58 protein-coding genes (2 of these 58 only partly in view) are annotated in these 56,481 nt (G+C 56.5%); 21 read left to right on the plus strand and 37 right to left on the minus strand.

Going from position 1 to position 56,481, the window contains the following annotated elements:
• From sdhA to V6N04_RS00840, 4 genes are all read left to right on the plus strand, one after another.
• Positions 1-613, plus strand: partial view of a succinate dehydrogenase flavoprotein subunit gene (sdhA, locus tag V6N04_RS00825; protein ID WP_371168214.1) — the 3' end only. 1,193 nt of this gene lie to the left of the window's left edge; only the last 613 of its 1,806 coding nucleotides appear in the window; its start codon lies off the left edge, out of view; its stop codon occupies positions 611-613.
• Positions 613-936, plus strand: a complete 324-nt coding sequence (locus V6N04_RS00830) for a putative periplasmic lipoprotein (RefSeq protein WP_371168215.1) — start codon at positions 613-615, stop codon at positions 934-936. Before sdhA ends, V6N04_RS00830 begins: the two co-directional genes overlap by 1 nt.
• A 13-nt stretch (positions 937-949) precedes the next feature.
• A complete protein-coding gene (locus tag V6N04_RS00835; RefSeq protein ID WP_371168216.1) occupies positions 950-1,729 on the plus strand; it encodes a succinate dehydrogenase iron-sulfur subunit in 780 nt (259 codons plus the stop codon).
• Between the two features lie 163 nt (positions 1,730-1,892).
• Positions 1,893-2,258, plus strand: a complete 366-nt coding sequence (locus tag V6N04_RS00840) for a DUF3052 family protein (protein WP_371168217.1) — start codon at positions 1,893-1,895, stop codon at positions 2,256-2,258.
• A gap of 62 nt (positions 2,259-2,320) precedes the next feature.
• Here V6N04_RS00840 and V6N04_RS00845 read toward each other — a convergent pair whose 3' ends face one another.
• Complete coding sequence (locus V6N04_RS00845; protein WP_371168218.1) at positions 2,321-4,843, minus strand: ABC transporter permease; 2,523 nt, start codon at positions 4,841-4,843, stop codon at positions 2,321-2,323.
• A complete protein-coding gene (locus V6N04_RS00850; RefSeq protein ID WP_371168219.1) occupies positions 4,843-5,511 on the minus strand; it encodes an ABC transporter ATP-binding protein in 669 nt (222 codons plus the stop codon). Before V6N04_RS00850 ends, V6N04_RS00845 begins: the two co-directional genes overlap by 1 nt.
• A gap of 24 nt (positions 5,512-5,535) precedes the next feature.
• Here V6N04_RS00850 and V6N04_RS00855 point away from each other — a divergent pair, with 24 nt between their 5' ends.
• The gene (locus V6N04_RS00855; RefSeq protein WP_371168220.1) at positions 5,536-6,192 is read left to right on the plus strand and encodes an arylesterase; all 657 of its coding nucleotides are present in this window, start codon (positions 5,536-5,538) and stop codon (positions 6,190-6,192) included.
• Between the two features lie 186 nt (positions 6,193-6,378).
• On the plus strand, positions 6,379-6,981 hold the full coding sequence (locus tag V6N04_RS00860) for a LuxR C-terminal-related transcriptional regulator (RefSeq protein ID WP_371168221.1): 603 nt from the start codon (positions 6,379-6,381) through the stop codon (positions 6,979-6,981).
• 2 nt (positions 6,982-6,983) lie between these two features.
• Here V6N04_RS00860 and ccoS read toward each other — a convergent pair whose 3' ends face one another.
• The 9 genes from ccoS to ccoN form a co-directional block, all read right to left on the minus strand.
• Entirely contained in the window at positions 6,984-7,145 is a 162-nt protein-coding gene (gene ccoS / locus V6N04_RS00865) for a cbb3-type cytochrome oxidase assembly protein CcoS (RefSeq protein ID WP_371168222.1), read from the minus strand.
• A gap of 3 nt (positions 7,146-7,148) precedes the next feature.
• Positions 7,149-9,344, minus strand: coding sequence for a heavy metal translocating P-type ATPase (locus V6N04_RS00870; protein WP_371168223.1), 2,196 nt, complete (start codon positions 9,342-9,344; stop codon positions 7,149-7,151).
• 37 nt (positions 9,345-9,381) lie between these two features.
• Positions 9,382-9,861: a FixH family protein gene (locus V6N04_RS00875; RefSeq protein ID WP_371168224.1), complete on the minus strand. Its 480-nt coding sequence runs from the start codon at positions 9,859-9,861 to the stop codon at positions 9,382-9,384.
• Between the two features lie 3 nt (positions 9,862-9,864).
• Positions 9,865-11,277, minus strand: a complete 1,413-nt coding sequence (ccoG, locus tag V6N04_RS00880; protein WP_371168225.1) for a cytochrome c oxidase accessory protein CcoG — start codon at positions 11,275-11,277, stop codon at positions 9,865-9,867.
• A 201-nt stretch (positions 11,278-11,478) separates the two neighbouring features.
• A complete protein-coding gene (locus V6N04_RS00885) occupies positions 11,479-12,597 on the minus strand; it encodes a tetratricopeptide repeat protein (RefSeq protein WP_371168226.1) in 1,119 nt (372 codons plus the stop codon).
• A 216-nt stretch (positions 12,598-12,813) separates the two neighbouring features.
• On the minus strand, positions 12,814-13,683 hold the full coding sequence (ccoP, locus tag V6N04_RS00890; RefSeq protein WP_371168227.1) for a cytochrome-c oxidase, cbb3-type subunit III: 870 nt from the start codon (positions 13,681-13,683) through the stop codon (positions 12,814-12,816).
• Positions 13,680-13,892: a cbb3-type cytochrome c oxidase subunit 3 gene (locus tag V6N04_RS00895; RefSeq protein ID WP_371168228.1), complete on the minus strand. Its 213-nt coding sequence runs from the start codon at positions 13,890-13,892 to the stop codon at positions 13,680-13,682. The genes ccoP and V6N04_RS00895 overlap by 4 nt, the downstream gene beginning before the upstream one ends.
• A gap of 12 nt (positions 13,893-13,904) precedes the next feature.
• A complete protein-coding gene (ccoO, locus tag V6N04_RS00900; protein ID WP_371168229.1) occupies positions 13,905-14,639 on the minus strand; it encodes a cytochrome-c oxidase, cbb3-type subunit II in 735 nt (244 codons plus the stop codon).
• A 14-nt stretch (positions 14,640-14,653) separates the two neighbouring features.
• Positions 14,654-16,255, minus strand: coding sequence for a cytochrome-c oxidase, cbb3-type subunit I (ccoN, locus tag V6N04_RS00905; protein WP_371168230.1), 1,602 nt, complete (start codon positions 16,253-16,255; stop codon positions 14,654-14,656).
• Positions 16,256-16,501: 246 nt separating this feature from the next.
• On the opposite strand from ccoN, the gene V6N04_RS00910 reads away from it, so the two are divergent.
• Positions 16,502-17,341 (plus strand): universal stress protein, encoded by an 840-nt coding sequence (locus tag V6N04_RS00910; protein WP_371168231.1) that lies wholly within the window; start codon positions 16,502-16,504, stop codon positions 17,339-17,341.
• A gap of 42 nt (positions 17,342-17,383) precedes the next feature.
• Here V6N04_RS00910 and fnrL read toward each other — a convergent pair whose 3' ends face one another.
• Positions 17,384-18,124, minus strand: a complete 741-nt coding sequence (gene fnrL, locus V6N04_RS00915) for a transcriptional regulator FnrL (protein ID WP_371168232.1) — start codon at positions 18,122-18,124, stop codon at positions 17,384-17,386.
• A gap of 77 nt (positions 18,125-18,201) precedes the next feature.
• On the opposite strand from fnrL, the gene hemN reads away from it, so the two are divergent.
• Entirely contained in the window at positions 18,202-19,557 is a 1,356-nt protein-coding gene (gene hemN, locus V6N04_RS00920) for an oxygen-independent coproporphyrinogen III oxidase (RefSeq protein WP_371168233.1), read from the plus strand.
• A gap of 11 nt (positions 19,558-19,568) precedes the next feature.
• Here hemN and V6N04_RS00925 read toward each other — a convergent pair whose 3' ends face one another.
• Both V6N04_RS00925 and V6N04_RS00930 read right to left on the minus strand, forming a co-directional pair.
• Complete coding sequence (locus tag V6N04_RS00925) at positions 19,569-20,336, minus strand: lipase family alpha/beta hydrolase (protein WP_371168234.1); 768 nt, start codon at positions 20,334-20,336, stop codon at positions 19,569-19,571.
• Between the two features lie 159 nt (positions 20,337-20,495).
• A complete protein-coding gene (locus tag V6N04_RS00930) occupies positions 20,496-21,632 on the minus strand; it encodes a DUF8173 domain-containing protein (protein ID WP_371168235.1) in 1,137 nt (378 codons plus the stop codon).
• A gap of 145 nt (positions 21,633-21,777) precedes the next feature.
• Here V6N04_RS00930 and V6N04_RS00935 point away from each other — a divergent pair, with 145 nt between their 5' ends.
• Positions 21,778-22,113, plus strand: coding sequence for a cupin domain-containing protein (locus tag V6N04_RS00935; protein WP_371168236.1), 336 nt, complete (start codon positions 21,778-21,780; stop codon positions 22,111-22,113).
• 153 nt (positions 22,114-22,266) lie between these two features.
• On the opposite strand, the gene groL is transcribed toward V6N04_RS00935, so the two are convergent.
• The 4 genes from groL to V6N04_RS00955 form a co-directional block, all read right to left on the minus strand.
• On the minus strand, positions 22,267-23,913 hold the full coding sequence (gene groL, locus V6N04_RS00940) for a chaperonin GroEL (RefSeq protein WP_371168237.1): 1,647 nt from the start codon (positions 23,911-23,913) through the stop codon (positions 22,267-22,269).
• 41 nt (positions 23,914-23,954) lie between these two features.
• On the minus strand, positions 23,955-24,242 hold the full coding sequence (locus tag V6N04_RS00945) for a co-chaperone GroES (protein WP_371168238.1): 288 nt from the start codon (positions 24,240-24,242) through the stop codon (positions 23,955-23,957).
• A 139-nt stretch (positions 24,243-24,381) separates the two neighbouring features.
• Positions 24,382-25,506, minus strand: coding sequence for a cytochrome-c peroxidase (locus tag V6N04_RS00950; protein WP_371168239.1), 1,125 nt, complete (start codon positions 25,504-25,506; stop codon positions 24,382-24,384).
• An 81-nt stretch (positions 25,507-25,587) separates the two neighbouring features.
• Positions 25,588-26,241, minus strand: coding sequence for a DUF2161 domain-containing phosphodiesterase (locus tag V6N04_RS00955; RefSeq protein WP_371168240.1), 654 nt, complete (start codon positions 26,239-26,241; stop codon positions 25,588-25,590).
• 168 nt (positions 26,242-26,409) lie between these two features.
• Here V6N04_RS00955 and V6N04_RS00960 point away from each other — a divergent pair, with 168 nt between their 5' ends.
• The 8 genes from V6N04_RS00960 to V6N04_RS00995 all read left to right on the plus strand — a co-directional run bounded on the left by V6N04_RS00960 (position 26,410) and on the right by V6N04_RS00995 (position 32,990).
• Entirely contained in the window at positions 26,410-26,940 is a 531-nt protein-coding gene (locus tag V6N04_RS00960; protein WP_371168241.1) for a dihydrofolate reductase family protein, read from the plus strand.
• Between the two features lie 113 nt (positions 26,941-27,053).
• Positions 27,054-27,974, plus strand: coding sequence for a manganese-dependent inorganic pyrophosphatase (locus V6N04_RS00965; protein ID WP_371168242.1), 921 nt, complete (start codon positions 27,054-27,056; stop codon positions 27,972-27,974).
• A gap of 671 nt (positions 27,975-28,645) precedes the next feature.
• A complete protein-coding gene (locus V6N04_RS00970) occupies positions 28,646-29,521 on the plus strand; it encodes a TIGR01459 family HAD-type hydrolase (RefSeq protein WP_371168243.1) in 876 nt (291 codons plus the stop codon).
• A gap of 210 nt (positions 29,522-29,731) precedes the next feature.
• Positions 29,732-30,175, plus strand: a complete 444-nt coding sequence (locus tag V6N04_RS00975; protein WP_298568020.1) for a MaoC family dehydratase — start codon at positions 29,732-29,734, stop codon at positions 30,173-30,175.
• 77 nt (positions 30,176-30,252) lie between these two features.
• Positions 30,253-31,191 carry a bifunctional riboflavin kinase/FAD synthetase gene (locus tag V6N04_RS00980; protein WP_371168244.1) on the plus strand — a complete coding sequence of 313 codons (939 nt, stop codon included), beginning with the start codon at positions 30,253-30,255 and terminating at the stop codon, positions 31,189-31,191.
• 10 nt (positions 31,192-31,201) lie between these two features.
• Positions 31,202-31,492 carry a Dabb family protein gene (locus V6N04_RS00985; protein ID WP_371168245.1) on the plus strand — a complete coding sequence of 97 codons (291 nt, stop codon included), beginning with the start codon at positions 31,202-31,204 and terminating at the stop codon, positions 31,490-31,492.
• Positions 31,492-31,941 carry a YcgN family cysteine cluster protein gene (locus tag V6N04_RS00990; RefSeq protein WP_371168246.1) on the plus strand — a complete coding sequence of 150 codons (450 nt, stop codon included), beginning with the start codon at positions 31,492-31,494 and terminating at the stop codon, positions 31,939-31,941. The genes V6N04_RS00985 and V6N04_RS00990 overlap by 1 nt, the downstream gene beginning before the upstream one ends.
• Positions 31,941-32,990 (plus strand): threonine aldolase family protein, encoded by a 1,050-nt coding sequence (locus V6N04_RS00995; protein ID WP_371168247.1) that lies wholly within the window; start codon positions 31,941-31,943, stop codon positions 32,988-32,990. Before V6N04_RS00990 ends, V6N04_RS00995 begins: the two co-directional genes overlap by 1 nt.
• A gap of 7 nt (positions 32,991-32,997) precedes the next feature.
• Here the strand turns inward: V6N04_RS00995 and V6N04_RS01000 are convergent, their stop codons facing one another.
• Both V6N04_RS01000 and V6N04_RS01005 read right to left on the minus strand, forming a co-directional pair.
• Positions 32,998-33,822 carry an alpha/beta fold hydrolase gene (locus tag V6N04_RS01000; protein WP_371168248.1) on the minus strand — a complete coding sequence of 275 codons (825 nt, stop codon included), beginning with the start codon at positions 33,820-33,822 and terminating at the stop codon, positions 32,998-33,000.
• Positions 33,822-34,421 (minus strand): 2-hydroxychromene-2-carboxylate isomerase, encoded by a 600-nt coding sequence (locus V6N04_RS01005; protein ID WP_371168249.1) that lies wholly within the window; start codon positions 34,419-34,421, stop codon positions 33,822-33,824. Before V6N04_RS01005 ends, V6N04_RS01000 begins: the two co-directional genes overlap by 1 nt.
• A 104-nt stretch (positions 34,422-34,525) precedes the next feature.
• Between V6N04_RS01005 and V6N04_RS01010 the strand changes: the two genes are divergently transcribed.
• Positions 34,526-35,539 (plus strand): ribose-phosphate pyrophosphokinase, encoded by a 1,014-nt coding sequence (locus V6N04_RS01010; RefSeq protein ID WP_371168250.1) that lies wholly within the window; start codon positions 34,526-34,528, stop codon positions 35,537-35,539.
• A gap of 58 nt (positions 35,540-35,597) precedes the next feature.
• Here V6N04_RS01010 and V6N04_RS01015 read toward each other — a convergent pair whose 3' ends face one another.
• The 9 genes from V6N04_RS01015 to V6N04_RS01055 form a co-directional block, all read right to left on the minus strand.
• On the minus strand, positions 35,598-35,945 hold the full coding sequence (locus tag V6N04_RS01015; RefSeq protein ID WP_371168251.1) for an H-type lectin domain-containing protein: 348 nt from the start codon (positions 35,943-35,945) through the stop codon (positions 35,598-35,600).
• A gap of 67 nt (positions 35,946-36,012) precedes the next feature.
• On the minus strand, positions 36,013-37,227 hold the full coding sequence (locus V6N04_RS01020) for a TCR/Tet family MFS transporter (protein ID WP_371168252.1): 1,215 nt from the start codon (positions 37,225-37,227) through the stop codon (positions 36,013-36,015).
• A gap of 90 nt (positions 37,228-37,317) precedes the next feature.
• Positions 37,318-37,728, minus strand: a complete 411-nt coding sequence (locus tag V6N04_RS01025; RefSeq protein WP_371168253.1) for a F0F1 ATP synthase subunit epsilon — start codon at positions 37,726-37,728, stop codon at positions 37,318-37,320.
• Positions 37,729-37,786: 58 nt separating this feature from the next.
• Complete coding sequence (gene atpD / locus V6N04_RS01030) at positions 37,787-39,211, minus strand: F0F1 ATP synthase subunit beta (RefSeq protein WP_371168254.1); 1,425 nt, start codon at positions 39,209-39,211, stop codon at positions 37,787-37,789.
• Positions 39,212-39,230: 19 nt separating this feature from the next.
• Positions 39,231-40,109: a F0F1 ATP synthase subunit gamma gene (locus V6N04_RS01035; RefSeq protein ID WP_371168255.1), complete on the minus strand. Its 879-nt coding sequence runs from the start codon at positions 40,107-40,109 to the stop codon at positions 39,231-39,233.
• A gap of 14 nt (positions 40,110-40,123) precedes the next feature.
• Complete coding sequence (gene atpA, locus V6N04_RS01040) at positions 40,124-41,662, minus strand: F0F1 ATP synthase subunit alpha (protein WP_371168256.1); 1,539 nt, start codon at positions 41,660-41,662, stop codon at positions 40,124-40,126.
• Positions 41,662-42,222: a F0F1 ATP synthase subunit delta gene (locus tag V6N04_RS01045; protein WP_371168257.1), complete on the minus strand. Its 561-nt coding sequence runs from the start codon at positions 42,220-42,222 to the stop codon at positions 41,662-41,664. Before V6N04_RS01045 ends, atpA begins: the two co-directional genes overlap by 1 nt.
• Positions 42,223-42,606: 384 nt before the next feature.
• A complete protein-coding gene (locus tag V6N04_RS01050) occupies positions 42,607-43,371 on the minus strand; it encodes a class I SAM-dependent methyltransferase (RefSeq protein WP_371168258.1) in 765 nt (254 codons plus the stop codon).
• Between the two features lie 83 nt (positions 43,372-43,454).
• Positions 43,455-44,099, minus strand: coding sequence for a DUF938 domain-containing protein (locus V6N04_RS01055; protein WP_371168259.1), 645 nt, complete (start codon positions 44,097-44,099; stop codon positions 43,455-43,457).
• A gap of 78 nt (positions 44,100-44,177) precedes the next feature.
• On the opposite strand from V6N04_RS01055, the gene gloB reads away from it, so the two are divergent.
• Together gloB and clpA are read left to right on the plus strand one after the other, a co-directional pair.
• Positions 44,178-44,942 (plus strand): hydroxyacylglutathione hydrolase, encoded by a 765-nt coding sequence (gene gloB / locus V6N04_RS01060; RefSeq protein ID WP_371168260.1) that lies wholly within the window; start codon positions 44,178-44,180, stop codon positions 44,940-44,942.
• Positions 44,943-45,100: 158 nt separating this feature from the next.
• Positions 45,101-47,425, plus strand: coding sequence for an ATP-dependent Clp protease ATP-binding subunit ClpA (clpA, locus tag V6N04_RS01065; RefSeq protein WP_371168261.1), 2,325 nt, complete (start codon positions 45,101-45,103; stop codon positions 47,423-47,425).
• A gap of 71 nt (positions 47,426-47,496) precedes the next feature.
• Here clpA and V6N04_RS01070 read toward each other — a convergent pair whose 3' ends face one another.
• The 3 genes from V6N04_RS01070 to V6N04_RS01080 all read right to left on the minus strand — a co-directional run bounded on the left by V6N04_RS01070 (position 47,497) and on the right by V6N04_RS01080 (position 51,061).
• Positions 47,497-49,233, minus strand: a complete 1,737-nt coding sequence (locus tag V6N04_RS01070; protein ID WP_371168262.1) for a peptidoglycan -binding protein — start codon at positions 49,231-49,233, stop codon at positions 47,497-47,499.
• 2 nt (positions 49,234-49,235) lie between these two features.
• Positions 49,236-50,435 carry a biopolymer transporter ExbB gene (locus V6N04_RS01075; RefSeq protein ID WP_371168263.1) on the minus strand — a complete coding sequence of 400 codons (1,200 nt, stop codon included), beginning with the start codon at positions 50,433-50,435 and terminating at the stop codon, positions 49,236-49,238.
• 86 nt (positions 50,436-50,521) lie between these two features.
• The gene (locus tag V6N04_RS01080) at positions 50,522-51,061 is read right to left on the minus strand and encodes a gamma-glutamylcyclotransferase (protein WP_371168264.1); all 540 of its coding nucleotides are present in this window, start codon (positions 51,059-51,061) and stop codon (positions 50,522-50,524) included.
• 71 nt (positions 51,062-51,132) lie between these two features.
• Here V6N04_RS01080 and V6N04_RS01085 point away from each other — a divergent pair, with 71 nt between their 5' ends.
• Complete coding sequence (locus V6N04_RS01085) at positions 51,133-52,134, plus strand: DUF2125 domain-containing protein (protein WP_371168265.1); 1,002 nt, start codon at positions 51,133-51,135, stop codon at positions 52,132-52,134.
• A gap of 48 nt (positions 52,135-52,182) precedes the next feature.
• Here the strand turns inward: V6N04_RS01085 and V6N04_RS01090 are convergent, their stop codons facing one another.
• From V6N04_RS01090 to V6N04_RS01110, 5 genes are all read right to left on the minus strand, one after another.
• Positions 52,183-53,064, minus strand: coding sequence for an extensin-like domain-containing protein (locus V6N04_RS01090; RefSeq protein ID WP_371168266.1), 882 nt, complete (start codon positions 53,062-53,064; stop codon positions 52,183-52,185).
• 47 nt (positions 53,065-53,111) lie between these two features.
• Positions 53,112-54,029, minus strand: a complete 918-nt coding sequence (locus tag V6N04_RS01095) for a prephenate/arogenate dehydrogenase family protein (protein ID WP_371168267.1) — start codon at positions 54,027-54,029, stop codon at positions 53,112-53,114.
• The gene (gene hisC / locus V6N04_RS01100) at positions 54,029-55,165 is read right to left on the minus strand and encodes a histidinol-phosphate transaminase (protein ID WP_371168268.1); all 1,137 of its coding nucleotides are present in this window, start codon (positions 55,163-55,165) and stop codon (positions 54,029-54,031) included. The genes V6N04_RS01095 and hisC overlap by 1 nt, the downstream gene beginning before the upstream one ends.
• 181 nt (positions 55,166-55,346) lie before the next feature.
• Entirely contained in the window at positions 55,347-55,967 is a 621-nt protein-coding gene (gene rpsD / locus V6N04_RS01105; RefSeq protein ID WP_371168269.1) for a 30S ribosomal protein S4, read from the minus strand.
• Positions 55,968-56,132: 165 nt separating this feature from the next.
• On the minus strand, positions 56,133-56,481 hold the final stretch of the coding sequence (locus V6N04_RS01110) for a Hint domain-containing protein (protein ID WP_371168270.1). The gene runs 713 nt beyond the window's last position; the window shows 349 of its 1,062 coding nt (coding positions 714-1,062); its start codon lies off the right edge, out of view; its stop codon occupies positions 56,133-56,135.

Genomic DNA, 56,481 nt, shown 5'->3' on the forward strand with positions numbered 1-56,481 from the left:
TGGGGCGAACCGCCTTGGATCAAACTCGCTGATCGACCTCGTCGTCTTTGGCCGTGCTGCCGCCATCCGTGCGGGTAAGGTCGTGGATGCAGATGCCGCGAACCCGGTTCTGAACCAAGCTTCGGTTGATCATGCCTTCGATCGCTTTGATGGCCTTCGCAATGCCAGCGGTGCTGTGCCGACCGCAGAGCTTCGTCTTGAGATGCAGAAAACCATGCAAGCTGACGCTGCTGTCTTCCGCACCGCCAAAACGATGAAGGACGGTGCGGAAAAAATGGACGCCGTGGCCGCGAAACTCGACGACTTGTCCGTCAGCGACCGATCACTGGTCTGGAACTCCGATCTGATGGAAACATTGGAGTTGACCAACCTTATGCCTAACGCGTTGGCCACGATCCATGGCGCCGAAGCCCGCCATGAAAGCCGCGGCGCGCATGCGCACGAGGACTACCCCGATCGCGACGACAAGAAATGGCGCGTCCACACAGTAAGTCGCGTACATGGGACCAAGGTTGACCTCAGCTACCGTCCGGTGATCACTGACCCGCTGACGACTGAAGAAGAAGGCGGCATCAGTCTTAAGAAAATCGCACCAAAAGCGCGGACGTTCTGATGCGGGTGGCGTATTTTGCATTCACCACAGTGTTGGTTCTTTCTGGTTGCGAAGCCGCAGGGGTCGCAACCGACCAAATCGTGCGCCAGCAGGCAAAGGTCGCAATCAACGCTGCGGTCGCTCAGCGATTTCCCGGTGTGAATGCGGAACCGATCACGAATTGTGTGGTCGATAATGCGACGACACAAGAGATTGTCACAATAGCAGGCGCGGCTGCCGCCGGTACGCCGGAAACCTCCAGCAGAACGATCATCGAGATCGTCCAGCGGCCCGCGACACTTCAATGTATCACCAACACCGGCCTCGGTAATTTGGCGGTCTGACGGAGAAAATAACATGGTTCAATTCAAGCTTCCCAAGAACTCGACGATCCGCACCGGTAAAACGTGGCCAAAGCCCGATGGGGCAACGAATGTCCGCAAATTCCAGATTTACCGCTGGAATCCGGATGACGGTCAAAATCCAAGTGTCGATACTTACTTTGTCGACATGGATGCGTGTGGCCCAATGGTTCTGGACGCGCTGATCAAGATAAAAAACGAGATCGATCCCACCCTCACCTTCCGTCGGTCCTGCCGCGAGGGCATCTGCGGGTCCTGCGCAATGAATATCGACGGGATCAACACGCTGGCCTGTATCTACGGGATGGACGAGATCAAGGACGACGTGAAGATCTACCCGCTGCCGCATATGCCTGTGGTGAAAGACCTGATCCCCGATCTGACCCATTTCTACGCGCAGCACGCGTCAATCATGCCATGGCTGGAAACCAAAACCAATCGGCCGGCGAAAGAGTGGAGGCAGTCGATTGAAGACCGCAAAAAACTTGATGGTCTTTATGAATGCGTCATGTGCGCCAGTTGCTCGACCTCGTGCCCATCCTACTGGTGGAACGGCGACCGCTACCTTGGACCAGCCGCGCTGCTCCACGCCTATCGCTGGATCATCGACAGCCGGGACGAGGCAACAGGCGAACGTCTGGACGAGTTGGAAGACCCGTTCAAACTCTACCGCTGCCACACCATTATGAACTGTGCCAAGACCTGCCCGAAGGGTCTAAACCCGGCCAAGGCCATCGCGTCGATCAAGAAAATGATGGTGGAACGTCACCTCTGACACACCAACGCACAGACCTATCGAAGGCCGCCCCCCAATCGGGACCAGGGCGGTCTTTGGCGTTCTTGCTTGTCGAACCGACAGATGCGCCTATTCTTCTCTCATGACCGGCTATTCTGGAACCTCGCTCGAAAAAAAACTGGGCCTAAAAGACGGGCAGCGCGTGGCTTGGATTAACCGCCCCGCTGCCCATGATCCACTCACCAGCAGCCGCGCATTCATTGCTGTCGAAGACGCCAATCCAGATACGCTCGCGGGACCCTATGACGTGATCCACATGTTCACAGATGATCGCGGCACATTCGAAACAGCGCTCCCAAAGCTCCTCGCTGCCTTGGACAAAGACGGTATGATCTGGATAAGCTGGCCTAAGAAAGCTTCAAAAGTTCCAACCGACGTAACCGAAGACACAATCCGCAACGCCGCCCTGCGAACCACGCTGGTGGACGTCAAGGTGTGCGCCGTGGATGATATCTGGTCAGGCCTCAAACTTGTCATCCGGAAAGAATACCGCGACGCCCACGGCTAACTCATTTTCTTTCCTCAAATATCCTGGGGTGAATGCGCGAACGCGCAGAGGGGCAACGCCCCTTACTCCCTCGCCCGCAATACCCGAGCGGGCCGCGTTGATAGCGGTCGCCACGCATAAAGCAGAGCCGCCAACACCGTCGCAACAACGCCCCCAGCGACAATCGCAATGGCGTTCCATAAATCGAACACAAACCGCTCTTCCATGATGTAATGCGTGACCGCCCAACCGGCCAAGCCACCCGCCAGCACAGCAACAACACCTGCGGCCGCGCCCAGAACCGCCGACCGGATCGCAAAATTGCTCAAGATCGCTGCACGTGTGGCGCCAAGTGTCTTCAGGATGGCCGCCTCATAGGTACGCGCCCGCTCGCCTGCTGCAGCCGCCCCCATCAACACCACGAACCCAGTCAACAACGTCGCTAACGCGCCATACGTGATCGCCGCCGCAACCTGCCCCATCAACCCTGTGACCTGTGTGATCGCATCTCGCACCGAGATCAGAGTGATATTAGGATAGCGCGAGCCAATATCCCGCAAAATCGCGGCCTCACCCGCCGCATCTGCATAGATCGTGGCAATAAAGCTATGCGGTGCACCCGCAAGGGCCGACGGGTTCAATGTCATGATAAAACCCATGCCTGCTTGGCTAAAATCAACTTCCCGAAGACTGGTGATCTCACCAGTTATGTCACGACCCAGAATATTGACTGTCAGCTTGTCTCCGATCCCAATCCCCATTTCTGCGGCTTCTTGGGCTGCGAAACTGATCTGCGGCGGGCCGTCATATTCCTCGCTCCACCATTCTCCGGCGACCACATTCGTACGTGTTGGCGTGGCAGAATATGTCAGCCCCCGGTCCCCGCGCAAAACCCAGTGACCGCCCGCGACCTCTTGGGCGGGCCGATCATTGATCCCGGTTATAACCCCGCGCAACATGGGTGCTGTGTCGATGCGGCTTACCAGCGGATCACTTTCCAAACGCTCTTTCACAGCGTCGATCTGGTCGGTCTGGATATCGACCACAAAAAAGCTTGGGGCCACATCGGGCAAATCACGGGCTATTGCGCCGCGCAGGTTATTGTCGATCTGACCGACCGCGGCAAGAACCGCCAGTCCAAGCCCAAGAGACAGCACAACCGCACCGGCTTCACCCCCTGGGCCGCCAACGACCCCAAGAGCCATCCGTAGCGTGGGCCATCCTCGCAAAGCTTGCCTGTGCCCCAACCAACGGGCCGCATACCGCACGGCAAGACCTGTTAGTGCCAAGGCAGCGAAAGCTCCGGCCAAACCAATGAAGCTCCACATCGCAAGCCACGGCATTCCCGACAATTGCGCCGCCGACCAGATCAGAAGGGCGAGGATCGCGACGCATAAGCCAACGAACCGCAGTCGGGGCATCCGAAATGAACCGAGGGCCGCATCGCGAAACAATGCGGCTGCGCGTACATCTTCGGACCGCGCCAGGGGCCAAAGGGTAAAAAGAAGAGCTGCCAGCACGCCATAAAGCCCGGCTTCCAGCAAGGGTCGCGTATATACGGTTATCTCGGCCGGTATTGGCAGTGACTGAGCCAGCAGCGGAGCGAGCGCTACGGGGATCACTGCGCCTAATGCCAGCCCCAAGAGCAGGCCAATAAGAGTCAACACTCCGATTTGCAGGAAATAGGTAAGAAAGATCACGCCACGGCTCGCGCCCAGTGCGCGTAGGATCGCAATCGTCTCGGTCTTGCCATCCAGATAGGCGCGCACGGCAGCCGAAATACCCACTCCACCGACCGCCAGTCCAGCCAATCCGACCAATACCAAGAACGCACCCAGACGATCGATCAGCCGCCGCATGCCTGGCGCTCCATTCCGGGCGTCTTGCCAGCGGGCACCATTGGCTTCCAGCTTCGGTGCGATCGCCGTCTGAGTAGCAGGGATGTCCTGACCGTCAGGCAAACGCATCTTGTAATGACTGTTAAACAACGTCCCCTCGGCAAGCAGGCCCGACCCTTCTAGTGCCGAAAGCCGGACAATCGTGCGCGGACCAAGCGAAAAGCCTCCGCTGGCGTTATCCGGCTCCTTGACCAACTCGGCCATCAAAACAAACTCGGACCCACCAAGTCGGAACGTATCGCCCATCGACAGGCCAAGCCTCGCGATCAGAAGATCATCCATGACGGCGCCAGGAAAATCGCCCTGCCCGTCCAGCGCGGCACCCAGCGGCATATCTGGCGAGAGCACGACATTGCCAACCAGCGGATAGACATCGTCCACCGCCTTGACTTGAGTTAGCCCCCGTTCATCGCCCACCACAGCCATCGAGCGGAAATCGGCCATCACCGACAACTCATCACTCTGGCTTTTGAGCATCTCGAGTTCTTCGGCATCCGCAAACCGATAGGTAAACGAGACCGAGGCATCCCCACCCAAAAGCACCGCCCCCTGCGAGGCGAGCCCCGCGCGCAACCCTTCCCTTACGCTGCCAATCGCGGCAATCGCGGCCACGCCCAGGATCAGGCAGGCCAGAAAGATGCGAAAGCCGCGCAAACCACCGCGCATCTCGCGGCGGGCAAGACGGATCGCCATGGTAAGCGCACGCATCAGTTCAGCACTCCGTCCTGAATGTTGACGATCCTGTCGCAGCGTTCTGCCAGCTCGGGCGCATGCGTGACAAGGATAAGGGTGGCACCGTGCCGATCACGAAGACCGAACAAAATGTCCATGATCGCGGCGCCGGTTGTACCATCAAGATTTCCCGTAGGCTCGTCCGCCAGCAGTATTTCGGGACGGGGGGCTGCGGCGCGGGCAAGGGCCACTCGTTGCTGTTCGCCCCCTGACATCTGACTGGGGTAATGATCCACCCGATGCGACAGGCCGACCGCTTCAAGCTCGTCCTGTGCCCGTTCGAACGCGTCGGCTTGTCCGGCAAGTTCCAATGGCGTCGCGACATTCTCTAGTGCGGTCATTGTCGGGATAAGGTGGAAAGATTGGAACACGACCCCCATATGATCCCTGCGGAAACGGGCCAGATCATCCTCGCCCATCGCACCAAGGTCTTGTCCCAGGGCCTGCACTGACCCGCTGGTCGCCTGTTCCAGGCCACCCAACAACATCAGGAGCGACGATTTGCCCGACCCAGATGGCCCCGTAAGCCCCAAAGTTTCCCCAGCGGTGACCGACAGATCGATCCCCTTGAGGATTTCGGTGCGTCCGGCATTATGGCCAAGTGTCAGACGGGCATCGGTCAGCTCAATGATCGGTGTTGGCATAGGCAGTCCTGTTAGGAAGAAAACATGATGATATCGACTGGATATGGGGTTTTGCACCAAGTTCTCAAGTCCTTGGCAGCAATCATATTTCTAACCGGCAACGCCCATGCCCAACCGGTGACCATCCTTGCACTGGGCGACAGCCTGACAGCGGGTTACGGGTTGCCTCAAGATGCTGGATTCGTGCCTCAGCTGGAACGTTGGTTAAACGAAAATGGGGTCGATGCAGAAGTCGTTAACGGAGGTGTCTCAGGCGATACATCCGCAGGCGGCGCCGCGCGTCTAGGATGGGCACTGAGTGACGACATCGACGCCGTTCTGGTCGCATTGGGCGGCAACGACATGTTGCGTGGTATTGATCCTCAGGCCACATATGACAACCTTGACAAAATCCTAACCGAATTGAGTGTTCGAAATCTGCCAACGCTTCTGATCGGCATCCCCGGTCCCGCAAACTTTGGACCGGAATACAAGACTGCCTTTGATCAAGGGTTCGTACGTCTGTCCCAAGTGCACGACGTATCACTGCACGAGAGCTTTCTAAGCGGTCTGACCGACGCGGCGGGTAGCGCGAGTGACAGCCTGCAATATCTCCAGAACGACAGGCTACACCCAAATGCCGAGGGCGTTGGTTTGATTGTCGAAGCGATTGGTCCCGCTGTACGTGGCATCTTGCCGTAGGACCGGGCATAGCCCCTTGCCCACAAATTACATCATTTCCGGTCCAAAACTCACTTTTAGACAGGTTTTTGGCACCAAAACCTATCCCTAGTGACACCTATTCCAAGTGTCACCATTGTGCGAATGTTGCGCCTCCTCAAACCACTTGGGGTCTTTCTGACGAAACTTGAGACGCGGAGCGCCTTGGTGACAATCCTGTTGGTGACAGTTGACAATGCCATCCAACACACGCTCCATTCTGGTTTGCAGTTTGGAAACGACGCGTCGTTGCAGACCTGCGCTACTTTGCAAGAGGCAGGCGAAATTCTGCGGCGCGACCGCGACGTGCGAACCTTGGCCATTGATTTTAACACGCCGGAACTAGGTGGGTTGAAGGCTGTAGAGAAGCTGATCCAGCAACGACCGGATATTCAGGTGATGCTGATGGATCAAGCTCCAACAATGGCTATTGGCAGTCAGGCGCTGCGAGCTGGGGTTACCGCTTATGTCCCGTCCCAGATCGCTCCGGAAACCCTAGCGGATGCGCTCAAGGTAACGTCGTGCAACTGTGATGTCATGCTTTTGCCACGCAATGTCGCGGTCACGAAAAACAAATCTGGTACTCTGTCCCGCCGGGAATTGCAGATCCTGTCGCTGCTGTGTGATGGGCAACAGAACAAAGAGAGCGCCCACGCCTTCGGTATCCAAGAGGTCACTGTAAAAATGCATATGCGGTCGGTTATTCGCAAACTGGGCGCGCGCAATCGCACCCATGCCGCAATGATCGCGCGCGATCAGGGCCTCGTATAGCTCTATTCCTCGGGCGGTGCATCATCCCAACGGTCGCTTAGAATGCGATGGCTGTCGCCGTCTGGGTCGTCATATTGCTCGCTCTTCAACGTCCAAAAAAACGCGGCCAAACCAAGGCCACCAAGCAAAAGCGACGCGGGTATCAGATAGACAAGCACGTTCATGGGTCAGCCCTTCCTCAAGCGCAGAGCATTGAGCGATACAGATACCGACGAGGTCGACATTGCAAGCGCCGCCGCCAGCGGTGTGGCCAGTCCAATCAACGCAATTGGGATAGCAATGGCGTTGTAGCCCGCCGCAATGGCAAAGTTTTCCTTGATCCGGCGCGTGGCCGCTTTCGACATATCGATTGCGCTGGAAAGCGGCTCCATCGACTTTCCCAAAAGCACAATGTCGGACACCACACGCGCAGCCTCAAGCGCCGATGCTGGCGAGATCGAGACATGCGCTGCTGCCAGCGCGGCGGTATCGTTCAACCCATCACCGACCATCAGGACCTTATGTCCTGCCTTTCCAAGACGTGCGACAAACTCGGCCTTACCTTCGGGCAGCGTATCGGCGTGCCAATCCATGACACCAACCCGACCCGCAATATCCGCAACAGCTGCCGGGACGTCGCCCGAAATCAGAGTCACGCCCATCCCTTTGGCCTTCAATGCGGCGATCGCTTCGGTCACGCCGGGACGCAACGCATCTGTGAACGTGAAAACGACGGGCTTTGCGCCTGAGATCGCCAGATAAGTTGCGGTCTGTCCAACTGCATTGGCCCCAAGCCACTCAGCGCGTCCAAGTCGTACGGTGCGCTCCTGCCACCGCCCTTCGAGCCCCTTCCCGGGCACCTCGCGCAAATCCATGACATTGGCAGGCTGAATACCCGCGGCATGCGCGGCGCGGGTCAGGGATTGGGCAAGCGGGTGGCTCGATCCTTCGGCAAGCGCAAGCGCGACCGACAGGTCATGTGCTTTGTGGCCAGACAGATCATCGACCACCGGCTTGCCCTCAGTCAGCGTACCGGTTTTGTCAAAGACAACATGGGTGACTTCGGACAAACGCTCCATCGCCGTGGCGGATTTCAGCAACATACCTTGCTTGAACAAACGACCAGAAGCGGCGGTCGTCACGGCCGGAACGGCCAAACCAAGCGCACAAGGGCATGTGATGATTAAGGTCGCCACCGCGATATTCATGGCCACCCGCCAATCGCCCGAGTACCAAAACCAGAACAAAAATGCAGCGAGCGCCAGCAAATGAACCACTGGTGCATAAATCGCAGCCGCCTTGTCCGCCAGCGAAGTGTAGCGATTGCGCGCTGTCTCGGCGATGGCAACAAGGTCCGCCATACGGTGAAGCGAACTGTCACGCCCGGCGGCCGTCACCCGAATTTTCAATGGTCCGGTCAGATTGACTTCGCCTGCCGACACAGTGACGTCCGGTGCGGCTGCCACGGGCAGGCTTTCACCGGTCAAAAGTGATCGATCCAGCTCGCTTTCGCCCGCTTGCACGATGCCATCAACCGGCACGCGCGCGCCCGGCACCACGCGTACGATGTCACCGGGACGAAGGTCTGAGACAGCGACCTGCTCGTCCTCTGCGCCGTCGACAACACGCGATGCGCGAGGTACTTCGAGCGCTGCCAATTCTTCCGCCGCCGAACGCGCGACCGCGCGGGTGCGATAGTCCAGGTAGCGCCCTGCTAGAAGAAAGAAGGTCAGCGACAAGGCCGCATCGAAATAGGCGTGTTCGCCCGAATGCATGGTCTCGTAAAGCGACATGCCCAGCGCCAAAAGGATCGCCAACGAAATCGGGACGTCCATATTGAGCCGCCCTACACGAAGCGCTGACCAAGCCGAGCGAAAGAACACCTGGCTAGAGAATCCAATGGTTGGAATGGCGATGCCTGCGCTGATCCAATGGAAAAGGTCGCGCGTTGCGTCCGTAGCGCCAGACCAAACCGCGACGCTTAACAACATCACGTTCATCATCGCAAAACCCGCCACGCCCAAACGCATCAACAGGTCTTTGCCTTGCTTGTCAGTCGCTGTTGACGTCAGTTGCCCCGGGTCAAGTTCGTAGGCTTCAAACCCGATGCCTACCAAATAGTCCGCCAAGGTCTGCGCTTCGAGCCCGGGATCAACCTCGACCGTTGCGCGTTTTAAGGTCAAGTTCACCCGCGCCGAACGCACCCCCTCTTGCGCCGCCAGGCCCCGTTCAACGCCCGAGATGCAAGCCCCACAGTAAATCTGTGGCAGTGACAACATGATGCGCTCAGCCGGCGCTCCGTTGCCACGATAGGCCTTGCCGGCCTGCGCTTCGGCCAGAGGGGCAGCATCACAAGCGGGGCATGCAGAGATATGAACGGCCATCGTAACGTCCTTTGGTAAGCCACCAAGCGGCTTTGAGTTACTTCACATAGATCGGGATGCGCTGCTGAAAGCTCGTGCCATTTTGCGCCACGGCGTTCAGCCGAAGATTCCAGTTGCCGGCACCCAATGTCCCGACCTGCGCGACATAGGTGCCGTCCGGGTTCTGAACGAATTCAGGCTCCTGATCCTCTTTCACATGGGTCGCCCGACCAAACAAACCATAAAGCGACGCAACCTCGACCGGCTGGCCGGACGTGTCTTTGATATCTAGCACCAACTGTGCGCCCTCGATATGGGCCGACACGTTCCATCCCAGCCCCAATTGTGCGGCTTTCTGGGCGTCGAATTTCTGACTGGAAACGTAAGAATTCTTCGTTTCTAATCCCGGAAACGTTCCGATCGCCGAATAGGCCATAAACACGTTTACGCCAATGATGATTGAAAAGGCCGTGACCATAATGGCCAACACATGCTTGCCGGTCAGTTCGAACTCTTTTTTCTCTGTCTCGCTGGTCATATTCTATTGTCCCTTACCGTTGAACACGGTGTCGATATGAGTGCGGTCGCCGGTCACGCCATCCACGATCCACAACCGCAATTCTGTGCGGTGCTGAGTGGCTTGCGCCGATCCGACAGGGGCCACCACATAGAGCCGTTGCTTGGCTTCTGTGTCAGGCGGCGCGACGATCACAAGCTTGTCGTTGCCCTCTAGCTCCAACATCATATCACTGCCATCTGGAAGCGCGAAATAGTAGGGCCATTCCTCGCCGTGACGGTTACGCACACCGACATCATACGTATTGCGGATAGAGCCATCAGACAGCGTCACATAAGTCGGATTTCGCACCGGTCGAATTGTCACGTCCACCTTTGGACGAATGAACAGTGCCACGGTCAAAGCGACGCCCACCAATGCCCAAAGTGACGTATAAAGGATCGTACGCGGGCGCAGCAGGTGCTTCATCACTGGGATCTTCTCGTTCCCGGCACGTTCATACGCCTCATCTTTCAGCGCCAAATAGTCAATCAACCCCCGCGGCTTGCCGACTTTGTCCATCATCTCGTCGCAGGCATCGATACACAGGCCGCACGTGATGCACTCCATCTGTTGCCCGTCGCGGATATCGATCCCCATCGGACAGACGTTCACGCACGCATTGCAATCAATACAATCGCCCAGTTCGTCACGGCTTTTCCCCCGTCCACGTGGCTCTCCGCGCCATTCACGATAGGCAATGGTGATCGTGTCCTCATCCATCATCGCTGCCTGAATGCGCGGCCACGGGCAGGCATAGATACATATCTGTTCACGCGCGAAACCGCCGAATACAAAGGTGGTCGCAGTCAAAACAAAAATCGTCGAATAAGCCAGCGGATGGGCATGTCCGGTCACGAGATCGACCAGCAAGGTCGGAGCATCAGCAAAGTAGAACACCCAAGCGCCACCCGTGGCGACAGCAATGATAATCCACAGTACGAACTTAATCAGGCGCTTGCGTATCTTCTCGCCATTCCATTTCTGGCGATGCAATCTGAGCCGTGCGTTACGGTCGCCTTCGACCCAACGCTCGACAAGGATAAACAGGTCCGTCCAGACAGTCTGAGGGCACGCATATCCACACCACACCCGCCCAGCGGCCGAGGTAAACAGGAACAACCCGAGCCCGGCCATGATCAAAAGACCGGCGATGAAATAGAACTCGTGTGGCCAGATCTCGATCCAGAAGAAGTAAAAACGGCGATTGGCCATGTCGACCAGTACAGCTTGGTCCGGCAGGTTGGGGCCGCGGTCCCATCTGATCCATGGCGTCAGATAGTAAACGCCAAGGGCAATCCCCATGATCCACCATTTCAGACTGCGAAACGTACCCTTCACCCGTTTAGGGAAAATTGGCTCGCGCGCTGCGTAAAGCTGTTCGGGGGCATCAGACATGGACAGTTTCCGATCCTGGGTTTTCGGGCGTAAGCCTTGGATTAAGAACTATTCTACATTGCAGCCTTGATGTGGATCAAAGAAATCGCAATGACTGCGCGCGCCATGTCGCACGCGTCATTGACCATTATCAATTTTCGTTAGTGTCGCAGTGCCAACTGGTCGCAGGGTGAGGGATGAGTGCTAGGTTAATGGGCCACTTCAGTCGATGAGAGCATCAAAGGAAAAATGCCGCCCGTTGTGGGCCATGTAACGTTCGAGACCGCGTTCAAACACGCGCTGGGCGGTATTTGCTTCCTCTGCGCTCGGAACATATCCTTTTTCGACCATTATCTGGACCAGAAGACTCTTTGCGTTGGAACCACCATCCTGAATGAACAGATCGTACTCGTGCTTAGCCCGATCATATTCACGGATCATACTGTAGGCTAAGCCTGCATAGTAGTGCTCGATCGCCCCGCGGTAAACAAATGGCTCAAACGATCTTGCGACGCGACCTTTGAGCGTGCTCCATCCGTCCGGCAATTCCTGAGAAAGGTGTTGAACCACGTCGCTAATGTGACGCGCGCCCACCTCTTCGTCGCCAAACTTTAAATAGGTCGCCGCAAGGAAAAGCGCAGAAAGAGGTTTGGATTCTTCCAACTCCATCTCGTTCCATTTTTCAAAGGCTGCAAGCGTCTCAGCTTTGCTGAAGTCAAGATGCAGGTAAATACGACCTAGGAAGTAATTGGCGCCTGCTTTCTCTTTGTCGGTATCGGTTTTCGCAATACGAACCAGCACACGGATTGCCTCGTCAATCCGACCCAGCTTCAGCAACGGCTTAACGCTGCAACTTAACCCAGCATTGTGTCTTGGATCAGCCAGAGTGAGTTGTTCGCAAGCGGCCAAGACCTTTTCTTGCCGGTCTTCGCCAGACATCCAGCGAAACCACCAGTTGACGAGTTCAGTATCCTTGGGAGCTAGCGAGCGCGCTTTCTGATACTCAATCTCTGCGCGTTCAAAATCCTCGAGGTCCAAAAATAACTGTGATCGCCACTGAAACGCATTCGCATCATCCGGCTTCAGCGCAAGAACCTGATCAATATCTGCAAATGCCTGATCGAACTTGTCGATCTTTCGATAGGCGTTTGCGCGGTTTTTCAGCAAGGAACTTCTCGTTTCATCTGACAGCCGTACGACCTGCAAAACCTCGCTGCATGCATTAATAACGTGGGCCTCCTCTGCACGCTTATCCAAGCAAAGCTCATACGCCGCCACCAGCGGATCATCCTTCCTGAAATAGCTTTTCGCCGACACAACCAAAGTCGCGATGACAATCAAAATCGAAGCAAACCTGATCTTGGACATTCAATACACCTAAAGCACTACAACACACGGCCGTTTCTATCAGGAGTATTTGAGAACCAAAACCCGGATACTCTCGTATCCGGGTTTGTTAAAGTTGGCACCGACCTCGGAGAAACGCGCGAACAGGATCAGAGGTCGGTGCCGTTGACCGGGGAGTGAGGCCCCGGAACTTGTGGGTCGGGCAGTGGCTTATTCGCCGCCGCCCAACTGGTGGACGTAAAGCGCCACACCGTTGATTTGTGCCTGTGTCAGTTTCGCGGTCCACGCGGGCATAACGCCCTTGCGGCCGTTCTCGACCGATGCGCGGATCGTTTCCTTGTCACCACCGTAAAGCCAGATGGCATCGGCAAGATTCGGGCCGCCCAGTTCGCGATCACCGACACCGCCCTCGCCGTGGCACGACGAACAGTTATCTTCGAAGACCACCGCGCCAGCTTCAACTTTCGCCGGATCGGCTTCACCGCCGCTAAGTGCAAAGACATAGTCGACCACGTCGTCGATTTCTTGCGGCTCCAACAACTCGTCATGAGCAGGCATATCGTTCAAACGCGTGTCGTCGTCGCTTTCGTCGCGGATACCATGCGCAATCGTTGTTTGGATCACGTCAATCTCGCCGCCCCAAAGCCAGTCATCGTCCAAGAGGTTCGGATAGCCCGATGCCTCGGAAATGCCGTTGGCCCCCTCGCCGTGACACTGTGAGCACCAAGTTACAAAGGTTGCACGGCCGGATTCGCGCGCATAGCTGTACAGCTCCGTCCCCGGTTGGATCTGCGCAAGATCAGCGCTGGCCAGCTCGGTGTTGATGGCCTCGTTCAACACTTCATAGCGTTTGATTTCGTCCGCCACTTCCGCCCGGGTCGAGTATCCGAGATATCCAGCAGTTGCACCTTTGATCAAGGGCCATGCAGGATAGGCGATGGTGTACCAGATGCCCCAAACGATTGTCGCGTAGAAGACCCAGACCCACCAACGAGGCAAAGGGTTGTTGAACTCCTGAATGCCATCCCATTCGTGACCGGTCGTTTCGACCTCTTTCTTCTCAACAGGTTTCTTACTCATTGCCGCAACTCCTTCTGAGCTGAGCGCCCGGTCATATCCGGGTCACCGGCAGGTTTGTCTTCATGGCGGAAGGGGATGTTTGCAATGTCGTCATGCACGTTCTTTGATCCGGGCCGAAACGCGAACAGCGCAGCGCCGACAAAGAAGGCGAACATGGCGATCAGAAACCAGCTATCCGCAAAGGCTCGCAAAATACCGTATGTATCCATGATCCCGTCTCCTTACCGGCTTGCGTCAGGTGTGAAGGTTGAGAAATCGACCAACGTGCCCAACATCTGCAAATAGGCGACCAAAGCGTCCATTTCCGTGATGCCGGGCTGGGCATCAAAGTTACGGACCTGAGCCTTCGGATAACGCGCCAACAACGCATCAACATCCGAGTTTTCGCCATCCGGGTCAGCTTGCGCCAACCAGTCGGCTTCGGCGTTGGCCAATTGCTCTTCGGAGTAAGGGACACCAACAATGGCGTTGGCTTCCATCACCTCGCGGATGTATTTCGGCTCGATCGGGCGATCCAGCAGATAGCCATATTTCGGCATGATGGATTCCGGCACCACAGATTGCGGGTTCGCCAGGTGGTCAACCTGCCATTCATCAGAATAGCGGCCACCGACGCGGGCCAAATCGGGCCCGGTCCGCTTTGACCCCCACTGGAACGGACGGTCATACTGACTTTCCGCCGCCAATGAGTAGTGACCATAGCGTTCTACCTCGTCGCGCATCGGGCGGATCATCTGCGAGTGGCAGACATAGCAGCCCTCGCGGATATAGATGTCACGCCCTTGCAGTTCGAGCGGTGAGTATGGGCGCATGCCCTCCACATCCTCAATGGTGTTTTGCAGATAGAACAGTGGTGCGATTTCCACGATGCCACCTACGGTCACAACCAACAGGCTACCGACCAGAAGAAGCGTTGCGTTCTTTTCGAGAACGGCGTGTTTGTCGAGAATTCCCATGTGTCATTCCCTCCTTATTCTGCCGGAGCCGCATGGGCGTCTGGGGCGGTTTCTGCCGCCGGAGAACGCTTCACGGTCATCCAAAGGTTGTAGCACATGATGAGGGCACCCGAGAGGAACAGAACCCCTCCGAACGCGCGCACGATATACATCGGCATCTTGGCGTGAACGGTTGCGGCGAACGAGTTTACAAGGAAGCCTTGCGCATCAACTTCGCGCCACATCAGGCCTTCCATGATCCCTGTGACCCACATCGAAGCGGCGTAGAGAACGATGCCGATAGTGGCGAGCCAGAAGTGCCAGCTGACCAGTTTCAGGCTGTATAGGCCTTGGCGGTTCCACAGTTTAGGCACGAGGAAATAGAGCACACCAAAGGTGATCATACCGTTCCAGCCCAAAGCACCAGAGTGTACGTGACCAATGGTCCAGTCGGTGTAGTGCGACAGCGAGTTTACGGCGCGGATGGACATCATCGGGCCTTCGAAGGTCGACATGCCGTAGAAACCGATGGACACAACCATCATACGAATGACCGGATCAGTGCGCAGTTTATCCCACGCGCCAGACAGCGTCATCAGACCGTTGATCATGCCACCCCAGCTGGGCATCCACAGGATGACCGAGAACACCATGCCAAGGGTCGATGCCCAGTCAGGTAGCGCGGTATAGTGCAAGTGGTGAGGGCCAGCCCAGATGTAAAGGAAGATCAGTGCCCAGAAGTGGATGATCGACAGCTTGTACGAGAAGACCGGACGTTCAGCCTGTTTGGGCACGAAGTAGTACATCATGCCAAGGAAACCTGCGGTCAGGAAGAAGCCAACAGCATTGTGGCCATACCACCACTGGGTCATAGCGTCTTGAACACCGGCAAATACCTGAACGGACGCGGCGCCAAAGATTGAGACAGGCACCACCAAATTGTTCACAACATGCAGCATCGCGATGGTTACGATAAACGCCAGATAGAACCAGTTGGCCACATAGATATGCGGTTCTTTCCGTTTCATCAGCGTGCCCATGAAGACCAGCAGATAGGCAACCCAAACAATCGTCAGCCAAAGGTCAGTGTACCAGTTCGGCTCGGCGTATTCCTTACCTTGTGTCGACCCAAGAACGTATCCTGTGGCCGCCAGAAGGATCACGATTTGGTAACCCCAGAAAACAAACCAAGCCAGATTACCGCCCCAAAGACGCGCGCCTGACGTACGCTGAACAACATAGAAAGAAGACGAGATCAGCGCAGTGCCGCCAAAGGCGAAAATCACCGCCGACGTGTGCAGTGGGCGCAGACGACCGAAGTTCATGTACCCTTGGGCCCACTCGAAGTTCAGGCTGGGGAAGGCCAACTGAAACGCGATAAACGTTCCTGCCAGAAAGCCAACGGCGCCCCAGAAGGCTGTCAAAGCAACCCCCACACGCACAGGCCCGTCCATATACCCAGTTTCTATGACCTTCTTTTCCCCCACTCGGCGCAGCGAGTAGATAAACAACCCGACCGCGATCAGCGAGATCAGGATGGCATGCACCTGATACGCGATGTCGCGGGCGTAGTTCGCGGCGATCACGGCCATCACAGCGATAAGCCCGTAGATTACCAGTTTGAGGTAGTCCCACATTTTGCGTCCCTTCGTCTTATGTCACACGACCCCCTCCCACGACCGGAAGGGGTGTTGTTCGACTTTTTTGGGTTTGGACTGATCTAGGCAACGCTGCTTTGATCCATGTCAAAAGCTGCCAAGACAGCATGAAAAACCTGTGAATCGCCGACGTGCATGGGTGAGCTTTCCCCTCTTGACCCATGTCAAAGCGGTGCGGCCAAAGCCAGTTCAGACTAAATCCAACGCCAATTCGGAGGACAAAGGATGGACTATCGCACGGTCACAACAATCGTCACGGACACCAAATACAGTCATGTGTCGCTCGAGGCCGCAAAGGCGATCGCCACACAGCATGACGCCCATCTGGATGTCATGTGCCTTGGCATCGATCGCTCTCAGCAAGGATTTTACTACGCCGGCGCTTCGGCGATGGTTGTTCAAGACAATCTGGCCCAAGCCCGCGACGACGCGATGGAGCTCGAAGCCTGGGCCCGCAACTTTCTAGCCCCGCACCCGCTGCCTTGGTCCGCTTCGGCGATGACGGCACAAATGGTCGCCCTAAACGGTGCGATTGCCCATCGTGCGCGATTTGCTGATCTGGTGGTCATGCCCCGCCCTTATGGAACAGGCCGCGATCACGATGCTGAAGCCATCGTCGAGGCTGCATTATTTGATGGTAATGTCCCGGTTCTTGTCATGCCGGATGACGCAACTTACCCCAATACGGTCAAAAATGTCGTGGTGGCATGGAACGAAAGTGCCGAAGCCTTGAGGGCCGTCAGGCAGGGTCTTCCATTCCTGAAACAAGCCGAAAACGTATCCATTGCTGTAATTGATCCGCCACAGCATGGCCCCGAACGGTCCGATCCGGGTGGGGCACTGAGTCAACTTTTGGCCCGCCATGGTGTGCGCGCCGAGGTGTCGGTTCTGGCAAAAACCATGCCGCGCATCTCAGACATTCTGAACCGCCACGCGCGGGATCGAGAGGCGGATATGGTTATTATGGGTGCCTATGGCCACTCTAGATTCCGAGAATCGATTCTAGGAGGGGCGACCCGTCACATGCTGGAAGTCGCCGAGGTACCAATCGTCCTTGCTCATTGATTTGGAACGGGATTTTCGGTGGCTAATGGACCGGTGTATCGCTCAGGCGATCGCACCGCCGTCCAAATCGTCGCCCGTCTCCGCGATCAGAAGCTCCAATTGCGGCACGACGACCCGTCGTTTGCCTTGCAGCTCAATGATGCCCACTTTTTTCAGTGCGGATATCTGGCGGCTTACTGTCTCGAGCGTCAGCCCAAGATAATCTGCCATCGCCTCGCGAGTTAATGGCAGTTCAAAGGTCATACCGTCTTTCGGAATCGCCTTGTGTAGCGATGCGTCACGACGCGCGATAATCGTCAACAAGCTGGCGATCTTTTCGCGCGCTGTCTTGCGGCCAAGCACCAGCATCCACTCGCGTGCGCTATCTAGCTCGTCCAATGTCATCTGCAACAACCGTCCGCCAATCGAAGGAGTCGAGCTCATCATGTCCTCGAACGGTCGCTTGCGAAAACAGCATAGGGTCAGGTCAGTCACGGCCACCACATCGAAAGGCGCCATCTCGCGCCCCGGGCGTCCGATAAAATCTGACGGCAATAGCAGGCCGACCATCTGTGTACGCCCGTCCTCCATCGTTTGGCTAAGCGTTGCAATGCCGTTCACGACGCTCGCCACAAACTCCATCTGATCACCTGACCAAATTATGGGCTGACCTGCCTCATAGGTTCGGTAATACTTGATATCATCCAAACGCTCCAACTCGTCCGGTTCGCAACGTGAACAAACGGCACGGTGGCGAATAGGGCAGTGCCCGCAATCACGGATATTAAAGCTGACGTCGTTCATGTTTTTTTAACAAGAGAAGTTCTTGTGTTTGATCCTGATCAAAGATTGGCGCGTGGTTCTGGTTAAATCCTATTCGAATGCAGACACCTTCGCAACTCAAGCGCCTAGGTCTTTTTGACGCGCGCGTGCCCCGCTACACCAGCTACCCGACCGCCCCGCATTTCAAAGCTGGTTTCGGACCGGACACCTTGGCCGACTGGATCAGTGCCATCCCGCAAGACGAAGCCGTATCGCTTTACGTGCATATTCCGTTTTGCCGTAGGCTGTGTTGGTTTTGCGCCTGCCGCACGCAAGGCACCTCTACCGCCGAACCGGTTGCTGCATATTTGGACAGCCTCAAGCAAGAACTTGCGACCATCGGCGAACTGCTGGCCTCCGGTGTGAAGATCGAGCATTTGCACTGGGGTGGCGGCACCCCGACCTTGTTGCAACCCGAGATGATCGGGGATCTGACCAATGCAATTTTGAACACAATGCCACTCGCTGGTGATGCTCAGTTTTCGGTCGAGATTGACCCGTCCGAAATCGACGATGCACGTCTGGATGCGCTTGCCACAGCAGGGATGAACCGTGCATCCATCGGCGTGCAAGATTTCGACCCCATGATACAAGAAGTCATCGGCCGGCCGCAGAGCTACGAAATCACAAAACAGGCCGTGGACGGGTTGCGCACGCGAGGTATCGACAGTCTGAACATGGACATCCTGTACGGCCTGCCGCATCAGAACACGACCCGGATTACCGATTCTGTCCAGAAGCTGATCAGCCTAGGCCCCGATCGCGTAGCGCTGTTTGGATACGCACATGTGCCTTGGATGGCGCGCAGACAAACCCTGATACCGACAGAAGCTTTGCCCAGTGCCGAGCAGCGCTTGGAGCTTTACAACACCGCCCGCGATCTATTCATAGCAGCGGGATACGACGAGATTGGCATCGACCATTTCGCCCTGCCAAGCGACGGCCTTGCCAAAGCCCATGCAGCGGGCACGATGAAACGCAATTTCCAAGGGTATACCGAGGATGCCTCCAAGGTGATGATCGGTGTGGGCGCAAGCTCCATCGCGCGCTACCCGCAAGGCTACGCACAGAACGAACCGGCCACATCAAAATACCAGGCTGCGGTGCGAAGCGGGAAGTTGGCTGCCGCCAAAGGACATACGTTCAGCAGAGAAGACATCGCACGCGGGCGCGTAATTGAAGAACTTCTGTGTTATTTCCGGGTCGACTTTGCTGCGCTGGCTCGGGAACTGTCCTATCCCGCCGACGAATTGATCAGCATGGCACAGGGGCTGGACGACAATATGCCGGGCACAACATGTATCGAGGGGTCGGTTCTGACCATTGATCAAAGCGCCCGCCCGCTGGCACGAATGATCGCACGTCATTTCGATGTCTACGAGATGAATGAAAGTGGGCACAGTCAGGCCGTCTGACAGCCGAAGCGCTAATCGTCGCGCGTGAACTCTGTCGTCAGCCCCGCCTCGGCGGCGATGTCGTCCAACACCTGCACAAGCGTCAGGTCGTGATCAAACTTGCCTGTCTTTAGAAACTCAACCACTTCGGCGATCACCAGCGGGTTTACCATCATGAATGTATGCGTGACGGGCAACGTGATATGGTCCGCCATGCCCTCAAGCCGTGTGCTGTCAACCGAGACTTTGCCGTCATCCGCCCCCTCGATCACAGCCGAGTAGATCGGGTTCAAAGACCGGTTGCCCGCGATCACGCCCAGTTCGAACGATACGTGATCGGTCTGGTTCGGCACAGAGTCTTTCCCGGTTCCAAGTTGCAGACCGGCCGGACCGTTGATCCACGCAAATGGCTCTAAGTCGCCAAACGCATCGACCAGCTCAGACCCCTTGTTGGGTGGGGCGAGCATCACAACGCGACCCATATTCTTCGGCTGGTGATCCTCAAGCCAGACGCGCGCAAGAATACCGCCCATGGAATGCGTGACGAAGTTGATCTTCTGATCCCCACATGCCTCTAGCGCTGGCGGGATCGCCGCATCGACCAACACGTCGATCTTTGCTTCGGTTGATGGATAGCCCAAATTGACCACGTTATAGCCGTCCACCTCAAGGCTCTCCTCCATCACCCACATAGAAGAGGCTGACCGTGCCAACCCATGCAGCAGGATAACGCATTCGGCCCGCGCAGGTATCGCAGAGGCCAGAAGAGAGCCGATGAAAAGAGGTAACAATCGCAACATGGTATCTATTTACGTGTCGGGCTGTGAAATATCGAGTGTCGGTCCGTAGCCTACAGCATATGCGCAGATCTTAGCGCATGTCGGCAGTCCGGCGTAATTTGGCCGCAAATGATAACGCCGCCCCAGTATCAAATGGGACGGCGCAAAGTCTTCTTACGGCTACCGAACTTCGGTATAAAAGCCCGGCGCAAACCAGCGAATGATCAAAGCCCCTGCCCCGGTAACAGCTACTGCCAGCATCGCGATCCATCCAATATAGGGGATCATCGCCAAGATCGTGATCGCTACTGCCCCAACCAAAGCCGCAATCGCTCGCTCGCCCAGCGTCTCGGGCAAGGGCCGACTGGCGACGCCAAGCACACCAACACCAAGGATATAAGTGCCGACAACGTAGCCAGCGATGCCCAAGAGGACCGCAAGAATGATCGACGCAGGGATCAGTAGGATCCCAAACCCTGTCATCGCGAACAGGAACAGCGATCCAGCCAACGCGGAAATGGTCAGAAAGCCCATCCACAATGCCCGCACCGGTGTCTCTAACGTGCGTACACGTAAAGCCAATAGGAAGGCCGGGGCCAAGGCCGCAATCAGTGTCGCCAGCGCGGCCAGTACGAAGATCGACGTGATCTTACCCCAAATCCAGCTGCCCCAACCGCCACCAGAGCGTTCCAGCGTCGCCCCACCGTCCGGGTTGGCGTTGGCGTCGAACTCGTTGGTCGCGCGGCGCTCAATCCGATCCTCGGGCACGACCGAGGCCGGGATTGTAATTGCGCTGGGATCATCAGAGTACAGAAACAGCTTGCCTTCGATCTTCGCATTCTCTCCGAAGACAATATTATCTGTCGAGAAGCTGGCATCGCCTGCAATCGCATCAGTCAGCATAATATTTTCTGCCGCTACAAGTGCGCTATTGCCGATCGCGCCATTGATCTCAACGCGTTGGGCTGCCACCCGCAGGTCGCCCCCGATGGCATCTGTGATCAGAACCGTATCGCCAACCAGTTGGGCGTCCCCGCCAACCGTGCCGGCTATGTTGACGTTCACCCCCGCAGCGTAAACGCCCTTACCTACCGGCCCGGAAATCGATACGGATCGCCCGCCCGCATGGGCAGTCCCGTCGACCGGCGCCGAGATGACGACCGTGTTGCCCGCCACAAAGGCATCGTCCACGGCCTTGCCAGATAGCGTGACGTTGTCGCCCGCCATATAGGCGCTTCCGCCGAAGCGATACACCTCTTGCGCGGCGGCAGGCATGGCAAGAAGGGTCACAAAGAGTAAGAAGATTGATCGAAACATGGCTGTCCCCGCCAAATGTTGATGTTATTGCGCTTAACATAAGGGGGTTTGAAACCCGTTGTAAGGGGGTACGGTGAAATTTCATACAATTTATGCTGGCAACGTCAGTCCGGGATCGAACTCGCAACCTTTGAAGGATCACATTATGAACTATCCAGACTTTATCCGAGCATTCCCGGCCTTGGATGTGCCCTTCCCAGAGGACATCGTCAAAAGCCATGCAATCCAATCGCCTGCCGGTCTTGTGGTCTTCTTTGAGTTCTTTCAGGATTTCACGTTGCCGATGCACCACCACAAGGCCCAGTGGGGCACCGTGATCGAAGGTAAAATCGAACTGACCATCGGTGGCGAAACGCGCCGGTACGGTCCCGGAGACAGCTATTCGATCCCCGCAGGAGTTGAGCATGGAGGCCACATCAAGGCGGGCTCAAAAGTCATTGATGTGTTCGAGGAAGCTGATCGCTATCCTCTGAAAGGCTGAAACGGAAATGGCGGCCCGAAGACCGCCATTTCCAATTCGTTTTGGGCTTCGGCAGATTGGCCTCACGGCCAATCGCCTGTCACAGGGTAGCTTTCGGCAGATTGGCCTCACGGCCAATCGCCTGTCGCAATCGAATTCCTTACGGAATTCGATTTACATCATGCCGCCCATGCCGCCCATGTCGGGCATGCCGCCGCCTGGCATACCGCCAGCGTCTTTCGACGGCTTATCAGCAACCATGGCTTCAGTTGTGATCAGCAGACCAGCGATAGACGCTGCGTCTTCCAGAGCAGTACGAACCACTTTAGCAGGGTCGATCACGCCGAATGCGAACATGTCACCATATTCTTCGCTTTGCGCGTTGAAGCCAAAGCTTGCATCGTCGCTTTCACGAACTTTTCCGGCAACAACCGCACCATCAACACCAGCGTTTTCAGCGATCTGACGCAGAGGCGCTTCGATAGCTTTTTGCACGATAACGATACCGGCGTTCTGATCAGAGTTGGCGCCTTCCAGTCCGGCCAGAGCTTTACCAGCCTGTACCAGAGCAACGCCGCCACCAACGATCACACCTTCTTGCACGGCCGCACGGGTCGCGTTCAGGGCGTCATCAACGCGGTCTTTGCGCTCTTTCACTTCAACTTCGGTCATGCCGCCAACGCGGATCACAGCAACACCGCCTGCCAGTTTGGCAACGCGTTCTTGCAGTTTCTCTTTGTCGTAGTCCGAGGTGGTTTCTTCAGCTTGCGTACGGATCTGAGCAACGCGCGCTTCGATCTCGGCTTTCTCGCCAGCACCGTCAACGATGGTTGTTTCGTCTTTGGTGATTTCGATTTTCTTAGCCGAACCCAGCATGTCCATGGTGACAGACTCAAGCTTCATGCCCAGATCTTCCGAGATCACTTGACCACCGGTCAGGATCGCGATGTCTTGCAGCATGGCTTTACGACGGTCGCCGAAGCCTGGTGCTTTAACAGCCGCAATTTTCAGACCGCCACGCAGTTTGTTCACAACCAAAGTTGCCAGCGCTTCGCCTTCAACATCTTCAGCGATGATCAGAAGCGGCTTCTGCGACTGGATCACTTGCTCAAGCAGTGGAACCATCGATTGCAGCGACGAGAGTTTTTTCTCGTGCAGCAGAACCAGACAATCGTCCAGATCAGCAATCATTTTGTCCGGGTTGGTCACGAAGTAGGGTGACAGGTAGCCACGGTCAAACTGCATGCCTTCAACAACGGTGGTTTCGGTTTCGAGGCCTTTGTTTTCCTCAACCGTGATAACACCTTCATTGCCAACTTTTTGCATCGCGTCTGCGATTTGCTGACCGATTTCAGCTTCGCCGTTGGCCGAGATCGTACCAACTTGCGCAACTTCGTCGCTGTCTGCAACGTCACGGGCCGAGGCTTTGATGCCTTCAACGATCTTCGCAACAGCCGTATCGATGCCGCGCTTCAGATCCATTGGGTTCAGGCCAGCTGCAACCTGCTTCAGACCTTCGCGAACAATCGCCTGGGCCAGAACGGTGGCAGTGGTTGTGCCGTCGCCAGCTTCGTCATTGGTGCGCGACGCCACTTCTTTGACCATCTGCGCGCCCATGTTTTCGAACTTGTCTTCAAGCTCGATCTCTTTTGCAACCGACACACCGTCTTTGGTGATGCGTGGGGCGCCGAACGACTTGTCCAGAACCACGTTGCGGCCTTTCGGGCCGAGGGTCACTTTGACAGCGTCAGCGAGGATATTGACGCCACGCAGCATTGCATTGCGGGCTTCGGTGTCGAACTTTACGTCCTTAGCAGCCATTTAGCTTACTCCTGGAAATACGTGTAAATCGGATCAGACGATCAGGCGATGATGCCCATGATGTCGGATTCTTTCATGATCAGCAGCTCTTCACCGTCAAGGGTGACTTCTGTGCCGGACCATTTGCCAAACAGGACTTTGTCGCCTGCTTTTACGGCAGGTGCGATCAGTTCGCCGCTGTCTTTGCGTGCGCCTTCACCAACCGAGATGACTTCACCTTCGGCAGGCTTTTCTTTCGCGCTTTCTGGAATGATCAGACCGCCAGCGGTCTTTTCGTCGCTTTCAACACGACGGACCAACACACGGTCATGCAATGGTGTAAATGCCATTTCTGAGACTCCCTAAGCTCAGTTTCATTTCGCTTAGCACTCACCGGATGCGAGTGCTAACGGCGAATAGTTAGGGTTGGAAAATGTGGGAGTCAAGCAATCGGCTGGGATTTATTGGAAGGGCCAATCAGGTTTGCGCCTATTCTTTCAGCAGATCCTCGTACCGCGCATCCGTAAGGGTCTTCATAAAGGCCACAAGTGCGTCGATCCGCTTGTCGTCAAGCGCCGGCCCGTGGGTCAACTCCGCCACTGCCAAGTTTTGCGGGACCTCAGGCATCGCCCAAGGCTTACCTGTTTCCGGGTTGATCTGCCGCTCTGCGTCCAATGTGTTGTACTTGTTGTAGAATTCAACAACAGTGCGCAATTCCTTGAATACACCATTATGCATGTAAGGACCCGTCACAGCGACATTGCGCAACGTAGGGACCTTGAAGCGCCCGGCTGCGTCAACGCTGTCCACCGCTGGGTTTGCCAGCAATCCAAGGTCTGGCCCTTCAACACCATTGGCTGCACGCACCGCCGCATTCACCGGCACGCCGATGTTGTGATACTCATAGTTCGAGAATGTCTCATCCGGTGCAATGGGCGACGTGTTCAACTGGTGGCACAAGTTACAATTGGTGAACTGCTCTGAGAAGAAAAGAACCCGCCCCAGCTCTTCATCCGGTGACAGTTCCACCTCGCCACGCAAGAACCGGTCGTACTTACTGTCAAACGGCGCAAACAGTTCAGTGCCTTCGAAGGCTGCAATCGCTTGCGTCATCGCCTCATAAGTGGCTTCGTCATCGTCCCAAATTGTATCCCCAAACAGGGCCTTGAACGCCGCCACATAACCCGGATCTTCGGCCAACCGGGACACCACTGACGTCTTATCCGGCATTCCCATCTCTATCGGGTTCAGGGGCGGTCCCCCTGCCTGTCCGGCCAGACCGGTCGCACGGCCGTCCCAGAACATGCCGCCGCGCCACACTTTTTCGTCGAGTTGCTCAAAATCTGGAGTGAACCACGCATACGCGGCGGTGGGTGCCTCACGATCACCAAGGCTTTCGCCGTCATCTCCCAAAGAAACCGCGCGCCCAACCTCGGTTTCACGCGGATCTACAAAACCGGCTGACGGGTCATGGCAAGTCGCACAGGATTGGGTGCGGTATTTGGACAGGTTGGTGTCAAAAAACAACGCGCCACCAAGATCTTCAAGCGTGTCAAACGCATAGACCGGAGAAGAGAGACACACCAGCACGCAGCTGGTCAAAATCGGGCGCATTGCATCAGGCTCCTAAGTGTGTTGGCCTCTATTAGCGCGAACTTTCTTGGATTGAAATTGATCCTGATCAAAAAAGTCAGATTAATCTTTTAGCGCCGCCTGCCCTAACGCCGTCAGCCCGTAAACACCGCGCTCGACCCGTTCGAACCAGCCATAGTGATTAAGGGCCATCATTCGTGTGGCATTGGTTACGCCGGCCTCCTTGGCAAGGACCGCCCCGCGCATCGGGCCATGTTTGGCCAGACATGCCGCCAGCCGTTCTGCATCTTGGCGATAGGCCGTCACAATCTTGCCGTTGGTGCCGCCCGTATTGGGGTCGCCGTCCCGACGAGCAAATTCCGAGAGCATTCGCGCCAGTTTCACCTTGGATTTTCGTGGTTGAAACGGAGCCGGATCCACGTGAACTTGCACAAATCCGTCTTTCAGGCGTACAGAAAGCACGCCAAGACCCAATCGCTTGCACAATCCCACATTTCCCTTGAACGTTCGCCAACCAGCCTTACCTGACCAGCGCGGCACCGCGACATACACCACATCCGTCACCGATTGCCGCGCAACGGCCTGTTGCAGAAGGGTCAGTGAGAAGCCAGCCTTCAATTCGACAACCACAGGCGGCGCGTCATCGCGAAGTGCCACAACGTCGGCGGGGCCAACCTCGGATTTCACCTCATAGCCCAGATCCTCAAGCCAGGATTTCACAGGGGCATAAAGCTCGGTTTCGGCAGGTTTTGACATGATCTTGTTCTAACGCTCACGGGCTGCATGAGCCAAGCCATTTACGCACCACCCGTAAGATGTAACAATGGCTCAACCAAAAGGAGTGCCCTGACAGTGACCAAGTAAGCCCATCTGCACCAGATACCCCGATCGGGGCCCGTTTACTTACAGATGACAGGACATCTCATGCGAGAGATCATTTATGACGTTGCCGTCAGTCTTGACGGCTATATTGCAGCACCGGGCGGAGACGTCTCGGCCTTCCCACAAACTGGCGAACACGCGGATGCCTATTTCGAACGATTGGACAGCTATGGCACCGTGATCATGGGCCGCAACACCTATGAATTCGGCTATGCTTTCGGCTTGCAGCCCGGAAGCCGTGCTTATCCACATATGGATCACCACATCTTTTCAACCGGGATCGAATTGCCCGATGGGGCGGATGTGACCGTCGTGCGCGACGATTGGCTGGACCGTCTGAACGAACTGCGTTCGGAGGATGGCAAACCCATCTATCTGTGCGGCGGCGGCGTGTTTGCCGGGTGGGTGTTGGCACAAGGCCTGATCGACAGGCTTGTTTTGAAGAAGGTGCCAATCACACTTGGAGCTGGCATTCCACTGTTTGCCGGTAACCCAATAGCGACCACTTGGCGGACCCAGTCGATGACGCCCTATCCCAACGGCGTAACGCTGTTGGACCTCACCCGCGCCTAACGGATCGCGCCCGCCGTCTGCTCCCCTGAATTGCTGCAACGCAGCAGGTGACAAAGGCGGGCGCGCATCATATAAGGCGGCAAAATTTACGCACACCAAGACGGATGACGCACATGACCACGCTTGTTTTCGGCCACAAATCCCCTGACACCGACTCGACAGGTTCGCCCCTGATCTGGGCCTGGTATCTGAACGAAGTGAAGGGCGTCGACGCAAAGCCCGTTTTGCTAGGCCAGCCGAACACCGAAGCTGCCTTCATGCTGAAACGCTGGGGCTTTGACATGCTCGACATTATCGAGGACGTCGCCGACGACCAGCCCTGCGTTATCGTCGACACCAACAACCCAGCCGAGCTGCCCGCCAACATCAACGGTGCGGACGTGCAAGCCATCATCGACCACCACAAGCTGGTCGGTGGTCTGGAAACCAAAGGCGCGATCGATATCACCATTCGTCCGCTGGCCTGCACCGCGACCATCATGTACGACCTGATGGGCGACGACGCCGCTAAAATGCCCGAAGCCATCAAAGGCGCGGCCTTGACCTGCATCCTGTCGGACACGCTGGAGTTCCGCTCGCCCACCACCACCGACCGCGACCGCGAAGTCGTGGCCACTCTGGCGGCTGATCTGGGCGTGAACGTATCCGAATACGCGGCCGAGATGTTTGCGGCCAAGTCGGACGTGTCTGACTTCTCGGACGCTGAACTGATCCGCATGGACTCGAAAGAGTACGAAGTGTCAGGCACCAAGTTCCGCGTAAGCGTGCTGGAAACCACGGCACCCGAAATCCCGCTGGGCCGGAAAGCAAGCCTGATGGAGACCTTCAAAACCGTCGAAGACGAAGACGGCGTCGACCAAGTTCTGCTGTTCGTCGTGGACATCTTGAAGGAAGAAGCCACCCTGCTGATCCCGAATGACATGGTGAAGGGCGTGGCCGAGAAGAGTTTTGGCGCGACTGTCAAAGGCGACGCCGTCGTTCTGCCCGGCATCATGAGCCGCAAAAAGCAGATCATTCCGAACCTGGCTGTTTAAGTCATCTCGGACATCTGGATTGATAAGGCCGGCGCATTCGCGCGGGCTTTTTTATTGCAGTGACAACAATATTGCCTTTGCAAACTCCCCCAACTGCGTGCACTGTCTTCCCATGACTGACCGAAACGAAAAGGCCCGACGAATGGCACTTCGTCGCGCAAGCGGAAACCGAAAACTACCGAGCCCATCGGAAATCTCGCCACCTCGTGGTCCCGGATACTTAATCGCTCATGCATGCTTCGACTGTAAAAAATCTTGGAAGATGAATCCAATTGACAGCGGGAAAACTTGTCCGGAGTGTAGAAGTGAGGTCTTCTTAATGGGGCGCTCATTCAAAGCCCCCAGAAAATCTGATTCAGAACAATGGGAGAAAGTGAAACGACTTTGGAACGCCGGCTTTCGCTTCCTTAGTTACAGAAGCTATCCCGACGCAGAGAAACTGCCGGAACGACTTTCAGAAGTTGATGATTTCATCTTACGAAATCCACATCATCCCTTCAGAAGTGGTTGCATTAGGTTTGATCCTATCAGACGAACATAGCGCGCGCCCTGACCTCGGGTAGGCGTGAAGCGCTCGCTCAATGGGCGGGCGGCGACCAATTTACTCCACTCCCCCTAGCCACCCCGCTTCCCCTCTGCCATATCTCCCATAACACCCAAGGAGACGCGCCATGACCCGTGTTATTGAAAGCCTGTCCGAGATATCCGCCAACTACGACGCACTGTTCGTCGATCTTTGGGGCTGCGTTCACAATGGGATCACCGCGTTTCCCGAAGCGGTGGCTGCCCTGCGCGCGTATCGGGCATCCGGTGGCTTCGTGGTGCTGGTCACGAACTCTCCTAAACCCCGCGCGGGTGTGATGGAGCAACTGCCGGAATTCGGCGTGCCCTCGGATTGCTACGACACCATTGCCACGTCGGGCGACAGTGCGCGGGCGGCTATGTTCACTGGCGCTATTGGCAACAAAGTCTATTTCATGGGCGAATGGGAACGCGACGAGGGTTTCTTCGAGCCGCTGAACGTGATCGATAACCCGGTCGAGATCACGCGGGTTCCTGTCGATCAGGCCGAGGGGATTGCCTGCTGCGGCCCGTTTGATCCGATGGCCGATTTGGAAGAACTGCGTCCGGCCCTGATGATGGCCAAGCAAATGGGGCAAAAGCTACTTTGCGCCAATCCTGACATCATCGTCGACCGAGGCGAGGAACGCCAGTGGTGCGCGGGCGCGGTGGCCAAAATGTATACCGACATGGGTGGCGAAAGCCTCTATTTCGGCAAACCCCATCCTCCGATTTACGATCTTGCGCGACGGCGCATGACGGCCGATGGGCGCGCGGTGGATGACAGCCGAATCCTTGCGATTGGCGACGGCATTCTGACCGATATCCGCGGTGCCCAGGGCGAAGATATCGATTCTTTGTTTATCACCGGTGGCCTTGCCCGAGACGAGACAAAGACGGACCGCCAACCCGACCCAGCCGCATTAGAACAGTATATTTCCGACCAAATGATCACACCGACCATGGCAATTGGGTATCTGCGATAAGCAGCGAGGCGCCCGGAACACATAAAAACAAGGGCGCAGGCGCTTATCTGCACCGAATTTCACGCAATTCATCGCGTGATTCCAGCCTCTCCAATCTGATCACTCCAGATCACTTTTCCCTTGATTTTCTGCACCTGCAAAGTAATGATATTGCAAGGTTTGGCGATATTTCGTCTTTTTATTACGCAGCCACCCTCTAGGAGGATCCTGATGTTGGACAATTTCCCACGCGGAACAATCTGCATTGAAGAGCTGGAAATCGGCATGTCGCGCCATGTCACGAAAGAGGTGACGGACCGGGATATCGAGATGTTTGCCGAGATTTCGACCGACCGGAACCCAGTTCATTTGGATGACGATTATGCAAATGACACGATCTTTGAAGGCCGCATTGCGCATGGGATGCTGACAGCCGGGCTGATCTCGGCCGTAATTGGCGAACAGCTGCCTGGACATGGCACGATCTATATGGGTCAAAGCTTGACGTTCCTCGCCCCGGTACGCCCTGGCGATACCGTGCGCGCTGAAGTGACCGTGATGGACATTGATCACGCCAAACGGCGCGTGACGCTAAAGACAGAATGCCTGGTGGATGGAAAACCCGTACTAAAAGGTGAAGCCAAAGTTCTGGCCCCGTCCGCCAAGTTCGACTGACCCAATATTTGTACGAAATCCAACCGCGCGGCGCGGCTGGGCTTGCACCTGTTGGCTGTGGGCGATAATGCCAGCATATGCGGATTATTCGTGACTATCAGTTTGTCGAAGATGCGGACCGCGGCGCTTCTGCCGCGATCGGGAATTTCGACGGCGTGCATCTTGGCCATCAGTATGTAATCGACATTGCACGGACCAAAGCCAGTCAGATCGGCGCCCCCTTGGGTGTGATGACATTCGAGCCGCACCCCCGCCAGTACTTCGCCCCGAAATCTGGTCCCTTCCGGCTGATGAACGCCGAAACCTGCGCGCACCGGCTTGAAAAACTGGGTGTAGAGCGACTGTATGAACTCAGCTTCAACGATACGCTGTCGTCGCTGACGCCCGAAGAATTCGCCAAGGACGTCGTACGGGATGGGCTTGGATTGAGCCATGTCGTCATCGGCGAGGACTTTCATTTCGGCAAGGGTCGCGCAGGATCGGCCCGCGATCTGGTGTCATTGGGCGAACGGTTGGGCTTCGGTGTGACGGTGGCTTCCCTCATGTCCGACGATGTGGGCGAAGTCAGTTCGACTGCCATCCGCGCCGCGCTAACCGAAGGCCGCCCCCGCGACGCTGCCCGCATGTTGGGTCATTGGCACCGCATTGACGGCAAGGTTATTCGCGGCGACCAGCGCGGACGTGATCTTGGGTATCCCACCGCGAATATGTCCATCGCCGGTCTTCATCCACCTAAATTCGGCGTCTACGTGGTCGAGGTCGACATCCTGACCGGTCCACATAAAGGCAGCTATGGTGGCGCGGCGTCCATGGGCACCAGACCGATGTTCGGCGAAAACCGACCCAATCTTGAAAGCTTCATTTTCGATTTCACAGGCGACATATATGGGGAAGAGATTTCCGTTGCCTTGGTCGATTACCTCCGCCCCGAAGAGGTGTTCGATGGTCTCGACGCCCTGATTGCCCAGATGGATGCAGATTGCGCCCGAGCGCGCGACATCCTTTCACGTTTGTAAGGTCTGACCAATGATCCGACATATCGTATTCTTTACTGCCAAACGTCCCGAAGATCGCGACAATATCCGCGAAGGTTTGTCTGTTCTGAAGGATATCCCACACAGTCTTCGTCTTGAAATCGCAGAGAATATCGCGACAGACCCGATTCCCGGCCCCTCGCCTGACGTGGTGGTCTATGGAGAGTTTGAGGACGAAGCCCAGATGGCGCTCTATAAGGCTCACCCGCTTTATCAAAAATCGATCGCGCGTGTCCGCCCGCTTCGCGAGATGCGTGTCGCCGCCGATTTCGTATCGAACTGATGGGGCAACTGCGCAAAAAATTCTGGGAGCGTCCGCTTGACGATCTGACCCCGAAAGAGTGGGAGGCACTGTGTGACGGATGCGGCAAGTGTTGCCTAAACAAACTGGAAGATGACGAAACCGGCGAGGTCGTGTTTACCCGCGTCGCCTGCCGCCTTCTGGACGGCGACACCTGTAGGTGTTCGCAATACGACATCCGTCTGCAATTCGTCCCCGAATGTATCGTCCTGACCCCTGAAAATATTGGCGAAACGGCCTATTTTATGCCCGCGTCTTGCGCCTATCGGTTGCGGCACGAAGGCAAACCGCTTGAAGATTGGCACCCGCTTGTGTCCGGTGATCCGGATAGCGTCCACAAAGCGGAGCGCAGCGTTCAAGGCTGGACGGTCCCCGAATTTGAAGTTCCCGAAGATGAATGGGAAGACCACCTGATCGAGGAGCCGCACTGATGTATCTTGCCTCTGACAATTCCGGCCCGGCCCACCCCAAAGTGATGGAGGCTTTGGCCCGAGCCAATGAAGGCTATGCAATGCCCTATGGCGCCGATCCGATCATGGAAGAGGTCCGGGCGCGTATTCGCGAGATATTCGAGGCCCCCGAAGCTGCCGTTTATCTGGTTCCAACGGGAACAGCAGCCAATTCGATTGCGTTGGCCACGCTGACAAAGCCTTGGGAAACCGTGTTCTGCGCGGCCGAGGCGCATATCCACGAGGATGAATGCAATGCGCCCGAGTTCTATTCTGGTGGTGCCAAACTGACGCTTGTGCCGACCAAAGACGCCAAGATGGGCCCGGCCGACCTAAGCGCCAAGATCGCGTTTGAGGAAGGTCGCGGTGTACATGGCCCGCAACGCGGCCCTGTTTCGATTACCAACGTGACCGAACGCGGCACGGTCTATACCGTGCCAGAGCTGACTGCCCTGTGCGATGTTGCAAAAGGCTTCGGCTTGCCGACCCATTTGGACGGAGCGCGTTTCGCCAATGCACTGGTAGCGCTCGGATGTTCGCCCGCCGAAATGACATGGAAAGCCGGTATTGACGCCGTCAGCTTTGGTGGCACCAAGAACGGTTGTTTGGGTGTCGAAGCAGTGATCTTTTTTGATCCCAAGCACGCATGGGAATTTGAGCTGCGCCGCAAGCGCGGCGCGCATCTTTTCTCAAAGCATCGGTATCTGTCCGCACAAATGCTGGCGTATCTAACCGACGACCTGTGGATTGAACTCGCCAAACGCTCCAACGCCGCCAATGCGCGTTTGGTGCGTGGGTTGAAACAGATCGCAGGTGCCTCGTTCCTGCATGAACCCGAGGCTAATATGAGCTTTGCGGGCTGGTCGCGTGCGGGTCACAAGCGGCTGCACGACGCCGGAGCGATCTATTACATCTGGGAAGGCAGTCTGGACGGGAAGGATCCCACCGAAGTTTTGACCGCCCGCATGGTTGCCGATTGGTCGATGTCGAATGAAAACATAGATCGGTTTGTCGACTTGGTGCGTGGCTAGTCCTTGCTCACACCGGCGCCTGTGTATTTACAAATTCCAGAATTGCGTTTGCCACCAGCTCTGGGTGGGTGACCGGCGCCATGTGAGCAGCATTCGCAATCACACGGCGTGTAGCATTTGGCAATCGCCGTTCCATCACGTCCAGCACGACCCGCGCAATCTCGGGTGAGTTGGCCCCTTCCATCAGAAGGACGGGAAATTTGAGCGCCTCAAGCGCACCAGGTGCAGCTTGTTCATGAATGTCATCATGGGTGACAACCTTGCCAGCAGGGATCAAATGAATGCGCTTTGCCATGTCATCGCGCTGCGCCTGTGGCAAAGATTGCCAGACATCGGACCGCCCCCACATGACGTTGAACAACCGAGCTGCCTCCATCCGGTCGCCAGCCCGCATGGCGTCTGCAAATGGACCATTCATATAGGCCAGGTTTTCTGCGAAGACCAGATGCGCCTTGGCAGCGGCGAACAGGACCGGCTCAAACAATGTCAGGCTGCGCACGCGGTCCGGGACGCGTTGCGCCAGCCGCAGAGCTATCGTCGCCCCAAAGCTATGGCCGATCAGGTCCAGCGGGCCATCTGCTTCGCGCTCCAGCAGGGCTTCAGCAATCTCGACACTCACATCCTGATATTCGGGCTCCCCCTCCCAGTCAGCACTTCGCCCATGTCCGGGTAAGTCGAATGCGAGCATCGTAAAATCATCCGAAAGCCTTTTCTGTACCCCGCGCCACGCACCTGAATGCGCGAGCGAGCAATGCACCATCAAAGCCTGACGCGGACCGTCACCCGTCCTACTCCAGTAGGTCGGGCGCCCGGCGAACGGCTCGATCGTCATTAGCCCTTGCTTCCGAGGTGAGCGTCCAACGCGTCCAGTCGATCTTGTCCCCAGAACACCTCGCCGTCGTCGCAGACGTAAAAGGGCGACCCAAAGACGCCGGCATTCACCGCGTCGTCAAGATTGCGTCCATAGGTTTCGGCACCTGCCAACAATCCACTATCCGCAAGCGCGGGATCAAATCCTGCGGCTTCAAGACAGGCCTTGATCACTGTGTCTTCTGCGATGTCCTTTTCTTCGACCCAGCAGGCACGACCGATACCGTTCACAAGTGCGCCCGTGTCACCCGCGCCCGACGCTTGTGCTGCAATAATGGCATAGGAAGCTGGCGCTCCATTGGTCGGCCAGTGTGCCGGTGTGAAGTTCATCGGCATATCGAGCGTTTTCGACCAGCGCTTTAACTCTTGCATCCGATAGTCCATCCGTGATGGATGCCGATCCTTGGGCAGAGTTCCCCCTGTACGGCCAAACAACTGACCGATGTCCAGCGGTTTGTAAGTGACCGTCGCGCCGTGACGCGCAGCACTTTCTTCCAGTCGCGTTCCAGACAGAAAGGCCCAAGGGGACAACACTGTGAAATAATAGTCTACATGGCTCATTTTTACGGCTCCTGTTGCCCCAATACTGTTTCAAGGAATCTATCCCGATGCTATGGGGTGTCAACGTCACGATTCTGTCATATTGACCACCGGGAACCGCTGCCATGCCATCCACAAATGAACCGAAACTCATCTCTGGCAATGCCAACCGGCCCCTGGCCGAGGCCGTCGCCAAACGCATGTCGATGCATCGCGGCGCTGCCGTTGGACTGGTCGACGCGCGTGTCGAGCGATTTAACGATGGCGAGATTTTCGTCGAGGTGTTCGAGAACGTACGCGGCGAGGATATGTTCATCATCCAGCCGACCTCGAACCCGGCAAATGACAACCTGATGGAGCTATTGATCATGGCCGACACGCTGCGTCGGTCATCCGCACGCACCACGACCGCTGTGATCCCCTATTTCGGTTATGCCCGACAGGATCGCCGCACCAAAGCGCGCACACCGATTTCAGCCAAGCTGGTTGCCAACATGATCGCCCAATCGGGGATCGAGCGCGTGTTGACCATGGATCTTCATGCGGCTCAGATCCAGGGTTTCTTCGACATCCCAGTCGACAACCTTTACGCCAGCCCGATCTTTGCCCTGGATGTAAAGCATCACTTTAAAGACTGCCTGGACGAGGTCATGGTGATCTCACCCGACGTCGGCGGCGTGGCCCGCGCACGCGAGCTTGCCAAACGTATCGGTGCACCACTGGCGATCGTGGACAAGCGCCGTGAAAAGGCCGGAGAAGTTGCCGAAATGATCGTCATTGGGGATGTGACTGGCAAGCGGTGTATCATCGTCGACGACATCTGCGACACTGCTGGTACCTTGTGTAAAGCCGCCGAAGTTCTGATGGAAAAGGGCGCCAGTGAAGTCCATGCCTATATCACGCACGGTGTGATGTCCGGCCCAGCCGTCGAGCGTGTGACAAATTCGGTCATGAAATCATTGGTCATTACAGATTCGATTGCGCCAACCAAACCGGTACTCGGTGCAAGTAATATTCGCGTCGTACCGACTGCTCCGATGTTTGCTCAGGCAATTTTGAACATTTGGGGTGGCACATCGGTATCGTCGCTGTTTGATCACGACACGTTAGAGCCTCTCTACGAAGGCATGTATTACTGAGGCAGCTGCTTAGCCTGTCGGTTAAAGGGCCTCTTCGGGCCCTTTTTCGCTGACGGGCTTAGACATCCCAATCATCGTCCCCCCGCAGGCCACCGATTGCCAGCCAATCCACACGGACCCGTGCCACACGGGTATCGCTCCATGTGCGAAAGACGATTTGAAAACCCTTCTCGGTTATATTTTCGGCTGCAATATCGGCACGCGCGTTGGTACGCTTATCCAGATCCCACATGGACACGCTAACATGCACCGAGGGCGACGCGATAAAAGGCTCGGCGAACGCAACGTCTTTGGATAGCTTGCGCGGCCCGTTGCCGGTCCACATTTCGCCGTCATGTTCAAAATCCGAAAACAGAACCGAACTGCCTTGGTCAACCCCGACCATATGGCTCTTGATCCGCCGCATACACCGATATCCCCACAACCCTAGGTCATTTCAGAAGACCTGAAATTACCGGGCCTGGCAAGCCAGTCTAGCGCTTCAACCTCAGGAAGAGCGGGAAGATCAGCATGATCAGCAACGCCGAGAATAAGAAAGGAGCACCGGGCAAATACAGTGCCGCGTCATCGCCTGCGAAGTTCTGAAATATTCCTGTCAGCACCATGGGCGCAATAACGGCTGCAATCGACGCAAGACTTGCAATGACGCCTTGCAACAAACCCTGCCGATCTTCATCCACCATGTTGGCCATCATCGCGGTCATCGTGGGGGGGGCCATGTCTGCGAGTGCTGATACGACGATCACCGCGAACATCACAATAACGCTGCCGGTGAACCCGATAACAACCAAGGCCACGATACCGCAAATGATCGCAAATATGAGCGTCCGGTATTCCCCCAAACGTGGGATTAGCAAACGCATAACAACGCCTTGTGAAAACGCCACAGCGATACCGTAGGCTGCCAGCGTCAACCCGATCAGCGCTGTGCCCCAGCCAAACACCTCGCGCGTCCAAAAGGCCCACAGGGTTGGATAGACCATATTGGCGAACTCGAAGACGAAGATCAGCGCCAGCGGCAATGCCAAGCCGGGAAGTTTGAAGGCATCTAAGATCGAACCAAACGGGTTCAGGTCCCGGCGGCGGAAAGCGCGGCGTTTCTCGGGCTTAAGGCTTTCTGGCAGGACGAAGAAACCGAAGATGACGTTAATCCCTGCCAATACGGCGGCCAACCAAAATGGAGCCGTAATATGATAGCTGGCAACAAAGCCACCAATGGCCGGACCCATCACAAATCCGATCCCAAAGGTCGCACCGATAAGGCCGAAATTCGCGGCGCGCTCTTCGCGTTTCGAGACGTCGGCCAGATAGGCTGTCGCGGTGATATAGGTTCCCCCCGCAATACCCGCCAGCAGACGGCCAATCAGCAGCCACCAAAACGTCGTCGCCAGTGCCATTACGATATAGTCGACTGTCAATGCTACAAGGGCCAACAGCAGGACGGGTCGTCGCCCAAGGCTATCAGAAACTCCGCCGATAATTGGGGCGAACAGGAACTGCATCGCAGCATAGGAGGCCATAAGGATCCCGCCCCAGAACGCGCCGTCAGCTGTGCTGGCCGCGCCAACGCGTTCCATCAGATCAGGCATGATTGGAAACACAATCCCGATCCCCACAGCATCCAACAGGATGGTGGCAAGAACGAACCAAATGGCCGCGCGCGAACTTCCAGGGGTCTTAGTTGTCATGCGCCCATCTGTGACGCGAATACGACCAGAGCGCAAATGCTAAAAGCCCCGCCAGTTGGCAGGGCCTTCTATCTTTTAGGGTGGGTGCGATCAGGCCTTGGCCGACAGTCCCAATTCACTTGCCATTGCGGCAATGTCGACGGTGCGCTTGGCCAGTTCGTCAAGGTTTTCCGTGGTCGCGTTCTCTGATGCGGCAGCCGCATCAGACACGAACGTGTCCAGAACCTCTTGCGTCATCTCAGACACAGGCACAGCACGCTCTGCCAGAACCGATGTGCCGGTTGCTGTAACCTCGGCGAAACCGCCAGTTACTGCGAAATCAGCGTTGCCTTCAGGCGCTTCAACACGAACGATACCCGGACGCAACGTTGTGATCGTCGGTGCGTGGTTCGGCATCGCTGTCATGTCGCCATCAGTACCCGGCAGCTGGACGGCTGTAGCCTGAAGCGAAGCGAGGCTCCGTTCGGGCGACACCAGGTCAAATTGCATCGTATCAGCCATTTTGGGTCTCCTTTTAGGATGATCTGGGGCAGGCTAAGCTGCCCCGTCACGTTCCCAATTAGGCAGCATCAGCTGCCATTTTCTCGGCTTTGGCGATCACTTCATCGATGCCGCCAACCATGTAGAAGGCGCCTTCGGGCAGGTGATCATATTCGCCAGCCACAACAGCCTTGAACGACGTGATTGTGTCTTCCAGAGGAACCTGAACACCGTCAGAACCAGTAAACACTTTCGCAACGTCGAACGGCTGCGACAGGAAGCGTTCGATTTTACGAGCGCGCGCAACTGTCAGTTTGTCTTCTTCCGACAGTTCGTCCATGCCAAGGATGGCGATGATGTCTTGCAGCGACTTGTAACGCTGAAGGATCTGCTGAACGTCGGTCGCAACCTTGTAGTGCTCTTCACCAATGATCAGCGGGTCAAGCAGACGCGAAGTTGAACCAAGTGGGTCAACAGCCGGGTAGATGCCTTTTTCCGAGATCGCACGATCCAGAACGGTCGTCGCGTCCAAGTGAGCAAACGAAGTCGCAGGCGCAGGGTCGGTCAAGTCATCCGCGGGAACATACACGGCCTGAACCGATGTAATCGAACCCGATTTGGTTGACGAAATACGTTCCTGCATCGCACCCATGTCGGTCGCCAGTGTTGGCTGATAGCCAACCGCCGAAGGAATACGACCCAACAGAGCCGAAACTTCCGAACCAGCTTGGGTAAAGCGGAAGATGTTATCCACGAAGAACAGAACGTCCGAACCGGTGTCATCACGGAACTGCTCAGCCAGGGTCAGACCCGACAGGGCAACACGCATACGTGCACCGGGAGGTTCGTTCATCTGGCCGTAGACCAGCGCAATTTTTGATTTTTCCAGATCGTCAGGAACGATAACGCCGGATTCGATCATCTCGTGATACAGGTCATTGCCTTCACGGGTCCGCTCACCAACACCCGCAAACACGGACACACCCGAGTGCACCTTCGCGATGTTGTTGATCAGTTCCATGATCAAAACGGTTTTACCAACGCCGGCACCGCCGAATAGACCAATTTTACCACCCTTGGTGTAGGGCGCCAGCAGGTCGATAACCTTGATGCCGGTGGTCAGGATTTCTGTTTCAGTCGACTGTTCGTCAAACGCAGGGGCATCGCCATGAATTGGGCGGCTGTCTTTCGATTTAACGGGACCTTTTTCGTCAACGGGTTCGCCGATGACGTTCAGGATACGACCTAGCGTTGCGTTGCCAACTGGCACCGAGATCGGTGCGCCGGTGTCAGTAACCGCTTGACCACGGACCAGACCTTCGGACGCGTCCATAGCGATACAGCGCACGGTGTTTTCACCAAGGTGCTGAGCCACTTCAAGCACAAGCTTGTTGCCATTGTTGTCGGTGTCGAGTGCGTTCAGAATTTCGGGAAGGGCATCCTCGAACTGAACGTCCACAACGGCGCCAATCACCTGGGTGATCTTACCTTTAGCGTTAGCCATTGTTGTTTCTCCGGTTTCCTTAGAGCGCCTCGGCGCCCGAAATAATTTCGATAAGTTCGTTGGTGATCACTGCCTGGCGCGAACGGTTGTACTGAATGGTCAGCTTGTCGATCATTTCGCCAGCATTGCGGGTTGCGTTGTCCATTGCGGCCATACGCGCACCCTGCTCTGAAGCAGCGTTTTCCAAAAGTGCCGAGAAGACCTGGGTGGCAACGCCCGAAGGCAGAAGCGTTTCCAGAATACCTTCTTCTGACGGCTCGTAATCATAAATCGTCGACGCAGCCGCACCCTCTTCTGGGGCGTCAAAGCTGGCAGGGATAACCTGCTTGGTTGTCGGGACCTGAGTGATCACGCTTTCGAACCGGTTATAGAAGATCGTCGCCACGTCGAACTCACCCTCGTTGTAGCGATGGATAAGATCGTTCGAAACCGACTGCGCGTTGTCATAGCCAACGTTGCGCACACCCGACAGATCAACATGTTCTACCATACGGTCTTCGAATTCACGCTTCAGTTGCTCGCGGCCCTTCTTGCCAACGGTGATCATTTTCACCGTCTTGCCAGCCGCCAACAGCTCATCGGCCTTGGCACGCGCCATCTTCACGATAGACGAGTTGAAGCCGCCGCAAAGCCCGCGTTCAGCGGTCATGACCACAAGCATGTGGACTTGATCGGAACCCGTACCGGCAAGCAGTTTCGGGGCGCCGTCGCCCCCACCTGAAGCAGCAGCCAACCCACCCAGAACGGCGTTGAACCGATCTGCATAGGGGCGACCCGCTTCAGCCGCTTCTTGCGCCCGCCGCAGTTTTGCGGCGGCCACCATCTGCATGGCCTTCGTGATCTTCCGAGTGTTCTTAACACTCTCGATCCGATTTTTGAGGTCCTTAAGGTTGGGCATCGTTTCCGGCCCCCTTAAGCGAAGTCAGCGGCGAACGCGTCCAGCGCAGCTTTGACTTTGTCCTCAAGCTCACCCTTAACCTTACGGTCGTTGTCGGTGATATCAGCAAGCAAATCAGCGTGGTTCTGACGCAAGTGGTTCAGAAGGCCCGCTTCAAAGCGACCAACTTCGCTTACGTCGATCTTGTCGAGGTAACCATTGGTCCCTGCATAAATCACGCAGACGATTTCAGCGTTGGTCAGCGGCGAGTACTGAGCTTGCTTCATAAGCTCGGTCAGGCGCGCACCACGGTTCAGAAGCTGCTGAGTAGCCGCATCAAGATCGGAGCCGAACTGAGCGAACGCAGCCATCTCGCGATACTGAGCCAGCGACAGTTTCACCGGACCTGCAACCGAAGACATCGCTTTAGTCTGAGCCGATGATCCAACACGCGACACCGACAGACCGGTGTTCACCGCAGGACGGATACCTTGGTAGAACAGTTCAGTTTCCAAGAAAATCTGGCCGTCGGTGATCGAAATCACGTTGGTTGGAATAAACGCGGAAACGTCGCCACCTTGGGTTTCAATCACGGGCAGCGCGGTCAAGGAACCGGAACCGTAATCTTCGTTCAGCTTGGCCGAACGCTCCAACAGGCGCGAGTGAAGATAGAAAACGTCACCCGGATAAGCTTCACGACCGGGCGGACGACGCAGCAGAAGCGACATCTGGCGGTAGGACACAGCTTGCTTTGACAGGTCATCATAAATGATCAGCGCGTGGCGGCCGTTGTCACGGAAGTGTTCGGCCATCGCGGTCGCTGCGTAAGGGGCCAGGAACTGCATTGGCGCGGGGTCAGATGCGGTCGCAGCCACAACGATCGAGTACTCAATCGCGCCGCTTTCTTCCAGTTTCTTAACCAGCTGAGCAACTGTCGAACGCTTCTGACCAACAGCAACGTAGACACAGTACAGTTTCTTGCTTTCATCGTCGCCAGCAGCGTCGTTGTACGACTTCTGGTTCAGGATGGCGTCAAGCGCCACAGCAGTTTTGCCAGTTTGGCGGTCACCAATGATCAGCTCGCGCTGGCCACGGCCAATTGGGATCATCGCGTCGACCGATTTCAGGCCGGTTGCCATCGGTTCGTGAACCGATTTACGCGGGATGATGCCCGGCGCCTTAACGTCAGCGACGTTACGGTTCTTCGTTTTGATCGGACCCTTGCCGTCGATCGGGTTGCCCAGACCGTCAACAACGCGACCCAGAAGCTCGTCACCTGCAGGCACGTCCACGATCGAGTTCGTGCGCTTAACAGTGTCGCCTTCCTTAATGTCACGGTCCGAACCAAAGATAACAACACCAACGTTGTCAGCTTCAAGGTTCAGGGCCATTCCGCGGATACCACCGGGGAATTCGACCATTTCACCAGCCTGGACCTTATCAAGACCGTGCACACGGGCGATACCATCACCGACCGAAAGAACGCGGCCAACTTCGGCCACTTCGGCGTCTTGGCCAAAGTTCTTAATCTGGTCCTTCAGGATCGCAGAAATTTCTGCTGCTTGGATACCCATTATCCGACCTCTTTCATGGAATTCTGCAATGCGTCGAGCTTCGCACGGACTGACGTATCAATCATGCGAGATCCGACTTTGACGACAAGACCACCGATGAGCGTTTCATCGACGGCCAGGTTGATATTTACATCCTTGCCGATTGTAGCTTTTAGAGCTTTGGCAAGTTTGTCTTGTTGCGCCTTGGTCATAGACTTGGCAGCGGTCACGTCTGCAGTGACCTCTCCTTTGTCCTCAGCAATGAGGTTACGCAACGCGGTCACAAGCTGAGGCAATACGAACAAGCGCCGTTTCTGGGCCATAAGCCCAAGCGTGTTCGCAACCATTGGCGAAAGTTTCATTTTCTTGGCGATGGCTGCGATCGATGCGCCTTGTTCGTCCCGGCTGTAAACCGGTGAACTGATCAGGTCGCGAAGGTCTTCGCTATCGGCGAGAGCAGCGTCTAGGGCGGCAACATCCGCCTCGACTGCTTTCAGTTTCTTGCCCTCTTTGGCCAGGTCAAAGACGGCAGTGGCATACCGCTGAGCGATGCCGGTTGAGATCGAGACTGGTTCGGACACGTCCACCCTTCCGATGTCTTTAGCCCCATTGTGATCTGCCTCTCAGCAAACCGGGGCGGCCTACAGATGCCGCAATCGTTGCGTATCATCTAAATCGGAGAAGCGTGTAGCAGGGATAATCGTACCTCGCAACAGGCTTGAACCGGTTTATCGCCAACATATTGTCGCCTTTTCAACCCGCATCGCGTGACAATGCGGCCAGACCCCACCTTCTAAAGGAAAAAAGGAGTTTGCGCATTATCTGTTTGCCCCGAGATCTCGGGATACATTTGCATACTAACACCGCATTTTTCTGACTATGCAATCGCATCATAGCCCAAGGGGTCCATTTGGGACCGCATTTGGCACGTTGATTCTGCAGCTGCGAACGACCGTAGCAGCCCCCTAAGGACCGGACCGTGGCGTACTAGGTTCAGGCACGCCCAGCCCTTCCAGCACTTTCAGCGGTCGCTTCACCGCCTGAGCCAGCCCGGGCCGCTTAGGGGCAGGTATCTGTTTCGAGACTTCGACCATCAAAACACCGCCGGCAAGAATAAGTGGTAGCTGCATTCCCGCACGTTCCCAGAAATTTCCAGTCTTCAGCCAAAACCGCCGCGACGATGGCGGCTGGTACAGCGCGGACATGTGACGCTCCACCCGAAATCCATGCTCCTCAAGCTGCTTTTCAAGCTGGCTAAGGGAATAGGGGCGGCCAAACCCAAACGGGGTTGCATCAGATCGGGCCCAAAGCCCAGCACGGTTCGGGGTGATGAACAAGGCACGTCCACCAGGACCCAAAACGCGATATATTTCGTCCAGTAGAAAGCTCGGCGTCTCTGAGGTCTCGAGCCCGTGCATCACGGCAAGTTTGTCGACAACGCCCGTGTCCAATGGCCAGGTCGTATCCTCGACCAACGCCGAAACGTTCTGCATACCTGCGGGCCAAGGCATAACGCCTTGCGGCGCGGGCATCAGCCCCAACACGCGGCGGGCTGTAGGAAGATATGGTCGCAGCAAAGGCACCGCAAACCCGAAGCCCGCAACAGTCTGCCCCTTGGCCTGCGCGCTTGGCCACATCGCGACCACCTTATCGCGGATCGCCTTTTGCGCTGCACGTCCCAACATGCTGCGGTAATAGAAGTTTCGTAGATCTTGCACATCAAGATGCATAAAAGTGTTTACCGTCGCCCAAACATCGTCGGGCCGAGATTACCCGAACCACCGCAAAAGGGAATGAGCGATCTTGCATTCCGTCAGGAATGCGTCTGGCGCATGACAAGTGCCAGATTGTTTGCCGGCATCTCGATCAGGTCAACGCGCTGCAAACCGGCGTCGGTGCCCCAAGCCTCGATTGCTTCGATGTCCTTATACCCGATGGCGGGATCGTGTTCAGACAACGACGTATGAAAGGCGCGATCCCCATCCGACCGGAATTCTCCACCCGACCGGAAAGGACCGTACAGAAACCAGTGCCCGCGCGGAGACAGATTGCGCGCAACGCCCCGGACGACGGCCTGTGCATCCTGCTTTGCAATCAAATGCATCAGGTTCACTGTCACAGCCATTGCAAATGGACCAGTGCGCCAACTGGGCGCCGTCGCATCCAATGCTTGCGCTACACGCATGTTCAACAACCCCTTCGTTGCCCTCCAACTGTCGATGCTGATCAAGCGCTTCGCGTCGATATCTGTGGGCTGCCAGATCGTATCCGGGAAGGCTTCGGCATAGGCCACAGCGTGCTCTCCAGTGCCCGAGGCAATTTCGAGCGCTATGCCGCCATGAGGAACAAAGGGTTCGATCGCCGCTAGTATCGGGGAAATGTTGCGCGCAGCCGAGGGTGCGGACAATCGCCCGTCCTCGCGCTCGTGCGCGATGGAATGCGGTTTCTCACCAGCCATATCAGCCCCCAGATATAGTCTCAGTATTGAGCCTTGCTCGCGTTTCGGCAAGACTAGAGGTCAAACCCGGAGAAACACATGCTCACACTGGTCACGATCCCCTGTCTTTCTGACAATTATGCCTTTCTACTTCATGACGATGACAGCGGCGACACAGCCTTGGTCGATGCACCAGAAGCTGCTCCGATTCTAACTGAACTTGACGCGCGTGGATGGTCATTGTCCGATATCTGGCTGACCCATCACCACTGGGATCATGTGGACGGGGTGGCCGAGGTCGTGGCCAAAACCGGCGCTCAGGTGATCGGCGCGCGCGCCGATGCGCACCGCCTTCCCGATCTGGCCGGTGCCTATGAGGATGGCGACAGTTTCATGTTTGCCGGTCATACGGTCGACGTGATGGACGTCTCCGGCCATACGGTCGGCCATATCGCCTTCCACGTTCCCGACGCAGGGGCTGCGTTTACCGGGGACAGTTTGATGGCGATGGGATGCGGACGCTTGTTCGAAGGCAGCCCGGCACAGATGTGGGAGAGCCTGTCGAAACTGGCCCTATTACCTCCCGAGACACTAATTTGTTCCGGCCATGAATACACGGCCTCAAACGCTGCATTCGCACGAACTATCGAACCCGACAATACCGCGCTGGCAAGCCGAGCAGCCGAGATTGATCGCTTGCGCGCCAAGGGCCAAGCAACGGTGCCGTCGCGACTGTCAGAAGAGCTGAACACCAACCCATTTTTGCGCGCCCACTTGTCCGATTTAAAAACCGCCCTACATATGAAAGCCGCTTCCGATGCCGAGGTCTTCGCCGAAATCCGACATCGTAAAGACAGTTTTTAAGCATCGTTTACCCGAAATCACGTCTGCGAGAGCTAAAATTGACAAGAAAGGGCTTGAAGATGCGCCCGGAAAACCGAACTTTAAACATATGAGGCGACGGTAAAGGCGGGGCAACCGCCACGCGGCAGATCCCGCACGAGCTACGAGGAGTGTTCAACATGCCATCCTTTTCAAAACCGCTTGAAGAAGCCATCCACCACGCACTTGCGCTGGCGAATGAACGAAAACACGAATTGGCAACGCTGGAACACTTGCTTCTTGCGTTGCTGGATGAACCCGATGCCGCCCGTGTGATGCAAGCGTGCTCGGTCGATCTGGACGTTCTGCGTAAGGTTCTGGTCGAGTTCGTCGACGAAGAACTGACGACGCTAATCACCGATGTCGAAGGCAGCGAGGCGGTTCCGACGGCCGCCTTCCAGCGCGTTATCCAACGCGCCGCGATCCACGTCCAAAGCTCGGGTCGGACCGAAGTGACCGGGGCCAATGTGTTGGTCGCGATCTTTGCTGAACGCGAATCAAACGCCGCCTTCTTCCTGCAAGAACAAGATATGACTCGTTATGATGCGGTGAACTACATTGCCCACGGGGTCGCCAAAGACAGTAGTTTCGGCGAAGCACGCCCCGTCTCGGGCGCACCGGACTTTGAAGAAGACGTGCAAGACGCACAGCCTGCCGAAGAAAACGACAGTGCGCTGGCGAAGTACTGCGTTGATCTGAACGCAAAAGCGCGTGAAGGTGATATTGATCCGCTGATCGGTCGCGAGCACGAAGTTGAACGCTGCATTCAGGTGCTCTGCCGCCGCCGCAAGAACAACCCGCTTTTGGTGGGCGATCCTGGTGTCGGTAAAACGGCAATTGCAGAAGGGCTGGCTGCCAAGGTTGTTGGCGGACAAACCCCCGAGATTTTGTCAGAGACGACGATCTATTCGCTCGACATGGGCGCGCTGTTGGCCGGAACCCGCTATCGCGGTGATTTCGAAGAACGCCTCAAGGCCGTGATGAAAGAGCTTGAAGATCACCCCGATGCGGTGTTGTTCATCGACGAGATCCACACGGTGATCGGTGCGGGCGCCACTTCTGGTGGGGCGATGGATGCATCGAACCTTCTGAAGCCGGCGTTGCAAGGCGGAAAGCTGCGCTGCATGGGTTCGACCACCTATAAGGAATTCCGTCAGCATTTCGAAAAAGACCGCGCACTTAGCCGCCGGTTCCAGAAAATCGACGTCAACGAACCAAGTGTCGATGATGCGGTAAAGATTCTAAAAGGGTTGAAACCTTATTTCGAGGCACACCACAGCGTCAAATACACCGCTGATGCGATCAAGACCGCGGTCGAGCTGTCGGATCGGTATGTGAATGATCGTAAGCTACCCGACAAAGCCATCGATGTGATCGACGAGGCGGGTGCAGCACAGCATTTGCTGGTCGAAAGCAAACGGCGCAAAACCATCGGTGTCAAAGAGATTGAAGCCGTCGTGGCCAAAATCGCGCGCATCCCACCGAAAAGTGTGTCCAAGGATGATACCGAAACCCTGCGCGACCTTGAAAAGGCGCTCAAACGGGTGGTGTTTGGACAGGACAATGCCATCGATGCGCTGTCTTCGGCCATCAAACTGGCACGTGCGGGTCTGCGTGAACCTGAAAAACCCATCGGCAACTACTTGTTTGCCGGGCCAACAGGTGTGGGCAAAACAGAGGTTGCAAAGCAACTCGCCGATAATCTTGGCGTCGAGCTTCTGCGCTTTGACATGTCGGAATACATGGAGAAACACGCGGTTTCGCGCCTGATTGGTGCGCCTCCCGGTTATGTTGGGTTCGACCAGGGCGGTCTTTTGACCGACGGAGTGGATCAGCATCCGCATTGCGTGCTTTTGCTTGATGAGATGGAGAAGGCCCACCCGGATGTCTACAACATCCTGTTGCAAGTGATGGATAATGGCGAACTGACCGACCATAACGGACGGACGGTGAGCTTCCGCAACGTGGTTTTGATCATGACGTCAAACGCCGGCGCGACCGAACAAGCCAAATCGGCTGTCGGCTTCGGCCGAGATCGGCGCGAAGGCGAAGACACCGCGGCGATCGAACGGACGTTCACTCCGGAATTCCGCAACCGTCTCGATGCGGTGATCAGCTTCGCCCCACTGGGCAAAGAAGTGATCTTGCAGGTGGTCGAGAAGTTCGTTCTGCAACTGGAAGCGCAGCTTCTGGATCGCGGCGTCTCGATCGAGCTGACCCGCGCGGCGGCAGAATGGATTGCCGACAAGGGCTATGATGATCGCATGGGCGCACGTCCTCTGGGTCGTGTGATCCAAGAGCACATTAAAAAGCCTCTTGCCGAGGAGCTACTGTTTGGCAAACTTGCGAAAGGTGGGCTGGTCAAGGTCGGCGTGAAGAATGGCAAGCTCGATCTACGGATGGAGAAACCCCAAAGCCCGCAGCTTGGATCGCGCAAAAAGCCACCGCTTTTGACAGCAGACTAAGCACACACTTAAGATCAAATTTGAAAACCCGCTGATTAGATCAGCGGGTTTTTTTCTTTGGATAAGATAGCTTAGCGCTCTGTCAGTTTTAGCTCGATCCGGCGGTTCTGCGCCCGTGCTTCTGACGTGTCTGCCGGGTTAACGGGTCTAAACTCCGCAAACCCGGTGGCAGCAAGCCGTTCGGGAGGGAAACCCAGCTCATCGATCATGAACTCAACGACAGACAATGCCCGCGCCTGAGAAAGTTCCCAATTGTTTCGGAAGATGCCCGTTCCGGATAGCGGTATGTTATCGGTATGCCCATCCACACGTATGATCCAGTCAACCTCGTCCGGGATTTCTCCGGCGACTTCGGCCAACAATTCGGCAACATTTGCCACTTGCGCTTGCCCTTCGGGCTGCAATGTCGCGTTTGCACTGGTGAACAGAACCTCAGACGAGAAAATAAAACGGTCCCCGACAATCTGGACGCCTTCGCGATCACCAAGAACCTCTTTGAGCTTTCCGAAAAACTCGGACCGATAGGCCGCAAGTTCTTTTGCCTCCTCCTCCAACCGTTTGCGCTCTGCCTCCTCGAGTGCCGCCCGCTTGCGTTCTTCTGAAGCCACACGCGCAAGCGCAGAGTTCAGTTCGGAGCCAAGCTTTTGGATCTGGACCTGCGCGTCTGCATCGCGCGCGTTACCGTCATCAAGGATCGCCTGCAGGCTGCCAAGCTGCGCCCGTAGCGCCGCAACCTGTTCATTGAGCAGCGCAATTTTACGCTGCCCTTCAGCGCTTGCCGCTTCTTCCTCGGCCAAGGCAAGATTGGCGGCCGCCAAAAGCCGTGCGCGCTCTTCTGCGTCACTCATCGCGCCCTGCACGGAATTTTCGGCCTCTACGCGCGCTGCCAATGCCGCCGTCAATTGTTCACGTAACGCCGCGCGGTCCGCCAAATCGGCATTCTGGTCTTCAATCTGCACCAAGGCCGAAGCCAGTCGCTCTTCCAAATCGACACCTGCCGCTCGCGCCGCCGCCAACAGTGTCAGCGTTTCTTCGGCATCCTTGCGCTTAGCCTCAAGCGCCAGTGTCATCGCCGTCAGTTCATCATCCGCGGTTTTAAGACGTTCACGCAAAGCTGCAGCCGCGGCGGCTTCGGCCAGTCGCCCTGCTTCTTCATCGCTCAGCGCTTTCGCCATTTCGCCAGCCTTCGCTTCCAAATCAGCCACCAGTGCTTCCAGCGCCTCGCGCTTGGCGGCGGCAAGCCGTGCAGCTTCCGCACCCGCATCGATTTCATCCCGCGCCTTGGCAAGTGCGAGGTTCAACGCTTCCTGTTGTGACACTGCACGTGCTTGTGCTGCCTCCAACTCTTCCACAGATGCTGCCAACGCTTCACCGTCTGCCCGGGCTTGATCACGCTCTGACAGCAATGTGGCAACCTGCGCCTCGAAACTGGTGATCTTTGCTGCCTGAGATGCCAGCTCACCCGCCTGTGCCTCGGTTTGCGAGGTCAGCTGTACGATCAAAGCTGCCTGAGCGTCAGAAACTGACCGAGCTTCCGTCAGCGTGGCATTCAAATTACCGACCTCTCCCTCAAGCGCGTCTGAGCGTGAGCGTTCCAGCCCCAACGCATCGGCCAACTCAGCCACCTGCCCTGACAGTTCATCAAGCTCACTGGCTTGTCCCGATATTGTCTCGCGCAAAATGAACTGTACGATCATAAAGATCGTCAAAACAAACATCAGAACCAGCAGAAGGGCCGTCATCGCGTCCACGAACCCCGGCCAGATCGAGCCGCTCATCCGTTGCACCGATCGACGGGTCAGAGCCATCGTTATGCCTCGTCCTGACCAGAGGCCACGCGGATCGAGTGGATCAGCGTGGCCATATCACTGCGCAGATCTGCCAGGCTTTCCTGCCGGCCCGCCTGCATCTCCTCGAGAATTCGCAAGAGCTGAACATCAATTGACCGCAACCGCATCCGGCTTTCTGCGTCCGGTTGATCTTCTGGATCCTGTTGCTGAGATTGCAGTGTAACAATGAGACGCTCTTGCCCTTCGGCCAGACGTGTCAAAGCCTCTGTTTGCCCGTTGTCCTGTCCAAGATGGGACGATACAGCATCAAGTTTGTCGGCCAATTGCCCCAGCCGGTCATCCAACATGGACCGTTGAACATCGGTCTGCGTGAACAAGGTTTGCATGGCCTCGACCTGCTCGGCCAACACACCCAAGTAGGCATTTGCGCTACCATCGTCAGTGTCGCTTTCGGCTGATGCAAAGCTAAGCTTGGTTATTGTGGAGAGCCATTCCTCGAGTTCGCGATAGAACCGGTTCTGTCCATGGCCGGCAAACAACTCTAGCAACCCGACAATCAGCGATCCAGCCAGTCCCAATAGCGATGACGAAAATGCTGTCCCCATTCCGCCAAGCTGGGCTTCAAGCCCTGTCATCAAGCGCCCGAACACTTCGGTGCCGCCTTCGCCGTCAGACGGGGCCAGCGACTTGATGGTTTCAACCACCGCTGGAACGGTTGTTGCCAAGCCGTAGAATGTTCCGAGAAGACCAAGGAATATCAACAGATTAACGATATATCGCGTGATATCGCGCGCCTCGTCAATTCGCGTAGCAACGCTGTCCAGTATTGACCGGGACGAGGTCGATCCGATCTGAAGCTGCGACCCTTTATTGGATCTAAGCAGGACCGCGAGCGAGGCAAGCAACCGGGGGCCTCGGTTCGGATCATGACCAACGCGATCTTGTACATAGCCTTCGATCCAGCTGACCGAGGCGAAAACCTGCCAAACCTGCCAAAAACAAGCCAAAAGCCCGATGACGAAGACGAACAGGATGAACCCGTTCAGATAGAGGTTTGCCAGAAAAACCGGCAATACCCGTGGCAATGCAACGAACACACCGAAACCCACCAAACCCAGCACCACCAGCATTAAGAAAATCTGGCGGATCGGGTGGGTGAAAGACGGCTCGGCCCCATGTTTTTTGGGCGCAATCAGCGACCCGCGATCCAACTCGTCCATGCGGACAGTTCCTTGTCGCCATTGTTGTTGCGCTCAGAATAGGCACAACATCTGCCCCCTGCCAAGCACTGTCTTGGCAGAAGCCCTTAAGTTGCCGCTTGTTCACGCACGCGGTGCGCCAGCCAATTTAGGTCCTGATCTTCTATCCCAAGGTCGGTCAAATGGGCTGCAGTATTATAGAGATACTCTGTATTGGCCCCCCGCCCCCCAACGGCGTAGGCGATAATGCGGGCCTGTTCTTCAAGATCAATCTGGCAATATTGGACGTGATCGGGGTCAATCACATAGGTCACCGCTTCAACTTCGCGACCATCGCGTAGCGCTATCGTCAACCGTTTCTCAAGATAGGCCGAAGACACCAATTCCCGCTCACGCAAATCCGCCAATGTTTTTTCGTGGCTGTGGGGACAGGCTCGAAACGCCAGTCCCTGACAATGTGCACCCGACATCTCATCCAGTGCCAGAACAAGGCCTGGCGCATCTTCGGTGCCGCGATGGTGGATCGAACGCATGCAGAAACTGCGGTGATAGCCCGGCAACGTCGCCACGACGGCCTCGGTATGCTCAAAGCCAGGGTTCCACATCAGTGATCCATAACCAAAAACCCAAAGATCCTCTGTGCGCATTTCACTCGCTCTTCATCTTATGTCGCTTTAAATACGCCAATAAGCACGCAATGCGGTAAGAGGAAAGAGTGATGCGTAAATTGATCGTGATTACCCTTGTGTTGGCAGGCCTATGGGCGGGCTATTGGTATGTTGGCGCACAGGCAACCGAACGCGCCTTTGGCGCCTGGATTGATGATCGGCAAGAGGACGGCTGGGTGGCCGAAGTTGAAACCCTGTCGACACGCGGCTTTCCTAACCGCTTCGACACGATCTTCACCAATCTAGAGCTGGCGGACCCTGAAACAGGGCTAGCTTGGACTGCGCCAGAGTTTCAGATCCTCGCGCTGTCCTACAAACCCCATCACGTCATTGCAGTTTGGCCCGGCGTCCAGACCCTGTCGACCCCACGTCAACGAATTGAGATGTCAGGCAACACAGCACGCGGCTCACTTGTTCTATCACCCACCCCGGCCCTTGCCCTTGATCGCAGTTCAGTCGTTCTTGAAGGTTTGAAGTTCAAGTCTACTCATGGCTGGACGGCGGCATTGGAACACGGGCAACTCGCAACCCGGCGACTTGAGGGCGACCAAAACCGGCACGAAGTCTATTTCGAAGCCACCAATCTGACCCCGGCGTCATCGTTCATCCAATCGCTTGGCCCAGATGACATCCTGCCACCAGTCTTCGAAGGCGTTGTCGTGAAGGCAACCGTCGACTTCACAAAACCCTGGGACCGCTTTGCCATTGAAGATGCGCGCCCTCAAATCGCGCATGTCAACTTACAGGAATTCAAGGCAACATGGGGCGAGTTGGAACTGCGATTGGCCGGCGCGGTCGACGTTGATGAAAATGGTGTCCCAGACGGAAACGTAACCGTCAAAGCGCAAAACTGGCGCAAGATGGTCGCGATTGCCCAAACATCGGGTGCCCTGTCACCTGACCTCGCTCCCACTGTCACAGGTGCACTGGAATTTCTGGCCGGCCTTTCTGGGAACAACGACACCCTCGACATCCCTCTGCGTCTGTCTGGCGGGACGATGTTTTTGGGACCGTTACCCATCGGAAAGGCCCCAGTGCTCTTGATCCGGTGATACTTACTGAAAACGCCTGGTCAGACGGAAACAACCCTTGCGCGCTGTTCAACGGCAGTAGGTCCCGCTGAGATATCGTGCGGTATCAAAATGGAAATGGTCCTGATGATACCGGTCCGCATTCGGTCCCAACACGGTCCCAAACGGGCCACAAGCCGCGCGGTGCATCTTTTTGAGAACCTTGCCTTGCACTGGGTCACGCCACCCTTTCAGGACCGATATCTCGGCACCGCTTTTCAATCGGATTCCAGCAATGTCAATCGCGCGACCCTTGCCATGTTCGCTGACCTTGGCCCCTGCTTTGTTGTTGCGCGTCCGGCAAGCGTAATGTGCCACCACGCGCAAGGAAGACGGCCCGCCGCCTAAACGGCCCACCGCGGGAAACACTCCCTCGCGGACCCAGCGGTTCAGGGCTTTGGCAGTGGTACAATCCATCACAGCTGCCTGACTTAGCTTTACGCCGGATACTTCGGTCACCCGAACTGGATCGGATACGCCGCACCCTTTGATCCGACCAGCAATCGCGGATATGACCTGACCTTTGATTTCATTCACACCACAAATACGCCCACGGCGCCCTGCCGATGTCGGTTTCGGCGTTGAGGACGCCACTTTGCGTGCGAAACCTCGCGGCCGGTTTTGGGGGCGCATTGATGTCGTTACGGCGAATACCGTTGGAACCCCGGTCGGTTTCGGGGCGATGCTTTGCGGGACAATGCGACCTGGCTTCGCCCGCGGTCGCAGCGACTGAACGACCTCGGGGCCGGTCTTGGCCACTGTTGGGCTGGCAATCTCGGTAACCGGTCGAGGGATGGGCCGCAGGGAGCGATCTGGACCATATGCGAATGCCGCACCAGCCGCGCCAAAAAGAAAAAGGGTGCCGATGCTCCGCATCATCCAACCCGCTCTTACCCAGAACCACGATACCATTGCCGTTCCTTTACACAGACGCAATCCGATGCGGACACCCGATCACGTTAATCATGCTTACCAGACCGCCCAAAATCGGGCGCGTCCGTATCTTGCCCAGCTTCGATAATACCACGTCGGATTGCGCGGGTACGAGTGAAATAGTCATGTAGAGCCTCACCATCACCGGTTCGTATGGCCCGTTGCAGCGCAAACAGCTCTTCTGTGAACCGGCCCAATATCTCTAACGTCGCGTCTTTATTGGTTAAAAAGACATCGCGCCACATGGTCGGATCAGAGGCAGCGATCCGCGTGAAGTCGCGAAAACCCGCCGCAGAGTACTTGATGACCTCGCTATCTGTCACGCGCGACAGATCATCAGCGACCCCCACCATCGTGTATGCGATCAGGTGTGGCGTATGGCTGGTCACCGACAACACCAGATCATGGTGATCGGCATCCATCGCTTCGACATTTGCACCAAGCCCTTCCCAAAGCTCGGTCAAACGCGCGGTAGCCGCAGCATCCGCGCCATTGGGGATCAAGATGACCCACCGATTGTCGAACAGCCCCGGAAAGCCGGAACGAGGCCCGCTATGCTCTGTACCTGCCAATGGGTGTCCGGGAATGAAGTCGACATACTCTGGTAAATGCGGCGAAACCGTTTCGATTACAGCACGTTTGACCGAACCAACATCCGTGACAGTAGCACCACGCTTGAGGTTTGGCCCGATTTCGGCAGCGACCGCGCCCATGGCACCCACCGGGACAGCTAGGACAACCAAGTCTGCGCCCTCCACAGCTTCCGCTGCCGTATCAACGATGCGGTCACAAAAGCCGATTTCGCTTGCTATATCGCGCGTCTCTTTCGAGCGCGCAGTGCCGACAATCTCGCCTGCCAGCCCGGCACGGCGCATGGCGTGTGCCATCGAAGACGCGATCAAACCGAGGCCAATCAGTGCCACGCGATTGTAAACCACACTCATCACTTACCCTCCTCGTCCAACCGGTCCTCATCCATCAACATGAGCTTCGACCCAGGCGCACCACCTTTGAATTTTCCAATCATATGAGCCACCCTGCGGCATGAAGCTTCATCGCCGACGGTGATCCGCAAACAGTTGGGCAAACCATACCCACCCACCATCCTGACAATAATACCTTGTTTTTCAAGGAATTCATTGCAGTCTTTCGCCTCGGCCGCATTGGCAAAACGCGCTAAAATGAAGTTGGTGCAAGAGGTGTCGGACGGAATGCCAAGTGCCGCCAGCGCCTCGGCCAGCCAAGCGCGCAACCTAGTATTCTCCGAAAGGCAATGGGCAACGTGATCGCGATCTTCCAAGGCCGCCTGCGCGGCCGCCATCTGAGCCATCGACAGGTTGAATGGACCGCGCACGCGGTTCAAGACGTCGATCACCGCTTGCGCACCATACCCCCAACCGATGCGTAGACCGCCAAGCCCGTACAATTTTGAGAATGTGCGCGTCATGAACACATTATCGAACCGCTCAACCAGCTCAGCGCCGCCGTCAAAACCGTCGACAAATTCGGCGTAAGCTCCATCAATGACCAACAGAATGTTGTCGGGCAACGACCGCGCCAAGCGTGCAAGCTCTGCCTGACTGACCATCGTAGCCGTTGGGTTTCCGGGGTTGGTCACAAATACTAGGCTGGTCTTGTCGGTCACAGCCTTCAGGATTTCGTCAACATCAACCATGCGTTCGCGCTCGGGCACTTGAATGGGCTCTGCCCCCGCCGCAAGCGCCGAAATTTTGTACATCGAGAACCCATGCTCGGTGTAAATCACCTCGGTCCCCGGCCCTGAATAGCACTGACATAGGAAGTTGATGATTTCGTCCGAGCCGACGCCGCAGATAATGCGGTCGGGATCTAGGTTGTGAACCCCACCAATGGCCCCACGCAGCGCGGCGTGATCGGTGTTTGGATAGCGATGCAGGTCGTGCCCTGCGCGCTGAAAAGCCTCGACCGCTGCGGGGCTGGGTCCAAATGGGTTCTCGTTCGAGCTAAGCTTGATGACATTGTCCACCCCATCGATCGACGACGCGCCGCCCACATAGGGCTTGATGTTCATTATGCCCGGCTGGGGCTTCGGATTGGTCATGAATTGGCTCCCTTACGTGTGATGTACAGCGGTCATCGGACCAGAGAAAGGATGAATGCCGAGGTTTGACGATTGTCCGGGGGGCTGAGGCTTCGCTGCACATGCACCAAAGGCACCACGCAAAAAGAAACCCGCCCAAAACCTGGGCGGGTTCCAAATCTCTGCGATGTGTAAGCTGGGCTTAGTTTTTCGCGTAAAATTCGACGACCAGGTTCGGTTCCATCACCACTGGATAAGGCACGTCCGACAGGCCGGGTGTGCGGGTGAAGGTAGCGGTCAATTTCGAATGATCTGCATCGATGTAGTCTGGTACATCACGCTCGGGCAGTTGAACTGCTTCCAGGATGGCTGCCATTTGCTTCGAACGATCACGCACTTCGATCACGTCACCTTCTTGAACGCGGTACGAAGGAATGTTGACCTTCTTACCGTTCACGCGCACATGGCCGTGGTTCACGAACTGACGGGCAGCAAAGACGGTCGGGACGAATTTGGCGCGGTAAACAACAGCGTCCAAGCGGCGTTCCAACAGACCGATCAGGTTTTCACCGGTGTCGCCTTTGACACGCTCAGCTTCACCATAGATGCGGCGGAATTGTTTCTCGGTCAGGTCGCCGTAGTAGCCTTTCAGCTTCTGCTTGGCACGCAGTTGCAGACCGAAGTCCGACAGTTTGCCTTTGCGGCGCTGGCCGTGTTGACCGGGGCCGTACTCACGACGGTTCACCGGTGATTTGGGGCGACCCCAGATGTTTTCGCCCATGCGGCGATCGATTTTGTACTTGGCAGACGTGCGTTTGGTCACGGCTGGTCTCCTTCATAAAAGTATCGAAGGGCGTTGTCCTTTGGCCGAAGCCCGACAGGCATCCCCTTGCGGGGGCCACCAACACCAATGAAAACCGGCCCCAAGTGGGACCGGATTTGGGGCTTATACCGCCATAAAACAGGGAGTCAATGCCCGAATTTGGCCTCAGGCGCTTTCCGCGCGCAATATTGCGGCCTCGCCCTGGCTTAAACTGCGACGCGCAAATGCGCCGTAAGCCATGGCATCGTAGTTCAGATCGGGGAACTTCTCGAACAAATGTCCACGCTGCGTGGGATCGAGCATTTCCAGATCGGCGTTTGCTGGATGGAAACTTTCCGCCTGAACACCGTTTGCCCAGACCACCTCGTGATTTTCCAACAACACGTGGTAATAGGTCACTTCGCGGATTGAGTGATCGACGATCACGCGCCGCTCGTCCACCAGATCGCGCGCCGAGATCAGAACCTCGTCTTCGTTGAACAGCTCGCGTGCACGTTTGCCATTCAGCAAAATC

The sequence above is a fragment of the Aliiroseovarius conchicola genome, from assembly GCF_041403445.1.
GTDB classification, from domain to species: Bacteria; Pseudomonadota; Alphaproteobacteria; order Rhodobacterales; family Rhodobacteraceae; genus Aliiroseovarius; species Aliiroseovarius conchicola.

What these genes read in the sequence shown, in the direction of transcription:
- V6N04_RS00830 (WP_371168215.1), top strand. Translation starts at nt 613, where the DNA reads ATGCGGGTGGCGTATTTTGCATTCACCACAGTGTTGGTTCTTTCTGGT.
- V6N04_RS00835 (WP_371168216.1), top strand. Translation starts at nt 950, where the DNA reads ATGGTTCAATTCAAGCTTCCCAAGAACTCGACGATCCGCACCGGTAAA.
- V6N04_RS00845 (WP_371168218.1), bottom strand. Translation starts at nt 4,843, where the DNA reads ATGCGTGCGCTTACCATGGCGATCCGTCTTGCCCGCCGCGAGATGCGC.
- V6N04_RS00850 (WP_371168219.1), bottom strand. Translation starts at nt 5,511, where the DNA reads ATGCCAACACCGATCATTGAGCTGACCGATGCCCGTCTGACACTTGGC.
- V6N04_RS00855 (WP_371168220.1), top strand. Translation starts at nt 5,536, where the DNA reads ATGATGATATCGACTGGATATGGGGTTTTGCACCAAGTTCTCAAGTCC.
- ccoS (WP_371168222.1), bottom strand. Translation starts at nt 7,145, where the DNA reads ATGAACGTGCTTGTCTATCTGATACCCGCGTCGCTTTTGCTTGGTGGC.
- V6N04_RS00870 (WP_371168223.1), bottom strand. Translation starts at nt 9,344, where the DNA reads ATGGCCGTTCATATCTCTGCATGCCCCGCTTGTGATGCTGCCCCTCTG.
- V6N04_RS00875 (WP_371168224.1), bottom strand. Translation starts at nt 9,861, where the DNA reads ATGACCAGCGAGACAGAGAAAAAAGAGTTCGAACTGACCGGCAAGCAT.
- ccoG (WP_371168225.1), bottom strand. Translation starts at nt 11,277, where the DNA reads ATGTCTGATGCCCCCGAACAGCTTTACGCAGCGCGCGAGCCAATTTTC.
- ccoP (WP_371168227.1), bottom strand. Translation starts at nt 13,683, where the DNA reads ATGAGTAAGAAACCTGTTGAGAAGAAAGAGGTCGAAACGACCGGTCAC.
- V6N04_RS00895 (WP_371168228.1), bottom strand. Translation starts at nt 13,892, where the DNA reads ATGGATACATACGGTATTTTGCGAGCCTTTGCGGATAGCTGGTTTCTG.
- ccoO (WP_371168229.1), bottom strand. Translation starts at nt 14,639, where the DNA reads ATGGGAATTCTCGACAAACACGCCGTTCTCGAAAAGAACGCAACGCTT.
- ccoN (WP_371168230.1), bottom strand. Translation starts at nt 16,255, where the DNA reads ATGTGGGACTACCTCAAACTGGTAATCTACGGGCTTATCGCTGTGATG.
- V6N04_RS00910 (WP_371168231.1), top strand. Translation starts at nt 16,502, where the DNA reads ATGGACTATCGCACGGTCACAACAATCGTCACGGACACCAAATACAGT.
- fnrL (WP_371168232.1), bottom strand. Translation starts at nt 18,124, where the DNA reads ATGAACGACGTCAGCTTTAATATCCGTGATTGCGGGCACTGCCCTATT.
- hemN (WP_371168233.1), top strand. Translation starts at nt 18,202, where the DNA reads ATGCAGACACCTTCGCAACTCAAGCGCCTAGGTCTTTTTGACGCGCGC.
- V6N04_RS00925 (WP_371168234.1), bottom strand. Translation starts at nt 20,336, where the DNA reads ATGTTGCGATTGTTACCTCTTTTCATCGGCTCTCTTCTGGCCTCTGCG.
- V6N04_RS00930 (WP_371168235.1), bottom strand. Translation starts at nt 21,632, where the DNA reads ATGTTTCGATCAATCTTCTTACTCTTTGTGACCCTTCTTGCCATGCCT.
- V6N04_RS00935 (WP_371168236.1), top strand. Translation starts at nt 21,778, where the DNA reads ATGAACTATCCAGACTTTATCCGAGCATTCCCGGCCTTGGATGTGCCC.
- groL (WP_371168237.1), bottom strand. Translation starts at nt 23,913, where the DNA reads ATGGCTGCTAAGGACGTAAAGTTCGACACCGAAGCCCGCAATGCAATG.
- V6N04_RS00945 (WP_371168238.1), bottom strand. Translation starts at nt 24,242, where the DNA reads ATGGCATTTACACCATTGCATGACCGTGTGTTGGTCCGTCGTGTTGAA.
- V6N04_RS00950 (WP_371168239.1), bottom strand. Translation starts at nt 25,506, where the DNA reads ATGCGCCCGATTTTGACCAGCTGCGTGCTGGTGTGTCTCTCTTCTCCG.
- V6N04_RS00955 (WP_371168240.1), bottom strand. Translation starts at nt 26,241, where the DNA reads ATGTCAAAACCTGCCGAAACCGAGCTTTATGCCCCTGTGAAATCCTGG.
- V6N04_RS00960 (WP_371168241.1), top strand. Translation starts at nt 26,410, where the DNA reads ATGCGAGAGATCATTTATGACGTTGCCGTCAGTCTTGACGGCTATATT.
- V6N04_RS00965 (WP_371168242.1), top strand. Translation starts at nt 27,054, where the DNA reads ATGACCACGCTTGTTTTCGGCCACAAATCCCCTGACACCGACTCGACA.
- V6N04_RS00970 (WP_371168243.1), top strand. Translation starts at nt 28,646, where the DNA reads ATGACCCGTGTTATTGAAAGCCTGTCCGAGATATCCGCCAACTACGAC.
- V6N04_RS00975 (WP_298568020.1), top strand. Translation starts at nt 29,732, where the DNA reads ATGTTGGACAATTTCCCACGCGGAACAATCTGCATTGAAGAGCTGGAA.
- V6N04_RS00980 (WP_371168244.1), top strand. Translation starts at nt 30,253, where the DNA reads ATGCGGATTATTCGTGACTATCAGTTTGTCGAAGATGCGGACCGCGGC.
- V6N04_RS00985 (WP_371168245.1), top strand. Translation starts at nt 31,202, where the DNA reads ATGATCCGACATATCGTATTCTTTACTGCCAAACGTCCCGAAGATCGC.
- V6N04_RS00990 (WP_371168246.1), top strand. Translation starts at nt 31,492, where the DNA reads ATGGGGCAACTGCGCAAAAAATTCTGGGAGCGTCCGCTTGACGATCTG.
- V6N04_RS00995 (WP_371168247.1), top strand. Translation starts at nt 31,941, where the DNA reads ATGTATCTTGCCTCTGACAATTCCGGCCCGGCCCACCCCAAAGTGATG.
- V6N04_RS01000 (WP_371168248.1), bottom strand. Translation starts at nt 33,822, where the DNA reads ATGACGATCGAGCCGTTCGCCGGGCGCCCGACCTACTGGAGTAGGACG.
- V6N04_RS01005 (WP_371168249.1), bottom strand. Translation starts at nt 34,421, where the DNA reads ATGAGCCATGTAGACTATTATTTCACAGTGTTGTCCCCTTGGGCCTTT.
- V6N04_RS01010 (WP_371168250.1), top strand. Translation starts at nt 34,526, where the DNA reads ATGCCATCCACAAATGAACCGAAACTCATCTCTGGCAATGCCAACCGG.
- V6N04_RS01015 (WP_371168251.1), bottom strand. Translation starts at nt 35,945, where the DNA reads ATGCGGCGGATCAAGAGCCATATGGTCGGGGTTGACCAAGGCAGTTCG.
- V6N04_RS01020 (WP_371168252.1), bottom strand. Translation starts at nt 37,227, where the DNA reads ATGACAACTAAGACCCCTGGAAGTTCGCGCGCGGCCATTTGGTTCGTT.
- V6N04_RS01025 (WP_371168253.1), bottom strand. Translation starts at nt 37,728, where the DNA reads ATGGCTGATACGATGCAATTTGACCTGGTGTCGCCCGAACGGAGCCTC.
- atpD (WP_371168254.1), bottom strand. Translation starts at nt 39,211, where the DNA reads ATGGCTAACGCTAAAGGTAAGATCACCCAGGTGATTGGCGCCGTTGTG.
- V6N04_RS01035 (WP_371168255.1), bottom strand. Translation starts at nt 40,109, where the DNA reads ATGCCCAACCTTAAGGACCTCAAAAATCGGATCGAGAGTGTTAAGAAC.
- atpA (WP_371168256.1), bottom strand. Translation starts at nt 41,662, where the DNA reads ATGGGTATCCAAGCAGCAGAAATTTCTGCGATCCTGAAGGACCAGATT.
- V6N04_RS01050 (WP_371168258.1), bottom strand. Translation starts at nt 43,371, where the DNA reads ATGCATCTTGATGTGCAAGATCTACGAAACTTCTATTACCGCAGCATG.
- V6N04_RS01055 (WP_371168259.1), bottom strand. Translation starts at nt 44,099, where the DNA reads ATGGCTGGTGAGAAACCGCATTCCATCGCGCACGAGCGCGAGGACGGG.
- gloB (WP_371168260.1), top strand. Translation starts at nt 44,178, where the DNA reads ATGCTCACACTGGTCACGATCCCCTGTCTTTCTGACAATTATGCCTTT.
- clpA (WP_371168261.1), top strand. Translation starts at nt 45,101, where the DNA reads ATGCCATCCTTTTCAAAACCGCTTGAAGAAGCCATCCACCACGCACTT.
- V6N04_RS01070 (WP_371168262.1), bottom strand. Translation starts at nt 49,233, where the DNA reads ATGGCTCTGACCCGTCGATCGGTGCAACGGATGAGCGGCTCGATCTGG.
- V6N04_RS01075 (WP_371168263.1), bottom strand. Translation starts at nt 50,435, where the DNA reads ATGGACGAGTTGGATCGCGGGTCGCTGATTGCGCCCAAAAAACATGGG.
- V6N04_RS01080 (WP_371168264.1), bottom strand. Translation starts at nt 51,061, where the DNA reads ATGCGCACAGAGGATCTTTGGGTTTTTGGTTATGGATCACTGATGTGG.
- V6N04_RS01085 (WP_371168265.1), top strand. Translation starts at nt 51,133, where the DNA reads ATGCGTAAATTGATCGTGATTACCCTTGTGTTGGCAGGCCTATGGGCG.
- V6N04_RS01090 (WP_371168266.1), bottom strand. Translation starts at nt 53,064, where the DNA reads ATGGTATCGTGGTTCTGGGTAAGAGCGGGTTGGATGATGCGGAGCATC.
- V6N04_RS01095 (WP_371168267.1), bottom strand. Translation starts at nt 54,029, where the DNA reads ATGAGTGTGGTTTACAATCGCGTGGCACTGATTGGCCTCGGTTTGATC.
- hisC (WP_371168268.1), bottom strand. Translation starts at nt 55,165, where the DNA reads ATGACCAATCCGAAGCCCCAGCCGGGCATAATGAACATCAAGCCCTAT.